Annotated in this window: 60 protein-coding genes (1 of these 60 running past the window's edge); 31 read left to right on the top strand and 29 right to left on the bottom strand. The window is 36.6% G+C overall.

From position 1 onward, the window contains the following. The 3 genes from ACZ11_RS22295 to ACZ11_RS26060 all read left to right on the top strand — a co-directional run. Positions 1-208 carry part of the coding region annotated (locus tag ACZ11_RS22295; RefSeq protein WP_049668765.1) for a hypothetical protein on the top strand (this coding region is incomplete at its 5' end). 1,014 nt of the annotated region lie to the left of the window's left edge, so 208 of the 1,222 annotated nt are shown. Positions 209-315: 107 nt separating this feature from the next. Then, positions 316-876 (top strand): GNAT family N-acetyltransferase, encoded by a 561-nt coding sequence (locus ACZ11_RS22290; RefSeq protein WP_049668714.1) that lies wholly within the window; start codon positions 316-318, stop codon positions 874-876. Positions 877-1,040: 164 nt separating this feature from the next. Then, positions 1,041-1,241: a hypothetical protein gene (locus ACZ11_RS26060; RefSeq protein ID WP_152911543.1), complete on the top strand. Its 201-nt coding sequence runs from the start codon at positions 1,041-1,043 to the stop codon at positions 1,239-1,241. Positions 1,242-1,305: 64 nt separating this feature from the next. On the opposite strand, the gene ACZ11_RS22285 is transcribed toward ACZ11_RS26060, so the two are convergent. From ACZ11_RS22285 to ACZ11_RS22270, 4 genes are all read right to left on the bottom strand, one after another. After that, complete coding sequence (locus tag ACZ11_RS22285) at positions 1,306-1,680, bottom strand: GntR family transcriptional regulator (protein WP_236690931.1); 375 nt, start codon at positions 1,678-1,680, stop codon at positions 1,306-1,308. 264 nt (positions 1,681-1,944) lie between these two features. Further along, positions 1,945-2,724 (bottom strand): ABC transporter permease, encoded by a 780-nt coding sequence (locus ACZ11_RS22280; RefSeq protein ID WP_049668713.1) that lies wholly within the window; start codon positions 2,722-2,724, stop codon positions 1,945-1,947. A gap of 4 nt (positions 2,725-2,728) precedes the next feature. Beyond that, positions 2,729-3,631 carry an ABC transporter ATP-binding protein gene (locus ACZ11_RS22275; protein ID WP_049668712.1) on the bottom strand — a complete coding sequence of 301 codons (903 nt, stop codon included), beginning with the start codon at positions 3,629-3,631 and terminating at the stop codon, positions 2,729-2,731. Then, positions 3,615-3,866 carry a PLDc N-terminal domain-containing protein gene (locus ACZ11_RS22270; RefSeq protein WP_049668711.1) on the bottom strand — a complete coding sequence of 84 codons (252 nt, stop codon included), beginning with the start codon at positions 3,864-3,866 and terminating at the stop codon, positions 3,615-3,617. Before ACZ11_RS22270 ends, ACZ11_RS22275 begins: the two co-directional genes overlap by 17 nt. Before the next feature lie 177 nt (positions 3,867-4,043). Between ACZ11_RS22270 and ACZ11_RS22265 the strand changes: the two genes are divergently transcribed. Both ACZ11_RS22265 and ACZ11_RS22260 read left to right on the top strand, forming a co-directional pair. Beyond that, positions 4,044-4,583: a helix-turn-helix domain-containing protein gene (locus ACZ11_RS22265; protein WP_049668710.1), complete on the top strand. Its 540-nt coding sequence runs from the start codon at positions 4,044-4,046 to the stop codon at positions 4,581-4,583. A gap of 34 nt (positions 4,584-4,617) precedes the next feature. After that, positions 4,618-5,478 carry a YitT family protein gene (locus ACZ11_RS22260; RefSeq protein ID WP_049668709.1) on the top strand — a complete coding sequence of 287 codons (861 nt, stop codon included), beginning with the start codon at positions 4,618-4,620 and terminating at the stop codon, positions 5,476-5,478. 53 nt (positions 5,479-5,531) lie between these two features. Here the strand turns inward: ACZ11_RS22260 and ACZ11_RS22255 are convergent, their stop codons facing one another. After that, positions 5,532-6,725 (bottom strand): YbfB/YjiJ family MFS transporter, encoded by a 1,194-nt coding sequence (locus ACZ11_RS22255; RefSeq protein WP_049668708.1) that lies wholly within the window; start codon positions 6,723-6,725, stop codon positions 5,532-5,534. A gap of 103 nt (positions 6,726-6,828) precedes the next feature. On the opposite strand from ACZ11_RS22255, the gene ACZ11_RS22250 reads away from it, so the two are divergent. Together ACZ11_RS22250 and ACZ11_RS22245 are read left to right on the top strand one after the other, a co-directional pair. Further along, entirely contained in the window at positions 6,829-7,707 is an 879-nt protein-coding gene (locus tag ACZ11_RS22250) for a LysR family transcriptional regulator (protein ID WP_049668707.1), read from the top strand. A 1,122-nt stretch (positions 7,708-8,829) separates the two neighbouring features. Beyond that, positions 8,830-9,138: a hypothetical protein gene (locus ACZ11_RS22245; RefSeq protein ID WP_049668706.1), complete on the top strand. Its 309-nt coding sequence runs from the start codon at positions 8,830-8,832 to the stop codon at positions 9,136-9,138. 45 nt (positions 9,139-9,183) lie between these two features. On the opposite strand, the gene ACZ11_RS22240 is transcribed toward ACZ11_RS22245, so the two are convergent. From ACZ11_RS22240 to ACZ11_RS22220, 5 genes are all read right to left on the bottom strand, one after another. Further along, a complete protein-coding gene (locus ACZ11_RS22240; RefSeq protein WP_152911542.1) occupies positions 9,184-9,408 on the bottom strand; it encodes a hypothetical protein in 225 nt (74 codons plus the stop codon). Positions 9,409-9,476: 68 nt separating this feature from the next. Next, on the bottom strand, positions 9,477-10,991 hold the full coding sequence (locus tag ACZ11_RS22235; protein WP_049668704.1) for a HAMP domain-containing sensor histidine kinase: 1,515 nt from the start codon (positions 10,989-10,991) through the stop codon (positions 9,477-9,479). Further along, on the bottom strand, positions 10,975-11,676 hold the full coding sequence (locus ACZ11_RS22230) for a response regulator transcription factor (protein ID WP_049668703.1): 702 nt from the start codon (positions 11,674-11,676) through the stop codon (positions 10,975-10,977). The genes ACZ11_RS22235 and ACZ11_RS22230 overlap by 17 nt, the downstream gene beginning before the upstream one ends. A gap of 343 nt (positions 11,677-12,019) precedes the next feature. After that, positions 12,020-12,613: a DedA family protein gene (locus ACZ11_RS22225; RefSeq protein ID WP_049668702.1), complete on the bottom strand. Its 594-nt coding sequence runs from the start codon at positions 12,611-12,613 to the stop codon at positions 12,020-12,022. Beyond that, entirely contained in the window at positions 12,613-13,179 is a 567-nt protein-coding gene (locus ACZ11_RS22220; protein ID WP_049668701.1) for a class I SAM-dependent methyltransferase, read from the bottom strand. Before ACZ11_RS22220 ends, ACZ11_RS22225 begins: the two co-directional genes overlap by 1 nt. A 224-nt stretch (positions 13,180-13,403) precedes the next feature. On the opposite strand from ACZ11_RS22220, the gene ACZ11_RS22215 reads away from it, so the two are divergent. From ACZ11_RS22215 to ACZ11_RS22205, 3 genes are all read left to right on the top strand, one after another. Then, entirely contained in the window at positions 13,404-14,303 is a 900-nt protein-coding gene (locus ACZ11_RS22215) for a hypothetical protein (RefSeq protein WP_049668700.1), read from the top strand. A gap of 235 nt (positions 14,304-14,538) precedes the next feature. Next, positions 14,539-15,432: an ABC transporter ATP-binding protein gene (locus ACZ11_RS22210; protein WP_049668699.1), complete on the top strand. Its 894-nt coding sequence runs from the start codon at positions 14,539-14,541 to the stop codon at positions 15,430-15,432. Next, positions 15,429-16,226, top strand: coding sequence for an ABC transporter permease subunit (locus ACZ11_RS22205; protein WP_201778556.1), 798 nt, complete (start codon positions 15,429-15,431; stop codon positions 16,224-16,226). Before ACZ11_RS22210 ends, ACZ11_RS22205 begins: the two co-directional genes overlap by 4 nt. Before the next feature lie 56 nt (positions 16,227-16,282). Here ACZ11_RS22205 and ACZ11_RS22200 read toward each other — a convergent pair whose 3' ends face one another. Further along, positions 16,283-16,882 (bottom strand): TetR/AcrR family transcriptional regulator, encoded by a 600-nt coding sequence (locus ACZ11_RS22200; protein ID WP_049668697.1) that lies wholly within the window; start codon positions 16,880-16,882, stop codon positions 16,283-16,285. A gap of 631 nt (positions 16,883-17,513) precedes the next feature. Here ACZ11_RS22200 and ACZ11_RS22195 point away from each other — a divergent pair. The 8 genes from ACZ11_RS22195 to ACZ11_RS22160 all read left to right on the top strand — a co-directional run bounded on the left by ACZ11_RS22195 (position 17,514) and on the right by ACZ11_RS22160 (position 24,094). Continuing rightward, positions 17,514-18,242: an ABC transporter ATP-binding protein gene (locus tag ACZ11_RS22195; RefSeq protein ID WP_049668696.1), complete on the top strand. Its 729-nt coding sequence runs from the start codon at positions 17,514-17,516 to the stop codon at positions 18,240-18,242. After that, positions 18,239-19,255, top strand: coding sequence for an ABC transporter permease (locus ACZ11_RS22190; protein ID WP_049668695.1), 1,017 nt, complete (start codon positions 18,239-18,241; stop codon positions 19,253-19,255). The genes ACZ11_RS22195 and ACZ11_RS22190 overlap by 4 nt, the downstream gene beginning before the upstream one ends. Before the next feature lie 159 nt (positions 19,256-19,414). After that, the gene (locus tag ACZ11_RS26740; RefSeq protein WP_049668694.1) at positions 19,415-19,594 is read left to right on the top strand and encodes a hypothetical protein; all 180 of its coding nucleotides are present in this window, start codon (positions 19,415-19,417) and stop codon (positions 19,592-19,594) included. Between the two features lie 151 nt (positions 19,595-19,745). Then, positions 19,746-20,624 carry an ABC transporter ATP-binding protein gene (locus ACZ11_RS22180; RefSeq protein WP_049668693.1) on the top strand — a complete coding sequence of 293 codons (879 nt, stop codon included), beginning with the start codon at positions 19,746-19,748 and terminating at the stop codon, positions 20,622-20,624. Between the two features lie 18 nt (positions 20,625-20,642). Then, entirely contained in the window at positions 20,643-21,350 is a 708-nt protein-coding gene (locus ACZ11_RS22175) for a hypothetical protein (protein ID WP_049668692.1), read from the top strand. 23 nt (positions 21,351-21,373) lie between these two features. After that, complete coding sequence (locus ACZ11_RS22170; protein ID WP_049668691.1) at positions 21,374-22,084, top strand: response regulator transcription factor; 711 nt, start codon at positions 21,374-21,376, stop codon at positions 22,082-22,084. A 9-nt stretch (positions 22,085-22,093) separates the two neighbouring features. Continuing rightward, entirely contained in the window at positions 22,094-23,533 is a 1,440-nt protein-coding gene (locus ACZ11_RS22165) for a sensor histidine kinase (protein ID WP_049668690.1), read from the top strand. Between the two features lie 75 nt (positions 23,534-23,608). Then, a complete protein-coding gene (locus ACZ11_RS22160) occupies positions 23,609-24,094 on the top strand; it encodes a DinB family protein (RefSeq protein ID WP_049668689.1) in 486 nt (161 codons plus the stop codon). A gap of 131 nt (positions 24,095-24,225) precedes the next feature. On the opposite strand, the gene ACZ11_RS22155 is transcribed toward ACZ11_RS22160, so the two are convergent. Continuing rightward, entirely contained in the window at positions 24,226-24,987 is a 762-nt protein-coding gene (locus ACZ11_RS22155) for a DUF4184 family protein (RefSeq protein ID WP_049668688.1), read from the bottom strand. 187 nt (positions 24,988-25,174) lie between these two features. Here ACZ11_RS22155 and ACZ11_RS22150 point away from each other — a divergent pair, with 187 nt between their 5' ends. Next, positions 25,175-25,933, top strand: a complete 759-nt coding sequence (locus ACZ11_RS22150; RefSeq protein ID WP_049668687.1) for an ABC transporter ATP-binding protein — start codon at positions 25,175-25,177, stop codon at positions 25,931-25,933. A 3-nt stretch (positions 25,934-25,936) separates the two neighbouring features. Continuing rightward, the gene (locus ACZ11_RS22145; protein ID WP_049668686.1) at positions 25,937-28,306 is read left to right on the top strand and encodes an ABC transporter permease; all 2,370 of its coding nucleotides are present in this window, start codon (positions 25,937-25,939) and stop codon (positions 28,304-28,306) included. 110 nt (positions 28,307-28,416) lie between these two features. On the opposite strand, the gene ACZ11_RS22140 is transcribed toward ACZ11_RS22145, so the two are convergent. Next, a complete protein-coding gene (locus ACZ11_RS22140; RefSeq protein WP_049668685.1) occupies positions 28,417-28,869 on the bottom strand; it encodes a DUF523 domain-containing protein in 453 nt (150 codons plus the stop codon). Positions 28,870-29,110: 241 nt separating this feature from the next. On the opposite strand from ACZ11_RS22140, the gene ACZ11_RS22135 reads away from it, so the two are divergent. Beyond that, entirely contained in the window at positions 29,111-29,590 is a 480-nt protein-coding gene (locus ACZ11_RS22135) for an NUDIX hydrolase (protein WP_049668684.1), read from the top strand. A 50-nt stretch (positions 29,591-29,640) separates the two neighbouring features. Here the strand turns inward: ACZ11_RS22135 and ACZ11_RS22130 are convergent, their stop codons facing one another. The 3 genes from ACZ11_RS22130 to ACZ11_RS22120 form a co-directional block, all read right to left on the bottom strand. After that, positions 29,641-30,162, bottom strand: coding sequence for a DUF6886 family protein (locus ACZ11_RS22130; protein ID WP_049668683.1), 522 nt, complete (start codon positions 30,160-30,162; stop codon positions 29,641-29,643). 13 nt (positions 30,163-30,175) lie between these two features. Continuing rightward, on the bottom strand, positions 30,176-30,928 hold the full coding sequence (locus tag ACZ11_RS22125; RefSeq protein WP_049668763.1) for a class I SAM-dependent methyltransferase: 753 nt from the start codon (positions 30,926-30,928) through the stop codon (positions 30,176-30,178). Between the two features lie 185 nt (positions 30,929-31,113). Then, positions 31,114-32,316: a YbfB/YjiJ family MFS transporter gene (locus tag ACZ11_RS22120; RefSeq protein WP_049668762.1), complete on the bottom strand. Its 1,203-nt coding sequence runs from the start codon at positions 32,314-32,316 to the stop codon at positions 31,114-31,116. A 118-nt stretch (positions 32,317-32,434) separates the two neighbouring features. On the opposite strand from ACZ11_RS22120, the gene ACZ11_RS22115 reads away from it, so the two are divergent. Further along, the gene (locus ACZ11_RS22115; protein ID WP_049668682.1) at positions 32,435-33,325 is read left to right on the top strand and encodes a LysR family transcriptional regulator; all 891 of its coding nucleotides are present in this window, start codon (positions 32,435-32,437) and stop codon (positions 33,323-33,325) included. 87 nt (positions 33,326-33,412) lie between these two features. Here ACZ11_RS22115 and ACZ11_RS26460 read toward each other — a convergent pair whose 3' ends face one another. Beyond that, positions 33,413-33,574, bottom strand: coding sequence for a hypothetical protein (locus tag ACZ11_RS26460; RefSeq protein ID WP_161804487.1), 162 nt, complete (start codon positions 33,572-33,574; stop codon positions 33,413-33,415). Then, positions 33,562-33,708: a hypothetical protein gene (locus ACZ11_RS26455; protein ID WP_161804486.1), complete on the bottom strand. Its 147-nt coding sequence runs from the start codon at positions 33,706-33,708 to the stop codon at positions 33,562-33,564. Before ACZ11_RS26455 ends, ACZ11_RS26460 begins: the two co-directional genes overlap by 13 nt. A gap of 388 nt (positions 33,709-34,096) precedes the next feature. Here ACZ11_RS26455 and guaD point away from each other — a divergent pair, with 388 nt between their 5' ends. From guaD to solA, 3 genes are all read left to right on the top strand, one after another. Continuing rightward, entirely contained in the window at positions 34,097-35,464 is a 1,368-nt protein-coding gene (gene guaD / locus ACZ11_RS22110; RefSeq protein WP_049668681.1) for a guanine deaminase, read from the top strand. A gap of 40 nt (positions 35,465-35,504) precedes the next feature. After that, positions 35,505-36,857, top strand: coding sequence for a uracil-xanthine permease family protein (locus tag ACZ11_RS22105; protein WP_049668680.1), 1,353 nt, complete (start codon positions 35,505-35,507; stop codon positions 36,855-36,857). A gap of 130 nt (positions 36,858-36,987) precedes the next feature. Beyond that, a complete protein-coding gene (gene solA, locus ACZ11_RS22100; RefSeq protein WP_049668679.1) occupies positions 36,988-38,112 on the top strand; it encodes an N-methyl-L-tryptophan oxidase in 1,125 nt (374 codons plus the stop codon). Positions 38,113-38,195: 83 nt separating this feature from the next. Here the strand turns inward: solA and ACZ11_RS22095 are convergent, their stop codons facing one another. The 7 genes from ACZ11_RS22095 to rpoN form a co-directional block, all read right to left on the bottom strand. Continuing rightward, positions 38,196-38,645, bottom strand: a complete 450-nt coding sequence (locus tag ACZ11_RS22095) for a hypothetical protein (RefSeq protein ID WP_049668678.1) — start codon at positions 38,643-38,645, stop codon at positions 38,196-38,198. Positions 38,646-39,003: 358 nt separating this feature from the next. Next, positions 39,004-40,395: an aldehyde dehydrogenase family protein gene (locus ACZ11_RS22090; protein WP_049668677.1), complete on the bottom strand. Its 1,392-nt coding sequence runs from the start codon at positions 40,393-40,395 to the stop codon at positions 39,004-39,006. Positions 40,396-40,432: 37 nt separating this feature from the next. Then, positions 40,433-41,761, bottom strand: a complete 1,329-nt coding sequence (locus ACZ11_RS22085; protein ID WP_049668676.1) for an aminotransferase family protein — start codon at positions 41,759-41,761, stop codon at positions 40,433-40,435. Positions 41,762-42,174: 413 nt separating this feature from the next. Beyond that, on the bottom strand, positions 42,175-43,821 hold the full coding sequence (locus tag ACZ11_RS22080; RefSeq protein ID WP_049668675.1) for a sigma-54 interaction domain-containing protein: 1,647 nt from the start codon (positions 43,819-43,821) through the stop codon (positions 42,175-42,177). Between the two features lie 164 nt (positions 43,822-43,985). Continuing rightward, positions 43,986-45,401 carry an amino acid permease gene (locus ACZ11_RS22075; RefSeq protein WP_049668674.1) on the bottom strand — a complete coding sequence of 472 codons (1,416 nt, stop codon included), beginning with the start codon at positions 45,399-45,401 and terminating at the stop codon, positions 43,986-43,988. A gap of 112 nt (positions 45,402-45,513) precedes the next feature. Next, positions 45,514-45,732: a hypothetical protein gene (locus ACZ11_RS26735; protein ID WP_134008168.1), complete on the bottom strand. Its 219-nt coding sequence runs from the start codon at positions 45,730-45,732 to the stop codon at positions 45,514-45,516. A 186-nt stretch (positions 45,733-45,918) separates the two neighbouring features. Beyond that, a complete protein-coding gene (gene rpoN, locus ACZ11_RS22065; protein ID WP_049668672.1) occupies positions 45,919-47,250 on the bottom strand; it encodes an RNA polymerase factor sigma-54 in 1,332 nt (443 codons plus the stop codon). A 219-nt stretch (positions 47,251-47,469) separates the two neighbouring features. On the opposite strand from rpoN, the gene ACZ11_RS22060 reads away from it, so the two are divergent. From ACZ11_RS22060 to ACZ11_RS22040, 5 genes are all read left to right on the top strand, one after another. After that, positions 47,470-48,624 carry an acyl-CoA dehydrogenase family protein gene (locus ACZ11_RS22060; RefSeq protein WP_049668671.1) on the top strand — a complete coding sequence of 385 codons (1,155 nt, stop codon included), beginning with the start codon at positions 47,470-47,472 and terminating at the stop codon, positions 48,622-48,624. Further along, complete coding sequence (locus tag ACZ11_RS22055; RefSeq protein WP_049668670.1) at positions 48,621-49,697, top strand: acyl-CoA dehydrogenase family protein; 1,077 nt, start codon at positions 48,621-48,623, stop codon at positions 49,695-49,697. The genes ACZ11_RS22060 and ACZ11_RS22055 overlap by 4 nt, the downstream gene beginning before the upstream one ends. 49 nt (positions 49,698-49,746) lie before the next feature. Next, positions 49,747-50,553: an enoyl-CoA hydratase/isomerase family protein gene (locus tag ACZ11_RS22050; RefSeq protein WP_049668669.1), complete on the top strand. Its 807-nt coding sequence runs from the start codon at positions 49,747-49,749 to the stop codon at positions 50,551-50,553. 20 nt (positions 50,554-50,573) lie between these two features. Further along, the gene (locus tag ACZ11_RS22045) at positions 50,574-51,716 is read left to right on the top strand and encodes a CaiB/BaiF CoA transferase family protein (RefSeq protein WP_049668668.1); all 1,143 of its coding nucleotides are present in this window, start codon (positions 50,574-50,576) and stop codon (positions 51,714-51,716) included. 504 nt (positions 51,717-52,220) lie between these two features. Then, positions 52,221-52,988 (top strand): IclR family transcriptional regulator, encoded by a 768-nt coding sequence (locus ACZ11_RS22040; RefSeq protein WP_049668667.1) that lies wholly within the window; start codon positions 52,221-52,223, stop codon positions 52,986-52,988. A 236-nt stretch (positions 52,989-53,224) separates the two neighbouring features. Here ACZ11_RS22040 and ACZ11_RS22035 read toward each other — a convergent pair whose 3' ends face one another. The 4 genes from ACZ11_RS22035 to ACZ11_RS22020 are packed head-to-tail and all read right to left on the bottom strand — an operon-like array spanning position 53,225 to position 56,742. Then, positions 53,225-53,788, bottom strand: coding sequence for a 5' nucleotidase, NT5C type (locus tag ACZ11_RS22035; protein ID WP_049668666.1), 564 nt, complete (start codon positions 53,786-53,788; stop codon positions 53,225-53,227). Between the two features lie 16 nt (positions 53,789-53,804). Continuing rightward, a complete protein-coding gene (locus tag ACZ11_RS22030) occupies positions 53,805-54,890 on the bottom strand; it encodes an FAD-dependent monooxygenase (protein WP_049668665.1) in 1,086 nt (361 codons plus the stop codon). Continuing rightward, positions 54,887-55,996 (bottom strand): bifunctional diaminohydroxyphosphoribosylaminopyrimidine deaminase/5-amino-6-(5-phosphoribosylamino)uracil reductase RibD, encoded by a 1,110-nt coding sequence (ribD, locus tag ACZ11_RS22025; RefSeq protein ID WP_049668664.1) that lies wholly within the window; start codon positions 55,994-55,996, stop codon positions 54,887-54,889. The genes ACZ11_RS22030 and ribD overlap by 4 nt, the downstream gene beginning before the upstream one ends. 14 nt (positions 55,997-56,010) lie before the next feature. Further along, positions 56,011-56,742: a GTP cyclohydrolase II gene (locus ACZ11_RS22020; protein ID WP_049668663.1), complete on the bottom strand. Its 732-nt coding sequence runs from the start codon at positions 56,740-56,742 to the stop codon at positions 56,011-56,013. A gap of 270 nt (positions 56,743-57,012) precedes the next feature. On the opposite strand from ACZ11_RS22020, the gene ACZ11_RS22015 reads away from it, so the two are divergent. Then, the gene (locus ACZ11_RS22015; RefSeq protein ID WP_049668662.1) at positions 57,013-57,648 is read left to right on the top strand and encodes a TrkA C-terminal domain-containing protein; all 636 of its coding nucleotides are present in this window, start codon (positions 57,013-57,015) and stop codon (positions 57,646-57,648) included. Positions 57,649-57,671: the final 23 nt, after the last annotated feature.

The following is a 57,671-nucleotide window of genomic DNA, read 5'->3' as shown; positions in this document are numbered from 1 at the left end:
TAATGCTATTGGTGGAGGTACTGCAACTTTAACAGCTTTAGGGCAAATAACAGCGATCTTTGTAGGAGGCGGAACGTTAATTCCCTGGGCACTAATCCCAGCTGCTGCAATTTGTAATGTTAGCCCATTCGAACTTGCAAGGCGTAATTTATTGCCAGTGGCTATTGGTCTTGTGATTACAACCATTGTGGCGGTGTTTTTAATATAGCATTTGTAAAAGTAAGGAACTCTTTTAGTGGTTTCTTACTTTTTTCTCTTCCTCACAATTCCAATGGTATAATTTAACTGAACAAATTACAAAGGGAGATGAGTTCAATGAAAGTTTCCTATTGGCGTGGAGAAAAAATACGATTGAGGGCACCAAAGTCTGAGGACATTCATATATTTGAAAATTTAGATGATGACATACTTAAAAACCTTGATTCAGTCGCTTTTCCTCGGACAAATCAGCAAATTGAAGAATGGATAAATGAAATATCACAAGGGGCATCTACAGAGAGTGATGATTTTTACTGGATTGCGGAGGATGCTTCAAACAATATCGTGGGGTCAATTGAGGTTTCTGGTTGTGATGCAAAGAATGGGACCTTTGATTATGCTATCACGGTATTTCCCTCGCATAGAGGAAAAGGGTATGCTAAAGATATGATTTTAACGATTTTAAAGCATTATTTCTTTGAACTACGCTATCAGAAAGCAACAATCTGTATTTACTCCTTTAATGCATCTTCTATTGCTCTACATAAAAAACTGCGATTTGTTGAGGAAGGCCGGTTGAGAAATATGATTTATACAAATGGTACCTTTTATGATGAGGTCTATTTTGGGATGACCAAGGATGAGTTTAACTTGTTTCAGCAGAACCCACTTCTATAGTTGGTGAGATGAATTCGGAATTAAGTTACATTTCAGCGGGTGTCTAAACACCTGTACCTGTCGCTACGCTTTCGGTACAGAAAATAATTGTAACTGCCGTTTCACTTACGTTACATAAAACATTTGCTGAAATAGAGGAACTCAGTCTAAGAACGCCACGTCCTGTGGCAACTTATCTGTGCGAAAGCGAAGCGACAGCAACAGGTTTTCTTTCTGTGCGAAAGCGAAGCGACAGCAACAACACACGATTGAGTGACCAACTTCGTGCTGCTGACGCTGCGTTAGCACTACGCTTTCGCGCAAAAAACATCTGTTGGCCTAAAGCCTCCGGCGGATGTCACGCAATTATGCCAAGGCATAATTGATTAAAATACACTCTAATCAGAAAGAGATGACTTCTTTATATTGCAGAAGTCATCTCTTTCTCTCTTAACGCTGAGTATAATATTTTTGCAGATTCTTATGAAACATCTGCTGCAGTTGACACTCACTAATCCCTAAAACATTTGCTTCACACATTATTTGTTCGACCTTAATAGAAATTTGTTGAAGGTTAACATCCTTTGCTTCAGCAGACTTTTTAACAATTGCTTTTGAGTTAGGTTTTATAGCGATTATTCCCTGCTTCTGAAGCTCCTTGTAGCTTTTATGAACGGTATGAAGATTGAGTTTTGTTTGAGCTGCTAAATCACGAATGGAGGGCAATGGGTCACCATTTTGCAATTTCCCTGTCGCTATTTCAAAAAGTAGTTGCTGGATTAACTGCTGATACAAAGGAGTTTTACTCATTGGATCTATTTTCACATTCAATTGTATACGTATCCTTTCATACGGTTCATCGCCAAAAGTTAGGATGGCATTTGTTAAAACGTATATCATGAAATAAGTTGATTTGGTAGAGGAGGCGCGACTCCTTGGGGATTCGGTCATAGATTGAACCCTGAAGCAAAAGCGAAGCGGCAGCGTATGATGTTGGTCACTCAGGTGTTTTCATAGGATGTGAAATTCTTAGCCTGAGTCCCTCTATTTTATTTTACTCCGGCTACCAAAACACTTTTCTGAAAGAAGTTAAAATTTCTTTTTCGCAATGAAACTTTGCATAGTAATGACCATCAATAAAACTAACAGCAGTGTAACTACAATATTGACACCGTACCAAGATCCCACATCACCTGACATTAGAATATTTGTTGCATACATACTATTACTAGCAGGATTCACAACGTCTATGAATGGATGTATTCCAGCAATAAAACGACACATTAATAGGACAACGATACTTATTAGTGCTATAAAAGCAGGACTATTAAAAAATGTACTCATCAATGCAACAAACGTAATGATAAATAACAGCCATACACAATAAAATGCTAAAGCCCATATAGCTTGTGTCATAGGAGCAGAAGTAAATAAAAACGCTGAATAGCCATAGGACACTGCATAGCCCAGAGCTATACATACTACAGCCAATATATAATGGATAATAATTTTACTATTTAAATAAGATGATATCGAAACTGGTCTTGTTAGGATAAACGCCATCATGCCATTTGCTTTTTCGCCTTGAATAATGCTCATAGTGGCAACGACCAGAATAATAATACCTAGCTGATCAAACTGTGAATTTAATGTTGTGGCAAGTACCTCCTGTCCCTCCGGCTTTGCCATCGTAGGATCAATCATTATACCGTCAATTCCACCCATTGATTGTAAAATAACAGGTAAATAATACATCATAATCGGCTGAGTTAGCCCTAGTAAAATAAATACGATTGGGAGCCATAATATTTTATATTCCCTTGCCATTTGATGTATTTCTTTTTTGCTAAGTGCCATAAACGTATCCATATACTCACACCACCAATTCCAAAAATATTTCTTCAAGATTGTCTTGAATACCCACTTCAAATTTAGTAAACATCACTTTTGAATCCAGTCCGTGTTGTATTAGACGATTAGCATCCGTTTCCAAATTTTCAACGTGTATTTTGAAGCCATTTCCACAGTTTTCGATTTTCTTCACATAAGATAATTGTTCAAGCATTGTTAACCACTGAAAATCTGCTTTACGAATCATTACAAAGATAGCTGATTCTTGATGGCGCTTAAGTAACTCTGATTTTGTAGCATCCTCTATTTTGAGACCATTTTTAATCATTACAAAGCGCTCACAAATTTCTTCCGCATCACTCAATATATGCGTTGAAAATAAAACTGTCGTATCTTTTTTTATCTCTTTAATTAGATTTAACACTTCTCTTCTCCCTATTGGATCTAGCGCTGATACCGGTTCATCCATGATCATTAAAGCAGGCTTATGCAATAGTGCTTGTGCGATGCCAAGTCGTTGCTTCATACCACCTGAAAATGTCCCGGCATTAAGATGTGCTTCTTTCCCTAAGCCCACCTTTTCTAAAAGCAATGGGATTTCTTTCTGCAATTCATTATTTGCTATGCCAGATAGTGTTCCCATAAAGTACAGTGTTTCAAACGCTGTCATCCATGAGAAAAAATTAGGATACTGAGGTAAGTAACCAATTTGATTTTTCATAGATGAAATCTTTTGACCATCAAGAAGAATTTCCCCTTTGTCTGCATTCAGAATGTCGGCAATGATTTGAATTAACGTGGATTTTCCTGCCCCATTCGGTCCAATTAATCCGACACACTCATTAGCATCAATATCCATAGAAAAATCATTCACGGCTGTTTTTTGTTTAAACTTTTTCGTAATATTTTTAATTTCTAAGCGCACGTTTATTTACATCCTTTCTACCAATTATGAAGTAAAGAACAGAGCCAATTGAATTAAAGATCAAAATAATAATTGTCCACAGCAGTATGTTCTCCCGCGTATTTCGGTGCCGATATAAATCGAATAAAGCAATAATTATTAGTACAAATCCTACGAATAAAAATGGCAAAATGATCGGAAGTATGCTTGCCCAATCCAGTTGGCTTAAATCATCAAAACTATAATGTAATTTCATTACTAAAACCTCCATTCATTATCATTATCGATAATGATAACATAATATGTAAAAAATTTCATTACCTTTCTACTGTACATCTGAAAAAAAAATATATAGTATATTTATTGATAATGTTCTCATATTGATAACATTTGATTGCTTCCCTTGATTCCATTTGATAGGAGGATCGTTTTTATGCGGAATAAAGCAGAGGTTTTAATGCACCCTGTGAGAATGAAAATTTTACAAGCTCTAATGCACGATAAAGAAGAAGGCTTAAGCACTTTGGGGATGATTTCTATCATAAAGGATGTACCTCAGGCTACTTTGTATCGTCACATCCAAATTTTAATGGATGAAGACATTATAAAAATTGTGAAAGAGCGAAAAGTACGTTCTGTTACAGAAAAATTTTATGCATTAAATGAAGGAGCAGAAAAACTTAGTCAGGAGGATTGGACACAACTAACGATCAAACAAAAATTAAATTATGTTTCCAACTATCAATTAGCTTTACTATCTCAATATCAAAATTATTTAAATTCACTTGATGAAGAAGATAGACTTGCAGATTTAGCAACTTTTTCATTTATTGATTTGACATTAACGAATGATCAATTTATGAGCTTTGAAAAAGAATTAAACGATTTAATGATTAAATACTATAATATGGCCGACTCAAGCAAAGAGACTGAGACAAAAACAATTGCTATAAATATTATTCCAAAACCTTAAGTAATATTTTTACGTAAAGAAATGGAGAAGATTTATGAAAAGAAGAAAGACAGTTGAAAACACACGAAAATTTATCATGATTATAATTGGCGCCATCATCGCAGCATATGGACTAGAAGCGGTATTAATTCCGAACGATGTCATTGATGGTGGCGTGACAGGTATTAGTATTATGGGAGCATACCTCTTTGATATTCCTTTAGGCGTACTGCTCTTTGTATTAAACATTCCTTTTATTTGGATTGGCTACAAACAAGTAGGTAAAACTTTTGCATTGATGAGTAGTGCTGGGATAGCAGCTCTATCTATTTCCACAGTGCTTATGCATGATGTTAAAACAATTTTAGGCCCAAATGATCCACTATTAATTGTTTTATCTGGTGGTATGTTACTTGGTGTTGGAATCGGGATTGTCTTACGTAACGGTGGTGCTTTAGATGGTTCTGAGGTTTTAGCAGTATTACTATCACGTAAGATTCCATTTTCAGTCGGGGATATTATATTATTTATTAATGCCTTTATTTTCTTAGGGGCAAGTTTTATTTTTGGCTTAGAAAGCGCATTATACTCAGCTTTAACGTACTATATTGCGAAAAACGTTATCGATATTATTCAAGTTGGTTTAGAAAAATCAAAAGATGTTCGTGTTGTCAGTGCAAAATCAGATGAAATTGGTGATGCTATTCAAGCTCGTTTAGGTCGTGGTGTTACATATACTAAAGGGCGAGGCGGTTTCTCCAATGAACCAACTGATATATTAAACTGTGTCATTAACCGTATGGAAGAAAATAAACTTGTATCGATTATTAAAGATATCGATGAAAGTGCCTTCGTAGTTATTTCTGATGTATCAGAGGTACGTGGTGGGAACTTCAAAAAACGTGATATCCACTAAAACAAAAGTAAGTAAGTCACTCCTAGACTTACTTACTTTTTTTGTCTATTTACTTAAGTTTTTTGCGTAGCTAGCTCTCCTACTTTTACTTTTTCATATTTTAATCCACTAATAAGACATAATGCTCCTATTACTACAACGACTGTTGCGCCAAATAAGGCATACTGATAGCTATTCGTATAATTGGCTAGTGCTCCTGCAAGTGAAGGACCTAACATTTGTCCCAAAGCATATCCAGCAGTTAGGTAACCTAATATTTTGTGACTGTTCACAGGCAATATTTGTCTTGCTAATGTTGTAGCTACTGTAGTAATTCCCATAAAAGTTGCTCCAAAAATAAATGCACTTATATAAAGTATCATTGTATTAGTCGCAAACGCGGGTAAAACAATTCCTAACCCTTGAATTACCATAGAAATCAATAATGTTCTCACGTAACCGTATCGCTGTGCCAGCGTAGACCAAACAATGCAGGATGGAATCGCTGCAATCCCGACAACAAACCATACAAAGGTAGCATCACCATGAAAGCTTGTTGATTCTTCTGCGATTGACACGATAAATGTTCCCGTGACAATATAGCCAAGGCCCTCTAAGCTATAACCTAAAATTAGCCACTTCATCCATGTCGTAGGTGGGACTTTTTGTGGCGCTACTGTTTGACTTAGTTTCTGTTGTGAATGTTGAGTAACTGGCTTTATGAACAATACGATGAATACAAGCAATACGACACTAAACAACGCCAAAGCAATCCACGTTCCATTCCAATCAAACATTGCATGTATGGGTGATACAATAACCGCACTTAGAGCAATTCCTGCACCTACCCCGCTATAAAAAAGCCCAGATAAATGCGCTTTTCCATTCCCAGCTAACTGATCGAGTACAAGGCTAGCAGCAACTACAAAGATCGATGCACTCATAACCCCAGAAATAAAACGAAGTACATACCATGCGATAACAGCATCAGTAAAACCCATCATAGCCGTTGTCAATATGCTAATAACGAGTGATATTTGTAAAAAAGGAATACGTTTACCTCCTATTTGTAAACGACCAGCCACCAATGCCCCTACTAAGTATCCAAAATAATTACTTGTCGCTAGAAAACCTGCTGTAGCATGACTAAAGGCAAAAGTATCTTGCATATACGGCAAGATAACCGTATAGGAAAAACGACCAATACTCATAGCAATAACTAGTGAAAAAATGCCTCCTAATAAATATTGAACTGTTTGCTTGTGCATATTTTACCTCCCCTCCTTCTCACTATAACGAAAATTCAGATATCACAAATAGCACTAATCCTTTATAATAGATATCAAATAAATTGATGGCTGGAGGGAACATATGAATATTAATGATCTCTTAATTTTTCGGACAGTCGTACAAACAGGTAGCTTCTCTAAAGCTGCTGCAGAGCTTAATTACACCCAATCTAACATCTCTATGAAAATACAAAATCTTGAGGCCATGTATCAAACAACTTTTTTTTATCGAGGACATCGAGGTATCCGATTGACACCAAAGGGAGAACAGTTTTATGAAATGGTATTAAAAATGCTACATCTCTATGAAAAATCCTTTGAAATACTTCAGGATACAGAGGAAAATAGAGGACTTTTACGAATTGGTTCAATGGAAACAACTGCGGCACTACACTTACCTACCCTCTTAACTACTTTCCATAAAGCCTATGATCAGGTGGAAATCACTATATTGACAAGTCCATCTCAACAAAATATCGAACGGCTAGAAAACTATGAATTAGATGGTGCGTTTGTAAATGGACCCGTTTATAAAGAAAATATCCTTGCGAAGGAGTTTGTTTATGAGGAGCTTGTTGTCATCACATCTAGCAAACATAAACGAATTGATAGCCAACGTGATTTAGAGAACAGCACATTTATTACTTTTCCTCATGGTTGCTCATATAGAGCTATTTGGGAGCATTGGTTGCGTGAAGACGGTGTGCAACCTCAAAAGCGTATGGAATTTGGCACACTCGATGGAATCATTGGCTGCGTTGCTGCAGGGCTAGGTGTAACACTACTGCCACGTGCAATCGCTCAAAAATATATGGATACTCAGTCACTGTCGCTGCACATACTAGCAACAAAGCAGGCTCAAATCCCAACTTGGTTTATTTATCGCAATGACGAAGTACAGTCACCTGCGCTAAAATATTTTCTAGAGACGATCGATGCGTACAAATATCCGTCGATTTGAGGCGAGGCTCTCCACTCTTGGAGAGTTCTATCCATCTTTTTGGTGGGGCTATCCACACTTGGAGGGTTCTATCCATCTTTTTGGGGGTTCTATCCATCTTTTTGAGGATTCTATCCATCTTTTTGGTGGGGCTATCCATCCTTTTGAGGGTTCTATCCCTCTTTTTGGTGGGGCTATCCACACTTGGAGGGTTCTATCCATCTTTTTGGGGGTTCTATCTATCTTTTTGAGGATTCTATCCCTCTTTTTGGTGGGGCTATCCACACTTGGAGGGTTCTATCCATCTTTTTGGGGGTTCTATCTATCTTTTTGAGGATTCTATCCCTCTTTTTGGTGGGGCTATCCACACTTGGAGGGTTCTATCCATCTTTTTGGGGGTTCTATCTATCTTTTTGAGGATTCTATCCCTCTTTTTGGTGGGGCTATCCACACTTGGAGGGTTCTATCTATCATTTAGGGTTCTATCCATCTTTTTGAGAGTCCTATCCATCTTTTTGGCGGAGNATCTTTTTGGTGGGGCTATCCATCCTTTTGAGGGTTCTATCCATCTTTTTGGTGGGGCTATCCACACTTGGAGGGTTCTATCTATCATTTAGGGTTCTATCCATCTTTTTGAGAGTCCTATCCATCTTTTTGGCGGAGCTATCCATCATTTTGGGGGTTCTATCCATCTTTTTGAGGATTCTATCCATGATTTTGAGGTTATATCCATCTTTTTGAGAGTCCTATCCATCTTTTGGGCGGGACTATCCATCACTTTGAGGGTTCTATCCATCTTTTTGAGGTTCTATCCATCATTCGGGCGCGGCTATCCACTCTTGGAGAGTCTTATCCATCTTTTTGGCGGATCTATCCATCTTTTTGGGGGTTCTATCCATCATTTTGGGGGTTCTATCCATCTTTTTGAGGATTCTATCCATGATTTTGAGGTTATATCCATCATTTGGGCGCGGCTATCCACACTTGGAGAGTCCTATCCATCATTTTGGCGGGCTATCCACTCTTGGAGAGTCCTATCCATCACTTTGGCGGAGCTATCCATTATTTTCATGGTTCTATCCACAATTGGAGGCGGGTTCTATCCATCACTATTAACATCAAGATATAAAGAAGGAGAAATAAATGGATTTATTTATCGCAAGTAATCGTCAATTACCTATCCGTTATTACGTCAATGAAGCGATTTGGATTCGTCGCGGTTGCTTAAGTTTACATCAATTAACGCTGCCCTTTTTTGTAGAAGTAGAAATGAAAGACCCACATCATATATTGAAAATTACAGAATATGTTCAGGAAGTCCAAAAACAATATAGCTATACAGAAATTCAAATTATTATTAAGGACAAGAATATTTTTATGCACTTACAAAAGATACTCCCCCACACTAAAGCTAATCATATTCTCACTATTGAGCAACTAATTCACCCATGAAGAAAGGTAGCATTGCTCTTTTAAATGCTACCTTTCTATATATAGTCAATCTGCCTCGGTATAATTGCGTCCGGAGGCTTTAGGCCAACAGATGTTTTTTGCGCGAAAGCGTAGTGCTAACGCAGCGTCAGCAGCACGAAGTTGGTCACTCAGTCGTGTGTTGTTGCTGTCGCTTTGCTTTCGCACAGAAAGAAAACCTGTTGCTGTCGCTTCGCTTTCGCACAGATAAATTGCCACAGGACGTGGCGTTCTTAGACTGAGTTCCTCCATTTCAGCGAATGTTTTTTGTACCGAAAGCGTAGCGACAGGTACAGATGTTTGGCACCCGCTGGAAGAAGTTAAGCTGTAACTGGCAGTTCGATGTTAAACTGCAACATTCCTTCCGTATACTTTGCGTCAATTTTGCCACCATGTAGTTCTACAATGCTTTTAGCAATAGCAAGTCCAAGTCCTGAACCTTCCGCTACAGTTGTTCTAGATTGATCTTTTTTATAAAAACGATCAAATAGGCTCATTAGCTCTTCAGATGTAAATTCATTACTTTCATTTGCGACACAGATTTGAACATTACCTTCTTTTCTTTCAAGAGAAACAAAAATCTCGCCATCACCTGTACTATATTTAATTGCATTCATTAATAAATTATCAAAAACCCTGACAATTTTTTCAGAATCTACTGTAGCAAAGATCCGCTCCTCCGAGAAATTTTTATTGAATGTACGATGGTTTTCCTCCGCTTGAGGAATCAACTCTTCGATTAACTGATCAAGAAGTTCATTGATACATACCTCTTGTTGCCCAAGGATAATACTTTCATTCGTTAGCTTCGTATAGTCAAATAAATCATCAATTAGGTTTTTTAACTGTTCGGATTTTGAGAAAGCAATCTTTAAATACTCATCATATTGCTCTTTCGTGTCGTATCTCTCATCTCTTAACAATCGTAAATACCCCATAATCGAAGTAAGTGGTGTTCGTAGGTCATGCGAGACATTAGTAATTAATTCATTTTTTTGTTTTTCAATCCTTCGTTCCATCTCTATATTTGTCATGATTGCTTCGGCCATATGATTAACATTCTCTGTTAATAAAGCTATTTCATCTATTCCCTTTTTCTCAATTCGATAGCTTAAATCTCCTTTTGCGATTTCCTTTACCCCCTTCGCCAACGCCTCTATTTGTTTCATTTTTCGTTTTGTTATGTAGAAGAATGAAAAGGTAAAAAAAGCAATTCCAATTAATGCAGGAATTGGCCCATCTGCTGTTTTTGTAATGACAACACCTTTTGGAATTCCACTGACAAATAGATATAAATCTTCATCTTCTATTGTTAATGGATAAAAGGCAATAAATTCTTCCCGCGAATCCTCGACTTGCGGTATATCATATTTATAGAATGGGTTGTTGATTGCAAAATCCATTACATGCCGAATCTTATTATGCAAATCAATTTGTTCCTCTTCCGCTTGTTTTGTTTTATACAAAACCTTCCCGCGTTCATCAGTAACTAACACTTTCAACGCACTCTGTTTCATTTCCATCTTTACATTTTCATCTTCAATCATTTGCTGTAAAGCATCAATACTATTTTCACTAACAGCCAAATCTGCTGAACGCTGCGCTTGAAAATTTATTTGCTCCATACCTGCACTATAGTCAATGGTAGGTGTTATATTGATATTTCCCAAAAATGGCACAGTAGCTCGTGCCACAAGTAAACCGAGAAATGCGCAAAGAATAAAAGTTGTTAAAAGTTGAATTCTGATACTTTGCCGAACTTTTGTAATGGCATTCACTATAAGAATTTTAAGTTTGCTTAGTATGTATTGGAATGGCTTAATGATCTTTCTCAATTTTATAACCTACTCCCCATACTGTTTTAATATATTGAGGATTTCTTGGATTTGTCTCAATTCTTTCTCGAATTTTTCGTATATGTACCATTACCGTATTTTCAGATTGTATAGCCTCTTCTTTCCAAACCTTTTCATAAATTTGCTCCGCGCTCATCACAATGCCTTGATTTCTTGCAAGTAAATCAAGAATTGAAAACTCTCTTGGCGTAAGCTTCACTTTTTCATTATTGACGATTACTTCATGTGTGTCGGTATTGATTCGCATATCACCAATCTCTATCCCACTTTCGTTCATATCATCAAGTCGATTCATTTTGATATATCTACGCAGCTGAGATTTTATGCGCGCAATTAGCTCTAAAGGATTAAATGGCTTAGTTACATAATCATCAGCCCCTAAAGTTAATCCAACGATTTTATCCATATCCTGAGACTTTGCTGACAGCATAATAATTGGCATCTCGGCTATTTCTCGTACCTTCATACACATTTCAATACCATCCACATTCGGCATCATAATATCTAGAACAATTAAATGTACTTTATGTTTCTTTAAAAGACTTAAACCTTCCTCTCCATCACTTGCTTCTAGAACATCATAGCCTTCATTTTTTAAATAAATAGCAATAAGATTTCTAATCTCTTTTTCATCATCAACAATAAGTATTGTTTCTTTACTCATCTAATCCCACCAATTTCAAAATATAATCAATTATGCTTCGACGTAATTGCGTCCGGAATCGGCTTTGTGATATCTCAAAGAACTCCTTTCCGATTCCGTGACAGGCTTTATGCAAACATTTTTTTGTGCGAAAGCATATCGGCCGCAACAGGATGTTGGTCACGAAGGCGTTATCACAGAACATGATGTTCTTAACCTTCGTTCCTCTACTTGCTCACTCTAGGGTCTTAGCTGTGACGCTGATTCCCGAGGAGTAGCCCAGTCTCCACTCCAATCAACCTTAATACACTCCCTAATTTTAACTATTTTATTATTTTTCGTATATAAAAATAATAAAAACACTCTACATTACCGACTTTAATTTTCGTTTATAAAAATAATAAAAACACCCTACAATAACGACGAAAGCTCCAAAATATATACCGTATTTTGTTGCTATTATGGAAATATGCTCAATGTGTTTTCCAAAGAACAAACCAAGTGTAAAGTAAATCAATGTCCAAACAAAACCTGCTGTGTAGTAATACAAAGCGTATTTTTTAAACGGCATGTTGTTCATACCTACTAAGTATGGAAGTATATGTCTCACAATTGGTATGAAATAGCTTATAACTAAAGCAAAATGTCCATATTTATCTATTAGCTCTTTTGACTTTAATAAATATTTAGCCTTTTTCTTTTTCACCAATTTATCAAGTATTTTATGACCAAACACTTTACCAAGGATAAATCCTAAGGAAAGTCCTGAAACTGCACCTAGATAGGTTATTACAAAAGCTTTTAACACACTCATTTTATCTAACGAAGACATAAAGCCGCCGCTCATAACGATCATCTCATCAGGTAGGGGCATACCCACGATTCCTAACCATAAGCTGAAAAATAAAGCAAAATAACCATATTGCTCAATATATGATACAAGATCCTGTAATCCCATTAAATAGCCCTCACATTTCCAAGTTTGCAGCTCAGCACATAGGCAGGTGGAAAGTTAATCCATACTTTTTCATGTGTAATATCCTCAAAATAGTTTTGGATAAAGGATTTCCTAACAAGTGAATATTGGAATGTAATAAATTTTCCGTCTTCTAAGCACTCCTTTACATTCCGTAAAATACGTGAGGAAACGGCAGGATTCAATGATGTAAAAGGTAACCCAGATATGACATAGTCAATTTTTTCGATATTTAATGCTGACATATATTTGCATAAATCCTCAGCTGATCCATGTATTACGATTATACTCGGCTCATGCTCAAATTGTTCACGTAGCTTTCCATAAAAAATCTCATTATTTTCAATAAGAATTAACTTTGTTGACCGCTCTTTTCTTTTCATTAGTTCTTTTGTAAATGAACCAGTACCTGGACCTAGTTCAACAATGCATTGGGCATTTTCAAAACAAATTGTTTCGACCATTTTTTTTGCTAATTTTTTTGAACTAGGTGAAATCGCACCTATAGTTTTTGGATGTTTTATAAATTCAGTAAGGAACGTTAACATAAATTTTCTCCCCGATCATTAGTAATTATTAGTTGCTTTTACTATAAAGAGCATTTCTTAAAGAATTGCGAGGGGATTTCTTAAATTTTTCTTAAGAGTCAGAAAAGGTTTACAAGTCATTGATTCTATTGATAATTTCCTACTCAAAATAGTCATACAATTGCTTCTAGTAGAATAGAAACCTATATAGAGTTATACGGAAAAATAAAGTGGGGTGTGAAAGGATGCTTAAACTAAATGATGCAAAAGAAACGGTACTCGAAATTGTGCAACATGACCCATTGTTTGTCGTAATACAAAATACGCCTTTAGAAGAAATACTGTATAATGACGACTATTTAGCGTATATTGAAGAATCGAATCATTATTCCATTGCAGAAGTCGCAGGTTGGTTTGAAATTACGGATGCGATGCTTCGTTATTACATTAAACCATTCGAACAGTATATTTTTGATAATGCTTCGAATAGCCCAAACACCAATATTCGTTTAAATCTTCCTGCCATCTTAAGACTTCGCATGATTTTACTGTTAAAAGATGAACACCGCGTTAGAGGCTTAAAACTTTTGCTTGGAATTGATGACAACGGTCAATTCATCAATCATCAAATAACTGCAACAACTATGGGCACTGATGATTTAGCGAATAAAGTTGACGTTCTCGGAAATGTTCTTCAGCAAATGATACAAACGGGGCTTTTCAATATTTTCCCAAGCGAAGAGCATGGAGCATTACAAGTAACGTTAAATCAAGACTTTCTCGCACAAAAAATTCAATTAGTATCCTCGGAATCGGATCTTCAAGTTGAAGAACTTCAAAAAGAAACTGCTGAACTTAAACAAGAAAATGAAAATCTACAAAAACAAATTTTAGAACTGCAAGAGCGTAACGTTAAGGATATCGTTCAAAAACTTCGTGAGCGTCAAATCGAAAATGAAATTGTGTCGACATTACGGACAGAAGCTTTACAGCAATTTTCTACGGAAAATAAGGCAGGCTTTTTCAACAAAATGTTTCGCTCCTCTCATATTGAGATGGAAAAGGAGCAATTTGTGTTGAGTTATATTTCGAAGCATCTAGAAGAACGTTTAGAAGTAGCACTTATTAATTATTATGGAGAATAAATATCTTCAAATTAATTTTACAGGGAAAATTATAATCACTGAGCGCAGAACATGAAGGAGTCTTTTTAAAGAAGCCATTCATGTTCTTTTTTTATCGCACAAAGCTCGATTAGTGAAGACTAATAATTAGTGAAAGATGTAGTACTCCAATGATTAAAGTTTCATTTTATAGTAATTTATTTTTTGAAAATTAGTCTTATAATCATTTTAAAGAACAGTCGAAGGAGTGAAATGTATGGCAATAATCGAGGTCAATAATTTAACTAAAAAGTTCGGCGATTTTTATAGTGTACAGAATGTGGCCTTACAAATTGAGAAAGGTGAAGTGTTCGGATTTTTAGGTCCAAATGGTGCAGGTAAATCTACTACAATACGGCATTTGATGGGCTTCTTACAGCCCACAGAAGGACAGTGTTTCATAAAAGGATTAGATTGTCGCCGATCTACGGCTGAAATTCAAAAATTCGTAGGATATTTACCGGGGGAAATTGCATTTATCGATAAAATGACCGGACAACAATTTATCAAATTTATTGCCCAAATGCGAGAGTTAAATGATTTAACAAGAGCTAATGAACTCATGCAATTCTTTGAACTAAATGCCACTGGACTTATTAAGAAAATGTCAAAGGGTATGAAGCAAAAACTTGGTCTCATTTGCACATTTATGCATAACCCTGAGATAGTCATTCTAGATGAACCGACAAGTGGCTTAGATCCCCTTATCCAAACAAAGTTTATCGATTTTATTTTAGCTGAAAAAGAAAAAGGAACAACAATATTCATGTCCTCTCATATTATTGAGGAAATTGAAAAAACTTGTGACCGTGTAGCGATACTTAATGCAGGGAAAATTGTAGCGACTGAAACAATTGCTGACTTAAAAAAACAAAAGTCTAAAAAGTTTTTAATAGAATTTCAAAGCGAGCAAGAACTGTCTCGTTTCTTAGGAGAGCAACTTAAAATTAAACAAATTGGGCCAACGCAAGCAATTATAAAAGTTCAGGGTAATGTCCAAACATTGCTTCATACATTAGCAGACTATAAAATAAATGACCTCGATATCATTTCACAATCACTTGAAGATATATTCATGCATTACTACGAAAGTGGAGGTAAAGAATCATGAACTTTACTTTACTAAAACATGAGGTGCTAGCTACCGTTAAACTTTTTAGTATTATTCTCGCTGTATTAATGCTCTATATCATTAGTATTGTCTATATGTATAACCCTGAGATGAGCAATACTCTTAACAAGCTTACCGAAACAATGCCTGAATTAATGTCAGCATTTGGTATGAGTAACATAGGTAATACGTTAATTGAATTTCTATCAACCTATTTGTATGGATTTTTATTACTCATTCTGCCGTTAGTTTTCATCATTATGTCGGCAAATAAACTAATTATGGGCTATATCGATAATGGCTCCATGGCATACCTAATCGCGACACCAAATACACGTTTTAAAATTGTTTTTACGCAAGCATTTTTTTTAGTCGCTAGCATCTTTATATTGCTCTCAATTACAACTTTGGTTGCAATCTTATTTTCAAAAATTCTATTTCCGAACGAATTGGATCTAAGTGCTTTTTTAACATTAAATATCGGTCTTTTTTTCTTACACTTTGCCATTAGTGGCTACTGCTTTTTTATATCCTGCAGTAGTAAGGATTTAAGAACCTCTTATGCGTATAGTACAGGAATTCCTATTCTATTTTATTTAATTCAGGCGCTTAGTAATATGGGTGGTGCTTTAGGAAAGCTACAATACTTCACCATCTACTCATTGTTTTCACCTGAAAAATTAATGACTCAAGATAGTTCGTCTATTTGGATGCTAGGGGCATTATTTTTAATCGGGATGTTTTGCTACATGCTGGCTATTCGTGTTTTTGTTAAACGTGATTTGTATTTATAATGCTAACTGTCAGAATCTGCTTGCTTTCTTGTAGTAGGCAGATTCTTAATAAAAACTTATTGCTGCAAAGATGCCAATTCACCAATGAAGCGCAATAACCGAAAATGAATCATTGCTAACTCCTCTACGTTTAAATCCTCATCTCCATTGTTTAGCCATTCTTGTATAACACCTAAAATCGCGGATGTTAAAAAAGCTTCAAAATATTGTTGAAACTCTGGGTCAAGTCCTTCTTCTCGAATAACAGAGATTCTGTCCAATATATGATTACTAAAAACTTTCTTCATCCTCTTACTAAAGGCGGGGCTCCCCTGCTCCCCTAAAATAACTCGAAAGGCTGTTGCATGCTCTTTAATATATTTAAACACTGCTATAAATGGCTGATAAAGTTGACCTATTTTTACCGTGTGAAAGGCTTCAAGTGGTTGAACGTTTTTTACATAACTTTCTAGTTCATTTAATAATTCCTGCTGCAAATCCTCCATCACTTCAAATTTATCCTTATAATGTAAATAAAAAGTTCCTCGATTTATGTTTGCAGTAGTAGCTAGTTTTTTTACTGTTACTCTATCAAAACCTACTTCCTCTATCTGTATAAGTAATGCATTTTTTATAGCTCGTTTTGTTTCAAAATTCATAATATCGTGAATAGACATTTGGCCCCCCCCTTTGTATTATCATTTTATTCCGATTAGTATTTATCGATGTTGATCAATTATACATCGGTATATTTGTGTCTGGATTTGGATTTGGATTTGTGCTTAGGGCTGCACGAGGGCCGACACGATGTCGGTCATTTCGGTAATGCCACAGGACGTTGCGTTATTACCGATGCAGGTCAGTTAGCCGTTATCGCATGGATGCGATGACTTTAGGCTAAAATCTTATGTGAACACTTTTCCGATTCCGTGACATCCGCCGGAGGCTTTAACTTCATTCAGAAGGTGCTGAAAGAAGTTATATGGTTACCTCAATGATCTCAACAAGGTCAAATAGTGATTGTAATTACAGTATTACCTTATTTATCGGTATTCCTCATTATTTTTTTCATCAATCTAATTTAGAAAATGGTTATTTATAAAATTTTTGTTAACATTTTACTATTTACAATGAATTTCGGGGTATTAGTAAGTCTTTTTGACCTAGGCAGTCTGATTTCACCTAGCTCCAAATGCGAAAAACAAAAATCACTTAACACTTTTTAGTTATCTGTTTATTGTAATTCCGAATACACTGCCTTAAAATTTCAGGTATCAACACTGTGTTTAGTAAAGGAGAGATGGATATATGGGAAACAATGCAATTTCATTAAACTCCATAGAAAAAAAGTTTCACCAAAAACAAGTAATTGCCCCGCTTTCCTTAGAAATTCCTAAGGGACAGCTTATTGGCTTACTTGGTCCTTCAGGCTGTGGGAAAACGACTTTAATTAAAATGATTATGGGAATGATCAAGCCTGATAATGGTAGTATTCAAGTGTTAAATCATACAGTCCCCCATAAGCAATTACTGACGGATATCGGTTATATGGCACAATCGGATGCACTGTATTTGGATTTAACTGGTGAAGAGAACCTTCATTTTTTTGCAAAGCTTTATCGATTATCAAAAAAAGAACGTGATGAGCGTGTCAATTATGCTGCAAGCCTTGTTCATTTAACGGATGATTTAAATATTAAGGTGTTGAATTATTCTGGAGGGATGAAACGGAGATTATCCCTTGCAATTGCCCTTATCCAAAATCCAAAGTTGTTGATTTTAGATGAGCCAACTGTGGGTATTGATCCAGTATTGAAAAAGGAAATTTGGCAGGAGTTAATTCGTTTAAAAAACGATGAGCATAAAACAATTTTAGTAACGACACATGCAATGGATGAAGCAGAGCGCTGTGATCAGTTAGCTATGCTACGCAATGGTCATATTATCGCGCACGGAACACCACATGATTTGAAAGCTCATTATCAGGCTAAAGACTTTGATGAAGTGTTTTTAAAGGCTGGAGGTGAAGCACTATGAGAATCGGCGCAATTGTTACAAGAATTATGCAGCAAATGATACGAGATAAACGTACACTCGCCTTATTATTTTTTGCCCCCCTTCTTGTGCTATCGTTAATGTATTTTGTTTTTAATAGTAACGAACCTGAAATGACACTAGTCGTATCAAATGGTCCTGCATCAATAATTGAAAAGCTTGAAGAGGCGGATTTTGATGTTATCGAAAAAAATGATTTTTCTATTGCCAGTTTAAAAGATGAAAAATATGATGGCTGGTTAGCTTTTCATGAAACACAATTGAAGCTCACATTATTAAATGATGATCCGTCGACAGCAAAGGCTTTAAAGATGAAGCTTTCTCAGGTTTTACAGCCTGAACAATCAGCAATGATGAAGTTGACGACTGATTATGTATATGGCGATGAAAATACCGCTATTTTTGATATTTTTAGCCCGATGCTGACAGGCTTCTTTGTGTTCTTTTTCGTATTTTTAATTACAGGTATAGCGTTGTTAAAAGAACGAACTTCAGGGACTTTGGAACGCTTACTAGCGACACCGATTAAACGTTCTGAAATTGTTGCTGGTTATATGATTGGTTATGGATTGTTTGCATTTATTCAAACGACTATTATTGTTCTATTCGGGGTTTATGTCCTTGATATCGTACATGTCGGCTCCATCTGGCTTGTGCTACTAATCAATATTATCGTTGCACTTGTTTCATTATCTTTAGGAGCTCTTTTATCAAGTTTTGCCGCTTCAGAATTTCAAATGATGCAATTTATCCCGCTAGTCATTGTACCGCAAATCTTCTTTTCAGGTATTTTCCCACTTGATAATATGGTGGAGTGGCTGCAAAATATTGGTCGTATTATGCCACTATACTATGCCGCTGACGCGTTGAACGGGGTAATGTATAAGGGATATTCCTTTAGTGAAATTCTAGCCGACTTAACGGTTCTTGCTTGCTTCGCTTTAGTATTTATTACATTAAATATTGTAAGTCTAAAAAAATATCGATCATTATAATCAAAAGATTCTGCTCAAAAATTGGGCAGAATCTTTTCATTTTAAATTAGGACCATCACCATAATGTGGGGTTGATTTCCGTTCCGGCTGGGCGCTTTGTTGCTGCCGCTACGTTAGCACTACGCTTTCGCACAGAGCAAAGCTTCTTGGGGGCGTCCGATGAGCCGCTTGGGGCAACAGGATGTTGGTCACGAAGGCGTTATCACAGGACGTGATGGTTTTAGCCTTCGTTCCTATATTGCTAATCCCCAAGGAGTCGCCCAGCCTCCACTCCAATCAACTTATCCTCAAGACATGCGTTTAACAAATGTCATCTACAACTTTAGATGGTTATCCTAAAAAAATAGAAAATCACACCAACTTTCTATTAGCAAAGGAACTAATATTCATCTATACTAAATTTACAGTTAATGGTTAAATGTTTTGCATCGTAATTTATAGAAACTTAAATGACTTACAATAAAAAACCTAAAAATAAAGGTGTGTCAAGATGAATACGATTATGGAAATACAGAACATTTCTAAACAGTATAGAGATAAGAAAATTATAGAGAACGCTACATTTTCTATTTGTGCTAATCAAATTATCGCTCTAGTAGGAAAGAATGGATCAGGTAAGAGTACCCTTCTTAAAATTATTGTGGAATTAGTCGATGCTGACAGTGGTTCTATTGTAAAACATCGACAATCTTTAAAAATCGGCTATGTGCCAGAAGTGACCCCTTCACATATTTTATTTACACCTGAAGAATATCTTTATCATATGGGCAGTATTCGAGGTATGGCAAAAAAACAACTACAGCAAAAAATAAATAATTTACTTGAATTATTTCATTTAGAGGAAGCTCGGAACATTCAGATTGTTAACTTTTCTAAGGGTATGAAGCAAAAGGTTATGATTATGCAGGCAATGCTTGAAGACACAGATCTGCTAATCTTAGATGAACCATTATCAGGACTCGATCCTAAGGCCCAAAGGGATTTAGAAGAAACTCTCTCTGTTTTAAAGGACAAAGGGTTAAGCATCGTTTTAACATGTCACGAAACAAAATTACTGCAACATCTTGTTGATACAGTACTTGTTATTCACAATAATAAAATCCTGCAAGCTAATTCATTAAATAACAATGATTTACCGAAAAATAAATTAATGTTTGAAATTTCAAGCATGAAATTATTAGATAACCTATTACCTCTTCTTGAAATTCAACAACAATCCCTTTTAAATAATGGTTGTCATAAGGTAATTGCCGTTATTAAGACGGAAGATACAGATCAAGTTTTATTGGATCTACTACAGAAAAAATCCTCTATTAAACAATTATCCCCAATCAATCAGAAGGAGGAACAATTTTATACCCATTTTTAAGGAGGAATAGACGCTGCCATGACTAGTTTATTGCGCTATCAATTTATCAATTATTTAAGGACCTATAAATATGTTCCACCTTTTTCAATTTTCGTTTTATGTCTTGTTGTTAACTATACTTTTATACCGAATCCAATATTAGATAGCTATTCGTTTACAGCTATCATTCTCTTTTTTCTAATGGGATGGTTTACGGTTACACTATTTCACGCAGAAGATGAAGGGCAAAAAGTAATTACAACACTACATGCAAAAAGTCGAACACAATACAATTTAGGAATTTTTATGATCTGTGTACTAATTGGTTTATTCTTAAGTTGCATATCAGTAATCTATCCAACCCTAATTGGCGCCTTTGGAGAAAAACCAAGATTTATACATCAATTACTAGGATTCCTCTCTCATTTTAGTTTATCTGTACTAGCTATTGCACTTTCAGCTATTTTTACTAGAGAACTTGTCAAAAACAAGCAAAATACTTGGTGGGGTATACTTGGCATCTTAATTGTCTCTGTTGTTATCGCAACTTTAAAAGAGACAATTCTTCAGATCAAGGGACTAATTTGGCTGCTTCCACCTGTCCGTCTTTCATTGGAAATGATGGGTTCGGAAGATTCAATAGCTACAATTCCGAACATTTTTTATTGGCGATTTGTTTGGATTTTCGTTTACTCATCCTTAGTCGTCCTGTTATTTTTCCTCCTATCGAATCGAAAAAGGAGATAAATTTCTAAAGAAGGAGCGTTTTTATGGTAAAAAAAGCCAAGGTGTTAATTATTGAAGATGAAAGTGCTATTGCAAATATTATTAAAGACTACTTAAGCGTCAACCATTTCGATCCTCATATCGTTAAAACTGGTCATGAGGCAATCCAATATATGAAGGAAATCTATCCTGACTTTATTATTCTTGATCTTTCTCTCCCGGATTGCGATGGTATCGAATTATGTCGTCAAATTCGTGAAAATAGTAATGTTGCTATACTAATTTTAAGTGCCCGTAGCAGTGACACTGATAAAGTTCTTGGCTTGGGATTCGGTGCAGATGATTATATGACGAAGCCCTTTTCTTTAAGTGAGCTTGTGGCAAGAATAAATGCACATTTACGAAAACAGGATAGATGGCTGCAGAACAATGTGAGCCAGATGGATATGATTCAAATCGATCATATGGAAATTAATAAAAATGAGTATACTTTTTCACTTAATAAAAAGCACATTTCTCTATCAGCGAAAGAATTTGATCTCCTATTTTTTCTAATGAAGAATCGTAATCAGGTTTTCTCTAAAAATCAATTACTCGATGCTGTTTGGGGCTATGACACATATGGGGATGAAAATACGATAACCGTTTACATTAGACGTTTACGCGAAAAAGTTGAAAACGATCCATCTTGTCCTGTATATATTCAAACTGTTTGGGGGGTTGGCTATAAATTCACTACTCAAAACTATTCCTAGGAGAGCACAATGTACTTAAAAATTTGGATGAAGCAATGGTTAAGGTCGATACTAATCTGTGTTTTACTGTTGTTTATTTGTATCCTTACATTATTTTTCACAAATTTTCATCGCGATGAAGAACCACAAAATGAATATGTGATCAATCAAATTCGTTTAAAAGTAAATGAACATTTATTGTACATAGAAGATCATTTTACAAGTCTCGAACAGAATTTAAATTTACGCAATTCCCTCCAAGAAATGAGCAATAGCGCAGGAATAGATATTTCAGTTGTCCAATTAGATGGGAAAGTTATTTTTAATTCTATCGAAGCAGACCTATCACAGTTTATCAATTTAAAAGAGGATTTACATTATGATTTATTTACGTCTCAACAACAACCTGAGATCATTAAAATCGCTTTTCCTATAATAAGTGGGACGAATGAACAACTAGGTAACGCTATTTTTACTATTGATAGAGATGTACTCTTCCCCATAAAACAGCCTAGTCCTAGCAATTTTATACTTTTACTCATATGTGGTTTATTTTGTTTTTGCATTATAGGACTGTCCATGTACATTGTACGGAAGTCTAACAAGGAGATTTTACTCCCCTTAAATCATTTGAAAAAAAATACCGAAGAAATTGTCAAAGGTAATTATGAACAGGATACTGTATATTCTCAGGCAGATGAAATCGGTGAATTATATGCTGTGTTTGATCAAATGCGCCTGGAAATAAAAAACCTTACTATTCAACGCGATGAACAAGAACAAAATCAAAAAAAGCTTATTTCTAGTATTTCGCATGAAGTAAGAACTCCTCTAACAACAATAAAAGCTTATTTAGATGCTATTTCAGAGGGAATATGTCCTGACATGGATTCGCTTATGTCGTATATCCAAATCATGCAAACAAATACTGAAAAAATGTCCAGATTAATTGATGATTTATTTATTCACACTTTGAAGGAGCTTGGACATATTCCAGTTAACTTAACAGAGCAATATAGCAAAAATGTCTTTACGAATATTTTGCATCCAATTCGGCATTATGTCCAAACGACCGGCATTCATTTTATCGAGCCAGAATATATTCCTAATGTCCTTATTCAAGTAGATGAGCATCGACTAGAGCAAGTACTTTCAAACCTTATTACGAATGCACTAAAGCATACTACTAAAGGAGATTCAATAACCGTTTCTATTAATATTGAAAACCAAATACTATACATTAATGTCATAGATACTGGTAATGGAATGCTTCCTGAGGATATGCCTTTTATTTTTGAACGCTATTTCAGAGGTATTCAAGCTACAGGTAAGACTGCTGTGAAAAATGAAGGAGCAGGTCTCGGATTGTCTATTTGTAAGCATATTATGGAAGCCCATAATGGTTGTATTTCATTTAAAAGCAAGCAAAATGTAGGAACAACATTTACATTAACTCTTCCTATTATTTAAATTTCTAAGAGGGTAATTCCGAAAAATTAAGAATATAAGTAATGAACTTCAGAAAAAAAATTGGAGAGTGAAGACATGATTCATGACATAGGGGAATATGTAAAATATTTAGATGGTGTTCATAAACGAACGATGCAATATATGAAGGCAATACCTGATGAACTTTTAGATTGGAAGCCTTCTGAAGATAAGTTTTCTATTGGTGATTTATTGCGACATATTGCATCATCTCGTTTGATGTTCCTCGGAATATTTGAACACGGCTCGTGGACGTACGCAGGACATGATATAAGTAAAGGGGCTTCTCTTGAGGATATTTCAAATTATTTAGAGTCATGCCAAGTTAAATTAACAGAGGGTCTATTGAAAATTGGCAACGATTTGTTCTCAAAAAAGGTTTTAATCCTTCATGGTCATGAAGTAAGTGCTTGGAGAATACTTATGTCGATTCCCGAACATGAAATCCATCATCGTGGGCAAATATCTTCATATTTACAAATGAACAAGATTGAACCGCCTCAAATTTTCGGATTAAAAATTGAGCAAGTGAAAACATTATAATTTTATGAACGAGCTTTGGACATCACCTTATATCCAAAGCTTATTTTTGGAGCCTTCATCGTCCCCTATTGATTATTAGTCTCCATCAATTGATATTCTATGGCAGTCAATGCCGAATAAAAAAGTACCTATTACACATTTTTATTACGATAATCTGATTTGTTTTGATGATATGTTATAACTAAAGAAATGGTTAGTAAACTTCCAAAAAGTGAATCTATGATACGGACAACCATTATTCCATAGCTACTAATCGATACCCTATCAATCAAACACCAGAGACATACATATAGTAGCGTTAAAATAAATAATAAAGCCCAGAAATAGAGTTTCTTTTTAGCGCCAATTTTCGGAGTAGCTTTATTCTTATTTAGTGATGCTCTGTAATACATATAGCCGATAATTAGCGAAATCCCCAATAGTGTACTGCCGTGTTGCAAAAATTTATAAACGGGTATTTGATAGCCATTCACATTAAAAGTGTTGGTAAGAATCGAGAAATTCACTACCATAAATCCATGTTTATGTGTAAAAGAATCCCATACTACATGAGTTAACATTCCAAATAACGCTGAGTAACAAAAAACGACTGTCTTCCATTTTTTACTTCCCTCCACTTTGTAGCTAGATGTAACCTGTAGATAGTTCGGTAAATGGTGGACTACATTCAAACGAATAATTTGATGATAAATAAAGTAGATCATTACTACTAAAGGGAGATTTAATAGAAAAAAACCTGTGAAGGTATGCCCTATTTTCCCTATTGGTTGGCCTCGTAAAAAATATTCAAAGTCAGGAGCCATACTTCCTAAAATCATTGCAAAAAAATTAATATATTTACTTTTTCTACAGAATGGTATTACTGCCGCTGGATGGGCAAATGTTAATGGCATAATAATCGCCCTCCTCTTTAACAACATCTTTATTACAACGTTTTTCATTTCTAAAGGTTCTTAGAAGGAAGAGCTATTGAAATTATCAACAAATTTTTCTGTTGTAATAATTTATTAATAATTTAATAAGGACCTTATAATAATTCACCCTTACACTAAAAGTAATACATTTGAAGGAGGTATTCTCGTGGATAAAGAAGTACTTATTCGTGCCCAAAATCTATGTAAGACATATTCCACAGGGAGTGAGCAATTTCATGCAATAAAAAATATTAATCTCGATATATATAAAGGAGATTTTACAGTCATTATGGGAAACTCCGGTTCGGGTAAATCGACACTGCTTTATCTTTTAAGTGGTCTTGATTCCATTACGACTGGTGAAGTTTATTTTCATGGGGAAAGGCTAGATACATTTACCGAACAGCAGTTAGCTACATTTCGCTCTAAAAAAATTGGATATGTCTATCAAAGTAGTAATCTCGTCCCGGATATGACATTGCTAGAAAACATCACCCTCCCAGGATATATTGCAAAATATCCTAAAAAAGATGTGATCAAAAAAGCGGAGATGCTATTAAATAAAATGGGACTTGAAGAACAACGAAATCGTTTACCTTCGCAAACCTCTGGTGGACAGCAACAAAGAGCTGCTATTGCTAGAGCATTAGTTAATGACCCAGAGATTCTGTTTGCAGATGAACCAACGGGTAGTTTAAATTACGATCAAGGTGTAGCTGTCTTAGATATTTTAACGAATTTAAACAAAAAGGGTCAGTCTGTAGTAATGATTACACATGATATAAAAGCTGCCTGTCGTGCTAATCGGCTTATTATCATTCAGGATGGAAAAATTGGAGGCATTTTAAACTTCGATCAATACGATGATGCTAGCATACAAGAGCGTGAACATATTATCTTTTCTTATGTCGCGGGAAAGGAGTAAAAAATGCACGCAGTTATTACTCTTTGTTTTGCACATATCAAGAAAAGAAAAATCCAAAATGTACTATTAGCAATCCTAATTATGCTATCCACCCTTTTATTAGCTACCTCTGTAACAATTATTATGAATACAAACAATATTTTTGAAAAAATACATCATGATTCAAATGGGGCTCATCAAATTTTAACGATGGGTAAGGATATTCATAATCCAATCACTGTCAACAATTGGTGGCAAGAGCAACAAGGAGTTACTGCCTCGAATCTCATTCCTTATAGAAATTTATCTGGCTTCACAGCGAATGGTGTAGAAACGCAAAATCTCTTATTCATGATGAATACACCAAAAACGCCCTTCGCTATTGATCGATTACTATTTTCAGAGGGTAAAAATCAGGACTATCCTACTGAGGGAACGATTTGGATTCCCACATCGATGGCTTCTACTTCGAATATTTCACTTGGAGATGCTATTGAATTTAACACCGGCGAAAAAGCTTTTTCATTAAGTGTTTCTGGTATAGTTGTAGATTTGCCATATGGTGGACCCTTTTCAAATAATGCTCGTATTTGGATGAATGACTCTGACTATCATAAACAATTTGATACGATGATAGGGTCTGAACAATATATGATGGCTCTTCGCTTTGATGATTATCAGCAAAGTGCAAACTATTGGATAGAATTCGAAAATTTTTTAAACGGCCCCTACCTTGAATCAAAAATGGAATACGTGGATCTCTATTCGTTTAATTTAATTATTAATAAAATTATCGGCTTTATCATGATTGCTTTTGGTGTAGCAATGTTATTCATTTCATTGTTTATTATTGGTTTTAGTATTTCAGATGCCATTTTAACGAACTATAAAACGATTGGTGTCATTAAATCTCTCGGACTTACTTCTCGAAAAATTAGTGCGACCTATGTTTTACAATTTGCTTTATTATCCTTAGTCTCGATTATTCCTGGCCTTATTGCCAGTACAATCCTTTCCAGAGTGATCATAGAAAGCTCTTTATCTTATTTAAAGTCCGGAAAACATTTAACGATTATTCAAGATTTTAGAATCACCATGCTACTTGCTGTCATAATCCTTGTCATTGTTATCCTTACTGCGTTCATTTACTCAAACAAAACACGCCACGTTGAACCAGTACAGGCAATTAAATACGGTATGTCAGAATTTGCAAACAGTAAATTGAATCGTCGTTTAAATAACTCTAATCGCCTTTCTAATTTTGTTAATTTGCAAATTGGCATTAAAAACATTACCAAAAATATGAAAAGTTCCATTCTTATTATTGTTCTTACAGCCATTACTTCTGCTATTTTAGTGTTTAGTGCAGTCATGCTTAATAGCTTTATTTCCATCAAGCAAAACACACCAGCTTTTGGCTACGATTCATCACATGTTGTAGTAACGATTTCTAATGAAGCAACATTTTCAAAACAACAGTTTGAACAATTTTTACGCTCAGATGAACGCATTAAAAATCACGCTTGGCTAGATCAATTTACAGGGGTTCTCCCTAATGAACCAAATCAACCGTTAAATATTAAAGTCGATACTCTTGAAGGTAGTTTTGATGCTGCTGGATACGAGACAATTTCTGGCCGTAATCCTGTAAATAAAAATGAAATAGCCATTGGCCTTAATGTCGCGAAGGCTTTACACAAAAATCTAGGGGACATTGTGGAAGTCTATATCGAAGGCAAGAAGCATCATTTGATTGTTACTGGTATCTATCAATCGATAGCAAATATGTCTAATTCAGCGAGAATTACCGCTGATGTTATCAAAGTTTATAATGCTACCTATTCTGCTTCAAAACAAAGTATGATCAATTTGGTAGATGAGACATTATCAGATCAAATCGTTGATGATTTAAACAATAATTTTAAAAGCTCTGTCTCAGCTGAAACACAACAAACATCATTAGATAATGTCTTTAAAGTAGTGGTCGCTGTTTTAATAATCCCATTATCTGTTATCGGAATTTTATTTATCACTGTAACATTCATCATTATTTATAGTGTTTCTAGAATAAATGTAAGAAAAGAAAGCGGAACTTACGGAATTTTTAAATCTATTGGTATGACCTCAAATACTATTAGATGGTCGATTACATCAGGAATTCTGTTTCTTTCATCACTAGGGACTATATTTGGGATTTTTATCGGTATTAAAGTAATACCCGTAGCTTTAAAAATTATTCTTTTAGAATACGGCTTACTTGAACTCCCCCTTGCTATAAACTGGCCAGTTAGTATTGGATTATCTCTTTTAAGTATTTTGGCCGCTTGTCTTGGTTGTTGGTTATCAACGAAAATAATCGCCAAAACCTCACCTCGAATTTTGCTCGTTGACTAAAAAATGCCCCCGATCTACTTATGTAGTGGGGGCAATCCCATATAAATATAGTTAATATTATTCAATATAATATTCTAAGGCAAGCACATATTTCCCTATCAAATTTGCATTTATAAATCCATAAAATCTTCTTCAGAACAAACACCAATATTATTTCTTCTTAGTAATGCTGTAGTTACGCCCACGCCCACTAATTTTGTACCATTGAAATCCCCATTGTAAATCACTGCACTGCCGCAAGATGGACTATACTCTTTTAAAATAACTTTAGTCGCGCCTAGTTCGAGTGCTTTCTGTAATGTTGCATATGCGCCTTTAATATAAAGCTCCGTGACATCACGGCCAGATTTTTCAACCACTCTTGCTTTTCCAGCAAGAACGTCTTCACCATCTCCTCCAACAATTTCAGCGGGCTCACGAGGCGTCGAAAAGCCTCCCATAAGTTCAGGGCATACAGTTACCGCTTTATTCTCTAACACAAGCCGTTGAATTCTTTCATCTAAACTATCTGTTCCGTTATAACGTACCTTTAATCCTGCTAAGCAAGAACTTATTAAAATCATATGCGCACCTCATTTTTATCCATTTCGTATAATCACAACTATAGCTCATTTGAAAATTCCGTCAACAGCCCTTACTATGACTTAAATTACTTCCATGACCTACTCTATTCTCTTTTTAATGAGTAATATTGATTTATACACCCTTTTTTATTATTTGTAGGACAACCATTTCACTGATTTGTGCTACTATTTTATTATCTATATTTGAATTCGTTTTATCATTTAAAAGGAGCGACAAGACTTGGTTGAATTTACAATTTGTTTTCTTAAGAAGGGTGACCAAATATTATTGCTAAATAGGGATTTCCCAGAATGGATGGGAGCTTGGAATGGTGTAGGAGGAAAGATTGAGAAAGATGAAACTCCACTGGTTGGAGCATTAAGAGAAATTAAAGAAGAAACGGGCATTGTACTGCAGGATATTACATACAAAGGGAAAATAACATGGACCGATGGATCGACCGACTTTGGCTGTATGTATGCTTTTATTGCTGAATTACCAGAATCCTATCATTATGTGACTCCGATTAAAGTTGCAGAAGGCATTTTAGATTGGAAAGATCTATCATGGATTTTCCATCCTAAAAATGTAGGTATAGCAGATTTAAAATATTATTTACCGAAAATGCTGGATGAAACAGCCAACTATGAATACATATTTACATATAAAGATAATAAATTAATTGATGTTAAGAGTACCCCATTAGTACTTACTGTCTAAATATTACAAGCCCCGTAAACGTAACATTATCGTTTACGGGGCTTGGCTAATTATTTTCTTGGTTGCGCAAATCGCATTCTGCACATCGACCAATTCAATGTTGTTTTTTGAATTTCATCATAGATGTTCCACAGGCTATCGACTACCCGTAATTCAACATTACGTTTAAACAGTTCCTCATATAAATTTGCTATTTCAAATTTAGCAATAGGATATTGCGTTGTTTCACTTGTATAATAACCAGCATTTTGATCCTGTAGTGTAAACCCTTGGATATCAAACTCATATAAGTAGAGTTTCGTATTTTTCATCGTCTCAAACCACTTGCTTTCAATTACGACGGCATGTTCACATGATGCTGATGTTATATAGTCTTGTTTATCCTGTTCGGTTGTATCGACACCAATATGGTAGCAAACTCGTGGACAATTTCTTGGTGTTAAGAAATTAGGCAAGCATTTTTCGTTGATTGCCCATACTAGACCTTTTTCTGGATCTAAATCTAGTCGATCCGGTAATCGTGGATGAAAAACTGTAATATCACTTTCCTCACTGACATGATATATGCGCACATGTTTCCCCTCCTTATTTTCTTAATTTGAAGACTATGAAATCTGCACAATGCAAATCTTCCTCGAATCGAGGATACTTTGTCAGCATCTCTTTTGAAGGCATCGGTTCGATAACGTCCTCTATAGAAAATCCTACTTGAATAATTGCTTTCATATAGCTCGTTAATGTTCGATGGTAAAGCACGATTTTTTCATCAGAATCTAGCTGTTCATATACCCCTTCATAAAAATAACGTTGCACCTTCCAATACTGTTGGTCTAGTTGTTCATTTCTTAGCCATCCACTATTAGGTGTAACAAAGCAAGGGTGAAGAATTGAAAAGATGAATGTACTATTAGGTTTTAAAAGACGATACATTTCACTCAAAGCCGCCTTATAATCTTCTAAATCTTGAAGGACCATATTGGAAACAATACCATCGAACTGTTCATCTACTAAAAAATCTAGTTTTTCGCAATTTCCATGTTTATATTGTATAGGAACTTCCTCATGTGTTCTTTCTCTAGCAATTTCTAGCATCTTTTCTGAATAATCAACTGCTGTAACAATAGCCCCTTTTTGAGCAAGTATTCTACTTAAATAGCCTTCTCCGCACCCTGCGTCTAGTAGCCTTTTTCCTTTCACCTCTTCTAATAATGAAAAAATGGCTGGATTTAATAATACTTCACGGTGTATGCCACCATGTTCATCATAATCTGCAGTAAAGCTTTCTGCGTGTTGATCCCAGCGTTTAATTGCCTCTTCTGTCGTTATTGTTCTCTCCATACTATCACTCATTTCTGTATAGAATCGTAACGTTACGTCCTTTGTGCACATTCATATTTTTCCATAAACGAAAAAAAAGATATAGACTTATATTTTATTTTTTTATATCATTTAGATTGAGGCACGGCATCTTTAAGTAAAAACACAAGCCAGAAATCCCCAAACGGATTTCTGGCTTTTCTAGTTTAAGGACTGGATTGAGTTTTAATAGGTAAAGCATTGTCTAAAGGAGCCTGTCGTTTAACAGTGATCCATCTTCCACATAACATGACAATCAACGCAAAAAATACAATGACTCCTGCAAATACAAGCGCTGCCTTATAGCTACTATAAACCGCCACAAGCTGACCCGCGATAATTGGCCCGATAATTTGTCCAAAGGCATAAAATGTTGTTAACAATGATACGACTGGACCGCTTTGTGTTGGGAATAGCTGACGTGCATAGGAGGTTGTTAACGTTACAATTCCTACAAATGTTAAGCCAAATAAAAATGACGATAATAATACGCTCCATACTGTTTGTGAATAGACTGGTAATAAGATACCTAATACTTGCAATACATACGCGACAAACAAAATTTTGATGGCAGAGAATTTTTCTAACAATACAGTCCAAACAGGTGCTGATGGGATAGCCGCTACCCCAACAATAACCCAGCTATACGATGAGTATGCTTGTAGTGAAGGAATATTATGAATGATATCGACTAAAAAAGTGCCTGTAATAATATAGCCTAATCCCTCAAAACCATATGCGACAATTAGCCATGGCATAAAGCCCGTTGTCATTTTTGCATCAGAGGATTTAGCAGTTTTCACACTATCCTGTACATCCAAATCTCTCCAAAGTATAAATGTCATCACTAAAAACACAGCAGATAAAACCCCTAAACCGATCCATGTACCTTGCCAAGCAAAACGCGCTTCAAAAGCAGGTACAAATAAACCTGAGATAGCAATTCCTAATCCGATACCACCAAATAAATAGCCTGACCATCGTGTAAGTGAATGCTTTGCTAAATAATCCATAATAATACTACATGTTAATACAAAAATAAGTCCCCCTGTAATGCCCGCAATCAGACGAAGCACAAGCCAAACACTATATATTTCAATGATTCCCATAAGAACAACAGAAAGGACATTCAAAACAACACTTAACAATAAAAAGTTCTTCTTTTGGCGATTGATAAATCCTGCCCACAAAGCGCCAATGAAATAGCCAATATAATTACTTGATGCTAAAAACCCTGCAACTTCAAACGAAAACCCGACATCATGACGCATAAATGGCAAAATTGGTGTGAATGCAAACCGGCTAATCCCCATTGCCACTACAAGTAATAGCACTCCACCAAATAAAATTCCGATGTGCTGTCGATTCATCATGTCCCCACCCCCTAAAAACCTTTTGTAATTAAAAGGATACAGAGTGAAAATTAATAAATCTAATATATAATTTATATAAAAGGATAAAAAATTTTTATAAGAGGTGGGATACATAATGAATTTACATGCTCTTAGATTATTCACAAAAGTAGCTGAGCTCAATAGTGTTTCTAAGGCAGCGCAAGCTCTAATGATTAGTCAACCTGCCGTTACCATTCAAATTAGAAATTTGGAAAAAGAAGTAGGCTTAACTCTTTTAGAATCAAAAGGTCGAGGAATTACTTTAACACAAAATGGGGAATTTTTATTTAAACAGGCTCAGCGCTTATTTGATTTGGAGTTGGATATTGAAAACAAACTAGAGCAATTAAAAAATACAGGTAATGAAGAATTACAAATTGCTTCTACCCATGTCCCATCGCATTTTTTATTACCAAAATGGCTCGCAAAGTATAAACAAGCCTTTCCGACAACTAATATCCATATAAAAACCGCTAATTCCCAGCAGGTTATTGAAGAGTTACTACACTATAAGGCTGATATGGCTTTTATCGTAAAAGAGGATGGTCATCATCCAGATATAAATTATCAATTTCTCATGAATCTCGATTATTGGTTTATCGTCCCATTTGGTCATCCACTGGCAGAGCAGAAAGTGACATTAGCCGAATTAATGCAGCAGCCATTCGTTTCACGAGAAGATGGTAGCTCTACGAAAGAATATTTAAACGCTTTATGTAAGGTTCATAAGATCCCGCCACCAAAAGTAGGGCTACAACTGGACGGCATCAATGAATCCATTCACGCTATTGCGGCTGGATATGGCACGATGTTAGCTCCATCCATCGCAGCTTCTAGCTTTATTCAACGACAGCAAGTAGCGCGAGTTTTTATAAAAGACATCGATATCCAGCGACCTATTTATCTTTGCACACGAAAAAATGAACAAAATACATCTTCGACATTTAATACTTTTATTAACATCATTAATGACTCAATTTCATAACCATTAATTTTCAAAAGTTTGAACTACACAAAATTTGTACAATAACGAATTGATGTGTAGTTTTTTTATTTATAAAATTTGTAATAACTATATCATGGCTAAATACCATAACGTGTGGTTGATTTCCGTTCCGGCTGGGCGCTTTGTTGCTGACGCTTCGCTTTCGCACAGAAAACATTTGTTGCTGACGCTTCGCTGTCGCACAGAAAACATTTGTTGCTGTCGCTTTGCTTTCGCTACAGAAAACATTTGTTGCTGACGCTTCGCTGTCGCACAGAAATCATTTGTTGCTGTCGCTTTGCTTGCGCTACAGAAAACATTTGTTGCTGACGCTTCGCTTTCGCGCAGTTAAAGCATTTGTTGCTGTCGCTTCGCTTTCGCACAGCGCAAAGCTTCCTGGGGGCGTCCGATGAGCCGCTTGGGCCAACAGATGTTTCTTGCGCGAAAGCGTAGGGCTAACGCAGCGTCAGCAGCACGCTGTTGGTCACGACGGCGTTATCACAGGACGTGATGGTTTTAGCCTTCGTTCCTCTATTGCTTATCCCCAAGGAGTCGCCCAGCCTCCACTCCAATCAACTGCATGACATACGTTTTACAAATATCTAGCAATAATTCATCTTAACGCCTGTAAAATCTGTAAAAAAATAGTGAAGTCTACTCAAAAAGTCTACTTTAATTCCATTAATATTCGTTTTTTATATAGACGAAACAGTTTTAATGACCTATAATAATCCATACATTCATTAATACACGAACATTAAGGTGGTTTTCATGACTGAATATACGTTAATTTTCAAAGGAACAGCTTTTTCAAGTAAGTCTTCTACTGAAGTACAAATTTTAAAGGATTATTTATTCTTCATTAATGCTGACGGGATGATTGCGAAAACAGTAGCTCCTGAGCATGCAGAATATCAAAATCTACTAACTACATATCAAAACAAAGAGAATTTTCATCAATTAGCCAATGGACAATATTTCTTCCCTGGCTTTATTGATTTGCATGTACATGCACCGCAATGGGCACAAACTGGAACTGCATTAGATATTCCACTTTATGACTGGCTGAACACATACACCTTCCCTATCGAATCCAAATTCTCCGATTTAGAGTTTGCACAAGAGGTCTATGAAGATTTGGTAAGTAATCTTCTTGCAAATGGAACGACTACATCGCTCTATTTTGCAACTGTCCATAAAGAAGCAAGCCTGCTATTAGCGAAAATTTGTGCTGAAAAAGGGCAACGAGGTTTAGTTGGGAAAGTTGTGATGGATGATCCTGAACAAAATCCAGACTATTATCGAGATGCAAATACTCAAACTGCACTAAAAGATACAGAAGAATTTATATTAGCTGTTAAGGAATTAGCCAAATCAACGAAGCAAGGAGTTTATCCAGTTGTAACACCACGCTTTATACCAAGCTGTACAGACGATGCTCTAAAAGGTTTGGGAGAATTAGCAGCTAAATACGATACACATATCCAGTCACATTGTAGTGAAAGCGATTGGGAGCATGGCTACGTAAAAGAACGCTTTAAGAAAAATGATGCCTTCGCCTTACATGATTTTGGTCTATTAGGCGATAAATCTGTAATGGCACATTGCAATTTCTTAAATGATGATGATGCACAGTTATTTGCTGAAACAGGCACAGCGATTGGTCATTGTCCAATTTCTAATGCTTATTTTGCAAATAGCGTCATTCCAATCGCCCGCTTCCATGCAAAAGGCGTTGATATCGGATTAGGGTCAGATATTTCTGGCGGTTTCTCGCCTAGCCTATTCGATAATGCTAGACAAGCAGTCATGTCATCTAGAATGCTTGAAGACGGTGTCGATACATCACTTTCTGCTGAAAAACGTGGTGTCCAAAATTCACGTATTACGATTAATGAAGCATTTTATTTAGCAACAGCAGGTGGCGGAGAAAGCTTAAGCCTACCCATTGGTCGATTACAAGAAAACTACACGTGGGATGTACAAATCATCGATACTAACATACCTTCTGCTAAACTTCCTATTTTTGGTAGCAAGGAAGATTTACAGGATATCTTCCAAAAAATTATGTATCTTGTGCGCCCTGAAAATATTCGTGAAGTTTGGGTACAAGGAAATAAGGTTCACGCTAGAGCATAAATAAAAATTCTAAATTTACAATTTTGAGGTGTACATCTTAGTGGAAACGCAACATAACAAATTAGCTAACGATAAAATGAAAACTCAGCAGTTAACAGTTTTACCAGATGAGAAGGTGTCATTCGGCCAATCCGCCCTACTTGGTTTACAGCACGTAATGGCAATGGATGTCTACGTAGTGCCTTTCTTAATTGCCATGCTAATCGGTTTACAATCTGGTCAATCAAGTGCATTGATTCAATCGACTTTCATTGCGGTCGGGATTGCAACGATTATTCAAACTCACTTTTGTATGAAGTTACCGATAGCTCAAGGTCCTTCATATGTTCCAATCGGGGCCATCGTAGGTATTTATGCAGCAAGTGGTAGTGGAGATCTTGGTTGGAGTACTGTGCTAGGAGCAAGTTTAGTCGGCGCCATCTTAGTTATTATTTTAGGTTTTACAGGTATATTCAATAAAATCGTGAAAATTTTCATTCCGCCAATTGTCGGAGGGACAATTATCTTTGTAGTCGGTCTTTCATTAATGCCTGTAGGTTTGAGTGATAACATTTTTAATGCGGCAGGTGCATCTATTAACCAAAACATCTATTTAGCTTTAACTTCAGCTATCGTTCTAATCCTTTGCGTTATGCTAGGCTCTGTCTTCAATAAAAAAGGCCGCGTATTTCGTATAGCTTCAGTAATCATCGCTTTAATCGTAGGTTGTATTGCCGCAAATATTATGGGTGTTTTAAATTTATCAGCAGTGTCACAAGCAAAATGGTTTAGTATGCCTCAAATTCCATTTGCAGATTTCAGCTTCACGTTTAATTTTTCAGCTATCATTACAATGGTGATTATTTATATCGTCTTAATGGCAGAAACAACAGGTACATGGTTTGCAGTGAGTAATGTCATCGATAAACCATTAACTGATAAACAAATTAATCGCGGGGTGATCGGCGAAGGAATTGGTTGCTTCATCGCATCATTACTAGGTTCAACTCCTGTCACTGGCTATTCTACAAATGCAGGTGTGATATCGATCACAGGTATTGCAAGTCGTCGTGTTTTTATTGCTGCAGGTTTTTGGTTTATTTTATTCGGCTTCTCTGGTAAACTAGCTGCTCTTATTTCTGCCATCCCTTCAGCGGTTATCGGTGGTGTATTCGTCATCGTTTGTGGCATTATTGCAATCAGTGGTTTACAAGTAATGAAAAATGAAAGCATCGGTGAAAAGGAAATGTATGTAATCGCTGTACCAGTGATTTTAACATTAGCCCTAACATTACTTCCTAAAGATTTCTTATACTCATTACCAACAACAGTTCAATACTTATTCGGCTCTCCAATAGCAACAGCTGCTATAGTGGCCATATTGTTAAATAAAGTATTACCTAGTACGAAATAACTTTTAAAGTCCATGCGCAATCTCCTATTCCTAAGAGATTGTGCATTTTTCTTACTCGAAATATTTTTCAGAAATTTCTGTCCGTTTTTCTTTTATTTTGTTATACTAGAGCAAAAAAGTAGGGATTAAAATGATTTACGATGTGATTGTAATTGGTGCAGGATCGATGGGGATGGCAACGGGATATAATTTAGCAAAGGCAGGAAAAAATGTCTTGATGCTTGATGCATTTAATCCCCCTCACGAAGAAGGTAGTCATCATGGGGAAACAAGAATTATTCGCTTTGCGTATGGTGAAGGAGCTAGCTATGTACCTTTTGTCAAAAGAGCAGGTGAATTATGGAAAGAGCTTGAAGCGTTAACCTATGAAGCTTTATTTTTACAAACAGGGGTATTAAATGTCGGTGAAGAGACCCACTCATTCATTCAAAATGTGAAAATAAGTTCTAGGCTCTATGATTTAGCGATAGAGCAGTATTCTGCGGCTGAAGCAATGGAGAAATGGCCTGGATTATCCTTACCTGAAAACTTTGTTGCTTGCTTTGAGCCTACTGCTGGTGTCCTTCGCGTAGAAGCATGCATTCGCGCTTATAAAAAATTAGCTCTTGAAGCAGGGGCAACCTTACATACAAATGAAAAAGTACAGAACATCAAAGCGGGAGAAATAGTCAGTGTCCAAACAGCAAATAATATATATGAAGCTAAACATTTAGTTGTGACAGCTGGTGCTTGGGCAACTGAGTTACTACAAACAGTGGACATCACCATCCCCGTTACACCAACGAGAAAAACCTTTGCATGGTTTGAAGCTGATGAGCAACTTTATCATGAAAATATTTTCCCGGCCTATTGTTTTGAATTTGCCGATTCTGCATACTATGGTTTTCCAAGTATTGATGGAGCTGGCCTAAAACTTGGCAGACATGATGGCGGTGATGGTGTCAACCCAAACGATCCGCTACGCCCATTCGACGAACAGGATGCAATAGATTTACAAAACTTCATCAATCGTTTTATGCCTCAACACGGTGCATTGAAATTCGGAAAACCATGTAAATATTCGATGACTCCAGATGAAGATTTCATTATTGACTTTTTACCTGAGCATCAAAATATTGTTATTGCAGCTGGTTTTTCAGGTCATGGCTTTAAATTTAGTAGTGCTGTTGGTGAAGTTCTAGCGGATTTAACGCTAAACGGAAAAAGTAAGCAGGATTTATCACTCTTTAAGCTTAGTAGATTTAAAACTCACTGATACTTTGCTTCTCCAAATGCACCTACTAATGTGTCGGGTTTACAAGACTGCTATAAAGGCAGTCTTCTGCTGTTTAAGTAAACTTATCGTTTCATTATCTTTTTTAAGAAATAGAAGAATACATCCAACAAAACACCGTATAAAAACCCAAGCACAATGCGAACGATATAGCTAAAGAACGTAAAATCATTAGAAACCATATACTCTCGTACTGTGTCATGATAGAGCAGCCACATAAATACATAGTCTAATGTGAAAAGCGTCATCAATAGTCCATTATCATCTTGACCTATCCAATGTAAGATGCAAATACCAATCATAATGATAACAATCCACGTAGTGAAATTATTAAATGGCGCTGGAGCAAAGCGTCTTCCAGCAAAAATCACCGTAATTGGAAATACTATAATAGCAAGTATACCAAGTATCCCCAGTTGATAAAGATCAAATAGATTGATACCAATTACCGCTACTATTAACGCAACAATACATGCCATCATAATTTTGACATGCAAAGAACGTAAAAATATCATTTCATTCCCTCCCAAAAAGCATAACTCGATCAAGTAATACTGTTTTATCGATGTCCTTAAAAATTTGTTCTCACAACTAAAATAACATCTTTAGTGTAATTTTACACTAAAGATGTTATAAATCAACCCTTATTCGTTATTCATGCCGAAAGCTTAGATTTACACTATATAAGATATGCTTGCTGATTATATTTGGTTTGGCAGTAGTTAGCATACTCTTCAAGTTGTTTCCCCAAGAGGGTTTAGGTTCTGGCTATTTCATCTCCCCTACTCTTGAGGGATTCTACATAGTTTGATAAGAAACTATCTATCCCAGAAAACGTAATAATCAATGTCTTCAGTTTTAAAGTAGGAATCGCTATTTAGTGCCAATCGTAATCGTCTTGAATGTTGTAAAAAACTCTTTTGCTGCCTGCCCCTGCTCACGGGCACCGGTACTTGAGTTTTTCATTCCTCCAAACGGTGCTTGAGGCTCCGCTCCACCCGTTTCATCGTTAACCTGTACAAGTCCAACTTCACTACGGTTAATAAAATCAAATGCTTTCGGAATGTTATTTGTATAAATAGAAGCACTCAATCCAAACTCAGAGTCATTCGATAATCGGACCGCTTCTTCATAATCCTTTACCTTTATGACGGCTAAAACTGGTCCAAAAATCTCTTCACGTGCAATCGCCATGTCATGTGTTACATTCGTAAAAATGGTTGGATCGATATAATATCCCTCTTGCATCCCTTGAGTTGCACCACCACCAAACATAAGTTCAGCTCCATCTAGTTTTGCGTTTTCAATAGCAGCTAAAATAGAATCATACTGTCCCTTGGAGGAAACAGGTCCCATCGTGATACCAACTTCAATTTTTTTAGCTTCTGCAATTAACTGCTCTAATACCTTTTCATAAACCGCTTCCTCGATGTAAACTCGACTAGTTGCTGTACAACGCTGTCCTGTCTGCTTCATAGCACCTTCAATTGTTAATTTTGCTGCTTGATTGATATTGGCATCGGCTAAAATGATAGCTGCATTTTTGCCTCCAAGTTCGAGCTGAATTTTTTTATTAGTTGATCCAGCAGTATCTAAAATGCTTTGTCCTACATTATTTGAACCTGTAAATGTAATCGCCTTTACTTCAGGTGCCTCCAATAAAACCTGACCCACCTTTGAACCACGACCTTGCACAACATTTAACACGTTTTCTGGTAAGCCTGCCTGTTGAAATAATCCCCCTATTAATTTTCCCGTTATAGCTGTTTCAATAGACGGCTTCCAGACAACAGTATTGCCATACACTAATGCAGGCGCAATTTTCCATAGAGGAATAGCGACAGGGAAATTCCAAGGAGTTATGACAGCAACGACACCAAGTGGCACTCTCATTGTGTACAATACTTTCGCTTCATTGGCAGAAGGTAACACTTCACCTGTTGCCCGCATCCCTTCTTGTGCAAAATAACGTAAAATGGAAGCGCCACGTTTAACTTCACCAAGCATTTCATTTTTCGTTTTACCCATTTCACTCGAAGCTATCTCAGCTACTTTATCAATATTTTTCTCAAGCAAATCTGCTGTCACGCGTAATATTTCTCCACGCGCAACAGATGATGTATTTTTCCACCCTTCAAATGCTTCCTGAGCTGCAACGATAACGTCTTTCGTTTCATCTATTGTTAAAAGCTCAACTTGACCAATACATTGAGATGGCTTTGCTGGATTAAATTGTTCTCGTATTTCTCTAACGATTGTTGTCATATAACCCCTCCTTCATTAATAATCGTTTGCGTTGACCTTACTCTTTTTCAACAATTGTTTTACGTATATGCTCAAATGTCTCGTCTAAAATACGTAACATTTCATCTAGCTCTACTTTTGATAGAATGAGAGGCGGAGAAAAAACAACTGTATCTTGATCATACGTAACTGTTCGTAAAATCAATCCTCGTTTCATCGTTTCTTGTACAAAAATTGGACTAAGAGGAGACTCAAACAATTCACCCGTCTCACGGCTCTTTACTAATTCAATGGCTCCAAGTAATCCTATAGTACGTACGCGTCCGATAAAGCTATATTTTTCTTGCAGTGCTCGGAAGCCTTCTAACATGGCATCCCCCATCTTAGCAGCATTTTCAACGAGATTTTCACGCTCAAGGATTTCAATATTCTTCAACCCAACCTGACATGCGAGCGCATGACCGCTGTAAGTATATCCGTGCATTAATGTTCCTTTAGAAAGTTCGCAATAATCTTGATGAAGCTTTTCGGATATCGCCACACCACCAAGCTGAACATAGCCACTCGATACTCCTTTAGCGAATGACATCATATCTGGCACTACGCCATAATGTTCCATACCAAAAATTTTACCTGTACGACCAAACCCGGTAATGACTTCATCTGCAATGAATAAAATACCGTACTCATCACAAATTTTTCGTACTTCTTTAAAGTAATCTTTTTGTGGAATATTAACCCCACCTGCACCTTGCACAGGCTCAGAAATAAATGCAGCTACAGTCTCAGGGCCTAACGCTTCAATAGTTTCACGTAAATTCCGTACGGATTCGCTGTATACATAGTGGAAATCAGGAGCGTGTGAATTAGTAAAGTCACGAAACGCTTGTAAGCCTGTCGCACTTGTAGCACCCATAGCTACACCATGGTATGAATGGGTACGTGAAATGATCTTTTGGCGCTCTGGCTGTCCTTTTAGTAACCAGTAATGTCGTGCTAATTTAATCGCTGTATCGTTCGACTCTGAGCCTCCTGAAGTGAAAAATACAGTATTTAAGTCTCCCGGAGTTAAAGATGCAATTTTCGTCGCTAAACGAATAGCTGGTTCATTGCTAAACGATGTAAAGCAGGAACTAAATGCTAATGTAGATATTTGCTCCTTCGCTACTTCAGCAATTTCTTTACGACCATGCCCTATATTTACATTCCATAAAGAAGACATCCCATCAATGTAGATATTTCCTTCTATATCTTTTAAATAAATGCCATTGCCCTCTGTAAAAATGGCTGCTGGACCTTGTGTTTGCTGTTGTTCAATTGACGTTGTCGGGTGTAGAAAATGTTTTTGATCTAACGTTTTTAGCTCCTCTTTTAGTTGAATTGTCATAAATGCCAACCTCTTTTCGTTTATAAATTTCATACATTCTTTTAGTAGCAATTCTCATGCCAACTGATGAAAAAAATTATTTTAACGAAAAAATATTGCTACATTTTCATAACGTGTAGTTGATTTCCGTTCCGGCTGGGCACTTTCCTGGGAGCGTCCGATCTCCACTCAACTCATATTTAGGGCCTACGTTTAACAATTTTCATCCATAACTTTTCAAAGCATAATTGTTGCTTCACAAAACTGCTACAAAAAGAAAAAGAGACACTTTCTTGTTTGAAAATGCCCCTTTTCTTCAAAATCAATTAACAATAATAATGATGCATTTCATCATTTTCTTTGTGTTAATTAGTAAGTATTGCGATATTACAACTTATTTTGCATAAATAAAGTTTTGATGCAAAAATACATCACTAGTCCTTATATGAAATTTGCTTCGTTAATTGGAACTTTTGTATTTTACGTACTAATGTCGACTGATCACAACCAAGTGATTTGGCAGCCTGCCTAATACTTGGATATTTAGATAAAGTTTCTTTAATAATTTGCTTTTCGAACGAGGCCACTCTCTCCTTTAAAGTTCCACTAAACTTTGGGGCTACAACTGGTTCCTGGATTCTTTGTATTTCTACAGGATCTTCTAGATCACGTGTAATAATTGGGTTACTATCTAACTCTTGTTGCACAATATATGCTGTTATTTCTGGCTGCGTTGCTAGTAAGCAAATACGCTCCACCATATTTTTAAGTTGACGGACATTGCCTGGCCAATCATATGATTCTAATATTTTCATTGCAGATGACTCAATTGTCCGATGGATACTATATTTTTCTTCAACAACAGCTAAAAAGTGATTGATTAGTGGGATGATATCTTGGCGACGATGTCTTAAAGGAGGAATTTCAATCGGAATAATATTTAACCGATAATATAAATCCTCACGGAAATTACCTTGCCTCACCATCTCTGCTAAATTTCTGTTTGTCGCAGCGATTATTCGAACATCGATAGGGATAGGTTTTCCACTACCTAGACGCTGAACCTCTGATTCTTGGAGAACACGCAATAATTTCGCCTGTAGTAGTAAGGGCATCTCCCCAATTTCATCTAAAAACACTGTACCTCCTGACGCAATTTCAAATAACCCAGCCTTACCACCTCTTGACGCTCCAGTAAAGGCTCCTGCCTCATAGCCGAAAAGTTCAGATTCCAATAAATTCTCAGGGATTGCACTACAGTTAATCGTTAAAATTCGCTTATTGTGACGTCGGCTATTTGCATGAATAAGCTTTGTAATTTCCTCTTTACCTACGCCCGATTCACCACCGATTAATACAGTTGAATCTACCACTGCAACTCTCATAACACGCTCTACAACCTGCATCATTGCTGAAGATACAGCTATTAAACTACTTTTTGTGTTTTCTTTATTATGTATGGCATGTAGTCTATTTTTAAAATTCTCGTTTTGAACTTCTAATTTTTTTACTTCTTTCTCTAACAGTTTTAATTGTGTCATATCACGAGTAATAGCAACTACATATTGTAATTCACCGTATTCATCAAATATTGGCTTACCTGAAACTAAAAAGCATTTGCCATTAATGAACGTTTGTAAAATAGTTACTTTTTCTTTTGAATCAATTACTTTCATCGAAATAGAATCACTCATTATTCCTTCAGCGATTGCGTCTTTTGCATATTTCCCCATTAAATCAATTCCAACAATTTCAATATCAATATCATTTTGAAATAAAATTTTGCCATCGCAATCACATACTGTAACACCATCGGATATGGAGTTTAACACTTTAATTGATAATGGGTTCATAAAGTCTATATAGCTATATTGCATAATTGGTTTGACATAAAATAAGTTACCCTGCGAAGTATCTAATACATGAATAAAATAGCCTTCTACCTCAAAAGTTTCTATTCCTTTACTATAATTTTTAATTATTTTTTCAAGAAGCTCTATTTGGATATCACTTTTAATCATTACCTCATCATTTTTTACAATAAAAAAATGCTCATCTTTATGTAGTTGAGTTATCGACATCTAGATCACTCCCTCTTGAACTTTAAAGAACTTTTTCATACAAAAAAATCCGCTCTTTCTACGGGGCATCTGGAAGCCTAAAAAGGTTTAAAGTATCCTTTAAGTTCTTTCATGGCTTGATATCTCGCAGAAATATTGCGAATTTTTTTGTATTCAGTATTATTCTATTCTGACGCTAGCTTTTCCTCTATTTGCTCCGCTGGTCTTGTCGATAGCTTTCGCATAATCATGAACAACACAACTGAGCCAATTAATACAAATGTACTTAAATAGAATTGTGAACGTAAAGATTCGATGAGGGCTTGGCATAAATAAACGACTGTTAAAATACCAATTGTGACATACGACAAATATGGAAATAACCACATTCTAATCGATAATGGCTCATCTGAAACTTTGTCATAATAACGCCGGAAACGAATTTGCGAAATAGCAATGAAAATATAAACTGCAATCATTAATCCTCCAACGCAATTACCTAAAAAGTAGAATATCACTTCAGGTGAAATGAAGTATAACATCGCACAAATATACGCTACTACTGTACTACCAATAACTGCTGGTACGGGTACACCTCGGCGATTTTTAATTTGTGAGAATATTTTTGGTGCATCACCTTGACGGGACATTTCAAGTAACATACGTGAACTTGTATAAAGAGCAGAATTTAACACAGAGATTAGTGAAATAAAAATGACTATTTGAATAAGTTGAGCAGCAATCGGAAGCCCTGCCATCGTTAAAATATTTGCATAAGGTGCTGACAACATTTTTGAATCATTCCAAGGGATAATTAAAACCATAATAGCTACTGAACCTACAAAAAATAACCCTAATCGAAAAACAACGTTGCGAATGGCGCGGACAATATTTTTAGCTGGATTTTCAGACTCTGCTGCCGCGATGGCTGCAACCTCAGCACCACAAATGGAGAATATAACAAAGACAATTGACGTTAAAATTGGTACAATACCATTTGGTGCAAATCCACCGAATCCCGTTAATATCCCTAACCCCTTTGGTTCATAATTTGGCCAAATTCCTAAAATCATAGCTATACCAACAACTAAAAATACAATAATTGCTGTAACTTTAACGAAGGACAGCCAATATTCGAATTCACCAAATGATTTTACTGAATAAATATTAACAATTGTCATCAATAATGTTATGCCTACGCTTCCTAGCCACGTTGGTATCATCGGGAACCAATTATGCAGCATTCCCCCTATGAGCGCTGCTTCTAACCCTACAATAAATACCCAGCTTGCCCAATAAAGCCAGCCAACTGTAAAACCTGCCCATGGACCGATATACTTCCCTGCATAAGAAGCAAATGAACCTAGTTCTGCTGAACCCCCAGATTTCTTTCCTAATACTATTTCTCCAGATGCCATTTCCCCAACCATTTGCATGATCAGAACTATGAGTAAGCATGCAATTGCATATGAAATCACCGCTGCCGGACCGGTACTTAAAATATTTTTTCCTGTCCCGACGAAGAGTCCTGTTCCAATAACCCCTCCAATGGAAATCATTGTAATATGACGTGTTTTCAGTGATTTTTGCAAAGCCCCCATTAAACCACCCCTTTTGTGTTTTATGTAGACATTTACTAGCCCCTTTCCTCTACATCAATGTCTACCGTTTAATGAGCAATTACGATGCCAAACTTACTTAATTATTAAAAATTCAAAAAAATATCAAGTTGTTATTTTTCAACAAAAATTGTTGATGACATTTTATAAAACGTAGTAATTTTAGTTGATTGGAGTGGAGGCTGGCGACTCCTTGGGGATCAGCGATAGAGGAACGAAGGCTAAAACCATCACGTCCTGTGATAACGCCTTCGTGACCAACATCCTGTTGCCCCGAGACCCTGGAGCGAGCAACGCGAGTGAAGCGGCTCATCGGACGCCCCCAGGAAGCTTTGCTCTGTGCGAAAGCGAAGCGACAGCAACAAAGCGCCCAGCCGGAACGGAAATCAACTTCACGTTATGGTGAGAGCCTTTACAAAAATCTATGAATCTTTTCATATGCAATTTTCAAATTTTGATGCAAAAATACATCATTAACAGTTTATTTACATCATCTATCCTATCCATATACACGATTAAATGAACTCATAATATTCATCTCTTCTCTGTACTTCGCTACTGTCCGTCTAGATATTTGGATACCTTCAGCACTTAACGTATTTGTAACCTGCTGATCAGTTAACGGCTTTTGTTTATCCTCTGCCTCAATCAACTGTTTGAGCCGCTTTTTAATATACGTAATAGAATCCATTTTTCCAGAAATATTCATTACTCCTTTTGTAAATAACGATTGTAAAGCATATACACCATTGGCAGTTTTGATATATTTTCCACGAACAGCTCGACTAATCGTTGATACATGTAGACTTAAAATGTCCGCTACATCTTTTAACCGCATAGGCTTTAATGCCTCAATGCCTTTATAGAAAAAATCTTCTTGCAATTCCACTAGCAATCTAGCTAATTCGTACAGTGTTTTATCACGCTGTTCGATTCCTTGTAATAATAAAAGTGCATCTTTCATTGTGTCGTTAAAATATGTTTTACAGTTTGGATCATTCTTTAGCATTTCAACATATTGTTTATCGATAGTGACGTTTGGTAAATATCCACGATTTAATTTAATCAGCCATTCCTCTCCTAATCTTTCTACTTCGACTTCTGGAATGACATATGGGATCGCTTCGAATTTATCTCCTGTAGTCACTGGTTTTAAACTTTTTATATAGTCGACAGTTTTCTTCACGCCATTTAGAGACGACTTATACTTTTTACTTAATTGTTTAATAGCCTGCGCTGCTACTAGCTCTAAATCCGCTTCGATAAATCGAGAGGCTAATTTCGGTGCAAGCGCATCACTGTCTACCTGAATAAGTAAATACTCCTTATAATTACGCGCCCCTACTCCTACTGGCTCGAAAGTTTGAAGTAAGTCCAATAGTGCCTCCACATGCAAAACATTTGTATTACATTTATTTGCGACAATTTCTACATCAACATCTAAAAATAGACGTTCATCTAACGATTGAATTAAAAACGTTAAGATTTTTAAATCTACAGAAGATAGATTTTTATGCATAGGTACTTGTTCCAATAAATACTGCTCATAGCTTTCTTTTACAGCAAACTTCATCTCAATGGGGTTAAATGAATGATTTTGCGGTGCTTGCGCGGAATAACTCTTATCGGAATAGCTTGCTAATTGCATAATTTCCTCATATTGCATTTTTACCGTCGCATCCGTGACAACTAACAATGGATTTTCAGTTGCCTTATCATAAATATACTGTTCTAACTCATTTGTTGAATATTGCAGTATCTCTAAATGCTGTACTAATTGTGGTGATAAAACTTGCATTATTTTTTGGGAAGTTTTGATAGCTAATTGCATGCCCACACCTCCATTACAGAATTTTCTACATAGTAACATGTTTATTCTGTATTTTTCCATTTTTCCACTGATTTTTTATTTTCAATACTTACTTCATCACTCCACCGACGAAAAATTCTAATAATTCCAAAAAGTAATTGACTACAGTTATTACCAATAATAAAATACACATATACAATAACAGTTACCACATTACGGTAAAATATAAGGAGTGATCAAATGTTTCATTTACCAACTGTGCAATTTACACAAGAGCAGGAGCAATTTCGCTTAGATGTTCGAACGTTTCTAAAGGATGAATTAGCAAAAGGAACTTTCACGCCTAAATGTGACTCTTGGCTAAGTGGAGATGACCCTGAATTCTCTAAATTAATTGGTCAAAAAGGTTGGATTGGCTTAACTTGGCCTAAAAAATATGGCGGTCAAGAGAGGAGTACCATTGATCGATACATTTTAACGGAGGAATTTTTAGCCGTTGGAGCTCCAGTTGCAGCACATTGGTTTGCTGATCGCCAAACAGGACCACTTCTTTTACGGTATGGAACGGAAGAACAGCGTGAATATTTCTTACCGAAAATTGTGAAAGGTGAATGCTACTTCGGCATAGGTTTAAGTGAGCCAAATAGTGGCTCTGACTTAGCTTCGGTTAGCACACGCGCTGAAAAAGTAGAGGGAGGATGGATTGTCAACGGACAAAAAATATGGACGAGTAACGCACATCTTTGCCACTATATGGTGACTTTAGTACGTACAAGTCCTTTTGATGGGAAAAGTAAACATGCAGGGCTCAGTCAGTTGATTGTCGATTTACATGCAGAAGGTATAACTGTTGTTCCGATCAAATTTTTAACTGGTGAGCATCATTACAACGAAGTGTTCTTTGATAATGTTTTTGTACCTGACAATATGGTTGTTGGAGAAATCGGTAATGGTTGGGCTCAAGGATTAGCAGAGCTTGCCTTTGAGCGTAGTGGTCCAGAGCGAATAATGAGTACATTCCCATTAATCGATGAGCTCATTCAAGAGTTAAAACGCCAAAACAATTTAGAGGGTTTACAGCAAGTGTCAAAAATAGTAGCTCGTCTTTGGGGCCTACGTAATTTGTCAATTGGAGTAGCTCAGCTTTTAGAATCTGGTAATGGTGAAGACGTATCTATTCCTGCAGCGCTTGTGAAGGCACTCGGTACGAAATTTGAGCAAAGTATTCCTGAAATCACACGCTTAATCGTACAGACTTATCCAACACTTGATGCGCATCGTAAAATCGATCGCTTTATGGCTGAATCCATTTTGCATGCACCGGGTTTCACTATTCGAGGAGGTACTTCAGAAGTACTGTATGGCGTTGTAGCGAAAGGGGTTGTAGCTCAATGAGTGAAATGAAAGATATGATCGTTGATGTTGTAGAGCGCATGTTAAAAGAAAAAGTCGATAAAGAGTTAGTCGATACAGTGGAACAAGGTCATTGGGCACCAGAACTATGGGATCTGTTTAAAGAAAGCGGTATGACAGCTGTAGCCATTTCTGAAGAAAATGGCGGTGCAGGTGGCGACATAGAGGATTTATTGAATATTGTTCGTTTAACTGGGAAATACGCTGCACCGATTCCATTTGCAGAAACAACATTTGCAAATTATTTATTAGAGTTTACTAGTTTACAAATAATTGAGGATTTGGCGACGTATATGCTCTGCTCTAACAAAGCCTTTGCGTTAGTGAATGGCAAATTAACTGGAGAAGCGATTCAAATTCCTTGGGCACGTCATACAAAACACCTAGTGACACTTGCCTATAGCACGGAGGGTACTCATCTTGTAGAAATAGATTTAAGCCACGCTGAAATGAAGCTAGGTACTAATTTAGCAGGCGAGCCACGTGATACCGTGATATTCCGTGATGCTACAGTTTCACAAGTATCTGCTACCTTATCTCCTGACGAGATACATGCTATAACAACACTCAATTCTGCCTTTCAATTAGCACTGATGACTGGTGCAGTCGATAAAATAAATGATTTAACTGTTCAATATACGAAAGAACGTGAGCAATTCGGGCGACCGATTCATCGCTTCCAGCTCGTCCAGCAGCATATTGTACATTTAGCAGGCGAAACAGCGATCGCTCTTGCAGCATTTAATAATGTAACCGAAGTCCTTCAGATGAACAATCAAAATAGTGAAGTTGCATACGCCTGCATTCGCTTCGAGGAAATTATTCAAGCAGTGACAACAATTGCACATCAAGTACACGCTGCAATTGGTACAACATACGAGCATAGTTTGCATCAATTTACACGTAGACTTTGGTCGTGGCGCGATGAAGGTGCCAGCACCTCTTATTGGACTAATTTGGTCGCAACTCAACTATTAGAAAATAGCGGAGATAGTCTATGGGAATATTTAACTTCACTTAGCTCTAGCTCTCCACTTCTCAAAGTGGAAGGATAATTAATTAATTTGTGACAAACCACTAATGAAATGATAAGGAGTGTTATCAATGACTGATTTACTTTTTGAAGTGCAAGACCATGTTGCCACAATTACATTAAATAGACCTAATGCGTACAATGCTTTTAGTGAAGAGATGATCGCTAAATGGATTGAAGCCCTTGAAACTGTTCGTGATTCAGAGGATATTCGTGTTGTCATCGTAAAAGGTAATGGAAAATCATTTTGCGCTGGCGGGGATATCAAGGCGATGCAAGCTGGTGAAGGATTTTTCCAAAGCGAGGACGATATCTCTTCTACAGGTTTAGCACGAAAAAATTCTCTTTGGAAAAAGATTCAGCGTATTCCCCTTCTCCTTGAAGAGATTGATAAGCCCGTTATTGCACAGGTGCATGGGTTTGCAATGGGCGCAGGACTTGATATGGCCTTAATGTGCGATATACGGATTGCTGCAAAATCTACGAAGATTTCAGAAAGCTATATTAATGTTGCGATCGTGCCGGGCGACGGTGGCGCTTATTATTTACCAAAATTAATCGGTATCGATCAAGCATTGGACATGTTCTGGACAGCTCGTGTATTAACTGCTGAAGAAGCAAAAAACAAAGGTGTTGTGACATTTGTTGTAGAAGACCATGAGCTTGAAGAATACACATTGAATTATGCAAAGGAATTAGCAAGTCGTCCGACTACGACATTGCAATTCATAAAGCGTGCTGTTTATCAAAGTCAACGAATGGATTTACGTACTGCCCTTGATTATATTTCGTCACAAATGGCCATTGTAACAGAGCTAGATGATTTTAAAGAGGGTGTAAACGCAGTAGTAGAAAAACGAAAACCTGTTTATAAATGACATGTTTAGGAGGACGAACAATGCAACCTCTTGAAAATATTCGAGTATTAGATTTATCTCGCGTTTATGCTGCTCCTGCTGGCTCCATGATGTTGGCCGATTTAGGAGCAGAAGTAATTCGCATAGAACATCCAGATGGCTCTGATAGTATGCGTGATTGGGGGCCATTTGTGAATGGTCAAAGTACGTATTATTTATGTGCCAATCGCAATAAAAAATCGATCACATTAGATTTAAAGACAATAGATGGCAGAGAAAAATTTAAAGAACTTGTCCAAGATGCTGATGTCGTCCTCGAAAATTTTAAAACGGGAGACATGGAGAGAATGGGGCTCAGCTATGAGGAATTAAGTAAAGTGAATTCTAGAATCATATATTGTGCAGTTACAGGATTCGGTCAAACTGGTCCTCTTGCGCACGAACCAGGCTTCGATCCAGTTATTCAAGCGATGAGTGGTTTAATGCATGTCACTGGCTCAACTGAAGGAGAAGCGACAAAAGTTGGTGTCCCTATTGCAGATATTTTAACCTCAAATTATGTCGTCATTAGTATTTTAGCCGCTTTACGAATGCGCGATCAAACAAATACAGGGCAATTTATTGATTTAGCTTTATTAGACGTTCAGATGAGTAGCTTAGCAAATGTAGCAAGTGCTTATTTAAATACAGGCTTTATCTCAGAACGTCTAGGTAATCGTCATAATAATGTTGCGCCATATCAAGTATTTAACTGTGAGGATGGCCCCTTAATGATTTGCGTTGGTACAGATGGACAATTTAAAAAGTTTTGCACGATGTTGAAACGTGAGGAATGGGCCAATGATCCTCGCTTTATAACAAATACGATGCGCAAGCAACATGAAGTGGAGCTAGTACGGATGATTACTGACATTACAATGACAAAAACACGGGATGAATGGATTACCTTATTGCAACAATACAAAATTCCAGGTGGACGTGTGAACACGATCGCTGAAGCACTAGAACAACCACAATTTATGGCACGCGACATGATTGGTGAGATAGAACACGAACAATTTGGTACAGTCAGATTCATCAAAAGCCCATTAAAGTTCTCTGATTTAGATATTCAATATAAATCAGCACCTCCGATACTTGGAGAACATACAAATGAATTCCAAAAGTCCTCTCTACAAAAATAAAATTACGCTATAATAATAGTAGTACTTTAATGGTTCATCACTGATAGTTTGGCATGACATTTTATTAAAAATATGTCATGTGGATAAGTTGATTGGAGTGGAGACTGGGCGACTCCTTGGGGATTAGCGATTTAGAGGAACGAAGGCTAAAAGCATCACGTCCTGTGATAACGCCTTCGTGACCAACATCCTGCTGCTGACGCTGCGTTAGCACTACGCTTTCGCGCAAAAAACATCTGTTGGCCCAAGCGGCTCATCGGACGCCCCCAGGAAGCTCTGCTCTGCGCGAAAGCGAACCGTCAGCGGCAAATGTTTATCTGTGCGAAAGCGAAGCGTCAGCAACAAAGCGCCCAGTCGGAACGGAAATCAACCCCACGTTATGGTGATTAGCCAGTTTATCTTCATTTTATAAATGCTTTTATTGGCAAAAGCATAACGGCATGTATATCTGAAGATAGATCCTCCGGCGGATGTCGAAGAGAATTTTATTACGTAGGTGACGGGATGAATCAGGAAATTTTCGAAAAAAACTATACAATGTCATCGCTGCACAAAGCTATTAAAGTGTTAAAAGCTTTCTCAAAAGATGAACCTAGCCTTTCCCTAACTGAGTTAAGTAAAAAAACAGGGATTAGCATATCCAGTTTACAGCGCTTCGTTTCTACCTTTGTGTACGAAGGATTTCTACACAAAGATGAACGTACAAAACGCTATCAACTAGGTCATTCACTTCTGTATCTAGGCAATTTAGTAAAAGAAGAATCAAGTCTTATTATTGTCGCAGAGCCTATTTTAAAAAAGTTAAACGAAGAAATCGGCGAAAGTGTTTCCATGAATATTATTGATGGATTGGAGAGACGATGTATTTTAAACTACGATTCAACATATCCACTTTCAACGAAAATGTTTGTAGGTGACACCTCTCCCCTTTATGCAGGTGCATCATCTAAAATATTGCTCGCATTTATGCCAAATGTTGAAGAATATGTAGAGAATATAAGTCTTAAACGTATCACTGATAAGACAATACTTTCAAAAGAACAGCTGTTAACAGAATTAAAGGATATCCATATTCAACGGTTTGCGAAAAGTAATAGCGAACGTGTGCGTGGAGCTTGCTCTGTATCCGCACCGATTTTAAATGCATCTCAACAAATCATCGCTTCAGTGACGCTGGTTATACCAGAAGTACGCTACAGTGACTACAATGAAAATTTATTAATTGAAACTATTCAAAGCGTTGCATTAGAAATCGAAAAACAATTGTATTGATAAAAAGAATAAACCCGAATAGATTCACTTTTTAAGTGCTTTCTATTCGGGTTTATTGCTTTAATTATTTAGCTATCATCAAAAGTTGTGGATGACATTTGTTAAAAATACACCCTGATATTAGTTGATTGGAGTGAAGGCTGGACGCCCCCAGGAAGCTCTGTGCGAAAGCGTAGCGACAGCAACAACAAAGCGCCCAGTCGGAACGGAAATCAACTACATGTTATAGTGAAAAGTTAATTAATTACTAATCCTAAGAAGTCTTGCCAATGATTTAAGCGTGGCAGCTCAACATGCTTGTTATAGGATTGATTTTTTAAAATCACTTTTGTATTCACATCTTGTAGTGTTTCTAAAACTGCTGGTTTATCATCTACATAAACATCTAAAGCTAGTTCTTTGATGATCGCCACTTTCTCTGTATCCTGCATTCCGCAGAAAAAGTGACCTTCAGTGATTGGAAATCCTTGTGCTTTCATCCATGCTTGTGTTTGCTCACAATATTGTTTAGGACGTGAAGTAATATAATAAATGTCATGTCCCTGCTGTGCCAAATCTTGAAGCGTCTCTAAAGCTCTCTCAAAAGAAGGACAATCCGTAAAATAAATTTCCTCTAATGAACTATTCCACATCGCCGCTCCTTCTGCATCTGTTAATCCAAAAGGTTCGTGAATTTCAACTCTTTGCAAAGCATGAAATACTTCTAGCTCAACATTTTTGCCAAGTTTTTTATTATAGAGCGCAAAGGCGTGTGCTCGTAAATCTATGAGTGTGTCATCTATATCAAAGCCAAATTTCATGTTGTTTTTCTTCCCTTCAAGAAGCCTTGTTGATGAAGTTAGCCGCAAATGTTTGCTCTTTTTCAATTTGTTTCGCTAATACTTCTTCAATGGCTTGCTCGCGCATTTGTTGAAAATCTTCTACGTTAAAATGAACAAGCGTATCTTTATTTAATAGTGACGCAAGACATTCTGCATCCTTAAGTGCACTGTTTAGCCCAAATGCCCCAGTAGGTGTCATCGTGTGAACAGCATCCCCTAACAGCACAAGCCCCTTTGTCCCCCAGCAATCACAATGACTACTGAATACATCAAGCACAACAAAATCTTGCCAAGATCTGATATGTTCGTTTGCAGTATCTGACAGTTCCGGAAATTGATCTGAAAGCTGTTGGATAAATGGTGTAAATGCTTTTTTTCTGAGCTGAGGAAAACTGCCTTGTTCAATATTCCAGCCGATTTGAATGAACCCACCTACCTGTGTAAATAAGGATAGCTGTTTATCACCTATTAATGCCATTTTAATCGATGGCTCCCATCCCAGAGGGGCAGGAATTTTTGCCCACAATAAATCAAAGCCATGTTTATGCTTTTGAATTTCAATGTGTGCTTTCTTACGAATAGTAGAGTAACGACCGTCAGCACCGATAATTAACTGACTACTAATTTCAATGGTTTTCCCATCTCTTGATGCAATAACACCTGTATATCTGCCCAAAGAATCAACTATGAGCTGCGTCACCTTCGTATTTAGGAAACAAGAAAAGTGCGGAAAATTCTGCGTTTCTTGTAAAATTCCCTTTAATAGATTTGCTTGAGGAACATGAATTCCCAAATGCCCTACAGCATCTTCAGGAAGAATAGTTTTTATTGCTCTACCGTCTGCGTAATATTCAAGCTTCCCCATACGTAATATACCGAGCGTTTCAACTACTTCAAAAAGCTGGTGACTTTTTAAAACTGCCTCACCCTCTTCGTTTAAATGCTCACCGCGAAATGCCTGCCCAAGTGCTGCGTTTTGTTCCAGTAGAATCACGGAAAGACCTTTTTTCGCTAGTAAGTGCGAAAGAAGTGCTCCACCTGGCCCAGCCCCTACGATACAAACATCTGCTTGATATTTCACTTTTCTTCACCTATCTTTGGATAAGCAATAATACGTAAATCTTGCCCTACTTGCTCAAACGAAGCAAATTCTACATCCCATGCTTCATCCATAGTAGATGGATTGTGACCAGCAATAGGTGTCAATGACAAACGACCACCGAGAATTTTTGGCGCTATGTATATCACATATTTGTTAATAGCACCTTGCTGTAAAAATGAAGAGTTGATCGTACTTCCACCCTCTACTAAAATATCCGTAATGCCATATTGATATAGTTTTTCAAGCATATCATCAACAACAAGCCCCTCAGATTCATGTCGAACTGGCAATACTGTCACGCCTTTTTCCTCAAATGCTGTTATTTTTTCTTGGCTGGCATTCTCACTACATACAATAATTGTTTTCGCTTCTTCTACATTCAGAACATCGGCATGAGCAGGTGTACGAAGGGAGCTATCCATAATGATGCGCACTGGATTTTTTCCGTAACCTTCTTTTAATCTTGTCGTTAAGGATGGATTGTCAGCTAAAACAGTACCAACACCAACTAAAATACCATCCACCTCATGACGAATACGGTGAACATCCTCACGCGCTGCCTCGCCAGTTACCCACTTGGAATGTCCTGTATGGGCAGCTATTTTCCCATCTAATGTCATAGCGTATTTTGAAATAATAAATGGTCGTTTTGTTAGCATATTGTGAATAAAACGTTCATTTAAACGGCGAGCTTGAGCTTCTAAAATACCTACCTCTACCTCAATGCCCGCATCTCGTAACAGTTGAATACCACGTCCAGCAACAGCAGGATTTGGATCTTGCATAGCTACAACTACACGACTAACTGCTGATTCCTTCACTAAATTTGCACAAGGAGGTGTTTTTCCATAATGTGAACACGGCTCAAGAGTTACATAAAGTGTCGCACCTTTAGCATGTTCTCCAGCCATACGGAATGCATGCACCTCCGCATGTGGTTCACCTGCTTTTCTGTGTAAACCTGTTCCAACAATGACACCGTCTTTGACGATTACAGCCCCTACTAGTGGATTAGGATTCGTATTTCCTTTTGCACTAGCGGCTAAATCAAGTGCTAACTGCATATACTTTTCATCTATTATCATCTTCGTTCCTCCACTCACTTCTCTTCGCGAAAATGTCCAGATTTCTCTACTTTTGTGTCTAAATAAAAACGGTTTGTCTCCGTTAATCCTCCCCATAATGGGACATGTGCTTCCGCTGCTAAACCATGTGCCTGTAATGCGGCAAGCTTCTTAGGATTGTTAGTAATCAATGTAACTGGCTTTGAACGAAGTGCAGCTAAAACAGTAATGGCATCTTCATAAGAACGAGTATCGTCAGGGAAGCCTAAAGCATGGTTTGCTTCAACCGTATCTAACCCCTCTTCTTGTAATAAATAAGCAAGAGATTTCGAGAATAACCCGATGCCACGACCTTCATGATCTGCTAAATAGAAAATGGCACCACAGCCATGCTCTACAATCATTTTCATCGATTCATGTAATTGATAACCACAGTCACAGCGCTGGCTTCCAAAAATATCACCTGTATGACAAATGCTATGCATGCGAATTAAAGCATCCTCTGCATGTGCAAAATCTCCATAAACAAGCACTGAGGACTGTTGTAAAAAGGCTAAGTTTGCAGATGCTAATCCATCAATAATTTCCTCTTTTGACGGATTTGCGCCTACTTTTAACCAGTTATACCATTGAAATGTTGCTGAAAATTCACCCTGTTTTACCGGTAATTTTACTGGACCAACTAAGCAAATACTTTCAGTTTCTGATTGCTTCACGATCGTCATTTTGTCTTTCACTATATCCAAAACTTTAGTAGTAATTGTCATATTTTCTCCAACCTTCTATTGTTAACAGCTAGCTATCGTACTAACTGAGCACTTGTATTTTCACATCACTTACATAATGTAACTTAGTTTATAATAATAACTAACACCTGTCAAACTATAGCTCCTATTCTAATTAAAAAATGTATTAGAAACAAAAACTGCTATATTACGTTTTTATCATATACTAATAGCTTATGGAGATGCTATTTTTTCTGTGCAGGCTAGTCTATAATAAGCTGAGGGAACTGTAATGACGAAAGGAAGTTTAGAATGCAATTAGAAAAAAATGTGCAGGTGAAACAGCCAAAATACCAGCAAATTGCTGTCGATCTTGCCTCAAAAATCGTGGAAAGAAAATATCGAATTGGCGATAAAATATACGCAAGATCATCTCTAGCAAGCCAATACAATGTCTCTGCAGAAACTGCAAGAAGAGCGATCGCTGTCTTACAGGACTTGGAAATTGTTGAGGCCACTAAAGGTAGTGGGGTTATTATCATCTCATATGAAAAGGCTGCACATTTTGTCCGCCAATTTCATGATGTTCAATCAGTCCATGAACTGCAACATGAGCTTATGACTAGTATTCAAAAGCAGCACCAAGAATTAATAAATCTACAGGAAAAGACTAAACAACTGATTAGTCGAACTGAACATTTCAGATCCGTCAATCCGTTTATTCCTTATCAATTAGAGATGACAGCTGAAAGCCCTTGTATCCACCAAACAGTACAGGAATTGAATTTTTGGCAAAATACATCTAGTACGATTGTCGGAATTCGTCGTCAAAATGAATTATTACTATCTCCTGGTCCATATGTGTCCTTAGAAGAAGGAGATATTATATACTTTATCGGTAATGACGAAAGTTTCGCTCGAGTTCAGAGCTTTTTATACCCAAATTAAAATCCGCTTAAACGCTGATATAA

It is taken from the genome of Lysinibacillus xylanilyticus (assembly GCF_001183605.1).
In the GTDB taxonomy this organism is placed as follows: domain Bacteria; phylum Bacillota; class Bacilli; order Bacillales_A; family Planococcaceae; genus Lysinibacillus; species Lysinibacillus xylanilyticus.
Note: the sequence above shows the minus strand (reverse complement) of the source record. Positions and strands in the feature narration are given on the sequence as shown.

Bases quoted from the DNA above. Each gene is read 5' to 3' on its own strand.
- ACZ11_RS22195 (WP_049668696.1), top strand. From the start codon at position 17,514: ATGGGAAACAATGCAATTTCATTAAACTCCATAGAAAAAAAGTTTCAC.
- ACZ11_RS22075 (WP_049668674.1), bottom strand. From the start codon at position 45,401: ATGGGGGCTTTGCAAAAATCACTGAAAACACGTCATATTACAATGATT.
- ACZ11_RS22205 (WP_201778556.1), top strand. From the start codon at position 15,429: ATGAACTTTACTTTACTAAAACATGAGGTGCTAGCTACCGTTAAACTT.
- ACZ11_RS22020 (WP_049668663.1), bottom strand. From the start codon at position 56,742: ATGACAATTACTACTAAAGTTTTGGATATAGTGAAAGACAAAATGACG.
- ACZ11_RS22175 (WP_049668692.1), top strand. From the start codon at position 20,643: ATGACTAGTTTATTGCGCTATCAATTTATCAATTATTTAAGGACCTAT.
- ACZ11_RS22190 (WP_049668695.1), top strand. From the start codon at position 18,239: ATGAGAATCGGCGCAATTGTTACAAGAATTATGCAGCAAATGATACGA.
- ACZ11_RS22160 (WP_049668689.1), top strand. From the start codon at position 23,609: ATGATTCATGACATAGGGGAATATGTAAAATATTTAGATGGTGTTCAT.
- ACZ11_RS22080 (WP_049668675.1), bottom strand. From the start codon at position 43,821: ATGTCGATAACTCAACTACATAAAGATGAGCATTTTTTTATTGTAAAA.
- guaD (WP_049668681.1), top strand. From the start codon at position 34,097: ATGACTGAATATACGTTAATTTTCAAAGGAACAGCTTTTTCAAGTAAG.
- ACZ11_RS22245 (WP_049668706.1), top strand. From the start codon at position 8,830: ATGGATTTATTTATCGCAAGTAATCGTCAATTACCTATCCGTTATTAC.
- ACZ11_RS22060 (WP_049668671.1), top strand. From the start codon at position 47,470: ATGTTTCATTTACCAACTGTGCAATTTACACAAGAGCAGGAGCAATTT.
- ACZ11_RS22040 (WP_049668667.1), top strand. From the start codon at position 52,221: ATGAATCAGGAAATTTTCGAAAAAAACTATACAATGTCATCGCTGCAC.
- ACZ11_RS22230 (WP_049668703.1), bottom strand. From the start codon at position 11,676: ATGAGTAAAGAAACAATACTTATTGTTGATGATGAAAAAGAGATTAGA.
- ACZ11_RS22170 (WP_049668691.1), top strand. From the start codon at position 21,374: ATGGTAAAAAAAGCCAAGGTGTTAATTATTGAAGATGAAAGTGCTATT.
- ACZ11_RS22220 (WP_049668701.1), bottom strand. From the start codon at position 13,179: ATGTTAACGTTCCTTACTGAATTTATAAAACATCCAAAAACTATAGGT.
- ACZ11_RS22280 (WP_049668713.1), bottom strand. From the start codon at position 2,724: ATGGATACGTTTATGGCACTTAGCAAAAAAGAAATACATCAAATGGCA.
- rpoN (WP_049668672.1), bottom strand. From the start codon at position 47,250: ATGCAATTAGCTATCAAAACTTCCCAAAAAATAATGCAAGTTTTATCA.
- ACZ11_RS26460 (WP_161804487.1), bottom strand. From the start codon at position 33,574: ATGTTTTCTGTAGCGAAAGCAAAGCGACAGCAACAAATGTTTTCTGTG.
- ACZ11_RS22125 (WP_049668763.1), bottom strand. From the start codon at position 30,928: ATGGAGAGAACAATAACGACAGAAGAGGCAATTAAACGCTGGGATCAA.
- ACZ11_RS22090 (WP_049668677.1), bottom strand. From the start codon at position 40,395: ATGACAACAATCGTTAGAGAAATACGAGAACAATTTAATCCAGCAAAG.
- ACZ11_RS22250 (WP_049668707.1), top strand. From the start codon at position 6,829: ATGAATATTAATGATCTCTTAATTTTTCGGACAGTCGTACAAACAGGT.
- ACZ11_RS22115 (WP_049668682.1), top strand. From the start codon at position 32,435: ATGAATTTACATGCTCTTAGATTATTCACAAAAGTAGCTGAGCTCAAT.
- ACZ11_RS22155 (WP_049668688.1), bottom strand. From the start codon at position 24,987: ATGCCATTAACATTTGCCCATCCAGCGGCAGTAATACCATTCTGTAGA.
- ACZ11_RS22140 (WP_049668685.1), bottom strand. From the start codon at position 28,869: ATGATTTTAATAAGTTCTTGCTTAGCAGGATTAAAGGTACGTTATAAC.
- ACZ11_RS22290 (WP_049668714.1), top strand. From the start codon at position 316: ATGAAAGTTTCCTATTGGCGTGGAGAAAAAATACGATTGAGGGCACCA.
- ACZ11_RS22095 (WP_049668678.1), bottom strand. From the start codon at position 38,645: ATGATATTTTTACGTTCTTTGCATGTCAAAATTATGATGGCATGTATT.
- ACZ11_RS22120 (WP_049668762.1), bottom strand. From the start codon at position 32,316: ATGAATCGACAGCACATCGGAATTTTATTTGGTGGAGTGCTATTACTT.
- ACZ11_RS26735 (WP_134008168.1), bottom strand. From the start codon at position 45,732: ATGAGCCGCTTCACTCGCGTTGCTCGCTCCAGGGTCTCGGGGCAACAG.
- ACZ11_RS22270 (WP_049668711.1), bottom strand. From the start codon at position 3,866: ATGAAATTACATTATAGTTTTGATGATTTAAGCCAACTGGATTGGGCA.
- ACZ11_RS26740 (WP_049668694.1), top strand. From the start codon at position 19,415: ATGAGCCGCTTGGGGCAACAGGATGTTGGTCACGAAGGCGTTATCACA.
- ACZ11_RS22015 (WP_049668662.1), top strand. From the start codon at position 57,013: ATGCAATTAGAAAAAAATGTGCAGGTGAAACAGCCAAAATACCAGCAA.
- ACZ11_RS22035 (WP_049668666.1), bottom strand. From the start codon at position 53,788: ATGAAATTTGGCTTTGATATAGATGACACACTCATAGATTTACGAGCA.
- ACZ11_RS22215 (WP_049668700.1), top strand. From the start codon at position 13,404: ATGCTTAAACTAAATGATGCAAAAGAAACGGTACTCGAAATTGTGCAA.
- ACZ11_RS22225 (WP_049668702.1), bottom strand. From the start codon at position 12,613: ATGGGATTACAGGATCTTGTATCATATATTGAGCAATATGGTTATTTT.
- ACZ11_RS22180 (WP_049668693.1), top strand. From the start codon at position 19,746: ATGAATACGATTATGGAAATACAGAACATTTCTAAACAGTATAGAGAT.
- ACZ11_RS22055 (WP_049668670.1), top strand. From the start codon at position 48,621: ATGAGTGAAATGAAAGATATGATCGTTGATGTTGTAGAGCGCATGTTA.
- ACZ11_RS22085 (WP_049668676.1), bottom strand. From the start codon at position 41,761: ATGACAATTCAACTAAAAGAGGAGCTAAAAACGTTAGATCAAAAACAT.
- ACZ11_RS22255 (WP_049668708.1), bottom strand. From the start codon at position 6,725: ATGCACAAGCAAACAGTTCAATATTTATTAGGAGGCATTTTTTCACTA.
- ACZ11_RS22240 (WP_152911542.1), bottom strand. From the start codon at position 9,408: ATGGAGGAACTCAGTCTAAGAACGCCACGTCCTGTGGCAATTTATCTG.
- ACZ11_RS22210 (WP_049668699.1), top strand. From the start codon at position 14,539: ATGGCAATAATCGAGGTCAATAATTTAACTAAAAAGTTCGGCGATTTT.
- ACZ11_RS22050 (WP_049668669.1), top strand. From the start codon at position 49,747: ATGACTGATTTACTTTTTGAAGTGCAAGACCATGTTGCCACAATTACA.
- solA (WP_049668679.1), top strand. From the start codon at position 36,988: ATGATTTACGATGTGATTGTAATTGGTGCAGGATCGATGGGGATGGCA.
- ACZ11_RS22260 (WP_049668709.1), top strand. From the start codon at position 4,618: ATGAAAAGAAGAAAGACAGTTGAAAACACACGAAAATTTATCATGATT.
- ACZ11_RS22200 (WP_049668697.1), bottom strand. From the start codon at position 16,882: ATGTCTATTCACGATATTATGAATTTTGAAACAAAACGAGCTATAAAA.
- ACZ11_RS22045 (WP_049668668.1), top strand. From the start codon at position 50,574: ATGCAACCTCTTGAAAATATTCGAGTATTAGATTTATCTCGCGTTTAT.
- ACZ11_RS22165 (WP_049668690.1), top strand. From the start codon at position 22,094: ATGTACTTAAAAATTTGGATGAAGCAATGGTTAAGGTCGATACTAATC.
- ribD (WP_049668664.1), bottom strand. From the start codon at position 55,996: ATGATAATAGATGAAAAGTATATGCAGTTAGCACTTGATTTAGCCGCT.
- ACZ11_RS22145 (WP_049668686.1), top strand. From the start codon at position 25,937: ATGCACGCAGTTATTACTCTTTGTTTTGCACATATCAAGAAAAGAAAA.
- ACZ11_RS22265 (WP_049668710.1), top strand. From the start codon at position 4,044: ATGCGGAATAAAGCAGAGGTTTTAATGCACCCTGTGAGAATGAAAATT.